Below are 57,152 nucleotides of genomic sequence, written 5' to 3' on the forward strand. Positions count from 1 at the left end.
AATTTATCAGGTTTTGTTCATGCGCTAAAAGCAGGTGAAGCCGTTTGGTTTGCACCAGACCAGGATTATGGGTCTAAAGGAAGCGTTTTTGCACCTTTTTTCTCGGTAAAAAAAGCAGCCACGACGAACGGAACGTATGCTCTGTCAAAACTCGCTGGTGCACACTTGATCACACTTAGCATGATTCGACGTAGCGATAAAAAAGGTTATCACATGTATATCAGCAATCCGTTGTCAGGCTATCCAGGGGAAGACAAGGTCGCCGCAGCGGCTTATATGAACAAGATCATCGAGCGTGAAATTCTCCGTGCTCCTGAGCAATACCTGTGGATGCATCGCAGGTTCAAAACGCGTCCTGAAGGCGAAGTCTCTTTATACAAATGAACAACTCTACTTGTCATGAGCCAGAATCTATCTTTCTTGCCACTGCGTATTTGTAAAAATGCGATAAGGAATTTTCGATCGGATTCATGTTAACGATGGCTTGACTGACAGCCAAAGTTAATCAATTGAACCGGTTTGGATTTGAAGGTCCGTTTTTCGCTCACAGCAGACCTTCAGCTCAGTTAGCTTGAACGCTCCGTGCCAAAGTCGACCTTTCTATAGTAATCTGTCACAAAACATTGGGCGCAGTTCAATGGATATGTGCTTACTGGGTCTGGCTGTTCTTTTCTAACCGAAGGGCTGAAAAGCAAGAGGAACTCGGAGAAGCAAGCGCAGCGGCTTCGTAGAGTTAGCCCTTGCTTCTCTTATAATTGGCATTATTCATTCAAGAACAAGAGGATCTTCGCTTGTACAAGCGAAGCTATAATAAAAACAATCAATTAATTATTTTAAAAGTATTAAACAAGAACCTATTGACATTCATAAAATACAAGTTATTTATAATGTATGCCATAAATAAAAAGTTTTATGTCATATGTATCCTGCACTATGTGCAGTTAATGTACTACTTGTCCCATATATGGGGATATTGGAAAGGTTACTTTGTTTTGAAGTAGCCTTTCGTCCTTCAATATTAACGATTACTTATTGCTATTACCAAGTCCAGTCGAATCGAAGAACATCTTTTATCTGAAACGACTCCTAATACCCGGTTAAAGCCACAATATCTCTCGCATACGTAGACCAAAGAAAAATTATGATATTAACTATGTGATTTTTTTAGTGTTAAGTTGAATAATTAAATACTGGAGAGTTTTCTGTGCACTACCAATTGCTGGTTCATCTGTTCTGCCGCTGATGTTTCTGACTAATCTCCTGGTGACACAGAACTGTCCCTCTCTACCAGCCTTTATTCGACTCAATGTCCGGCTGCTGATACGCAGTTATCCCTTCGTATCAATGACTGACACTTAAACGTAATGCTTTAGTTGCTGGCGTATCTGACAGCTTCTTCGGCGTGAAGGTCGTTGTGTAAGTATACTTCTTGGTTTATTTAGGCTATATAAAACCATGACTATGACTTGCTGTTTTCAATAAGAGTCTTATCGTCCAAAGAATTTATTCTAGAAATTCTTTTTAACTCATTAAGATAATCAACCTCGTTTTCTAAGAACCAATGAAGAACTTTAGAGTTGCCAAGTAATTTATTAATATATGACTGGATTATAACGAATTTCAACATATCTGAACCATACTCGGTTTGAAGCTTTTTCGTTTCTTCCGAAGTTGTTGCCATTTCTTGTTCCAGACGAAGTATGGTTTTTTTTATGTCCTTTTTATAGGGAGTGTTTTTCCCTTTATTTACTATCATCGATGCCGGTGTTGCATCCAAGATGCTCATTGCAAATTTTTTACTATAATTATCAAAATTAATCATTGTACCGACTGCTTCAATTTGGCGAATTGGCTTCATTTTCCTCAAAACGTCAAATGTAGCCTTAGGTATAGGTTTATCAGAAAGTTTCGCAATTACACTTGGATCTATGCCGTTCATCACATTAGCTTTATCTTTTATGGCATCAACAGATATGCCCAAAGCAGCACTAAGTTTTTCAATTGATACTTTTGCCAGAGACTTAATTATCATTCTATGTTCTTCTACTACATTTATATGATTCACTTGTTTGTTAGGAGTGAAAGCATCATCTATGCTCGAAAGTATACATGGAGCTTTTTCTATACCTAAGTCTTTTAAAGCCTCAACCCTCAAATGGCCATCAAGTATCTTAGTGACATCTTTATCTTTGTCATAGAACACTATTATTGGTTCAATAATACCTAAGCTTTCGATAGAGGTAACTATTTGATAATATTTATGGCTTCGCTTTACGTTTTCTAATAATTCCTTAGATGGAATTAACTTATTAGTTTCCAGGTAAATAAAATTATCGCCAAAACGTATCTGAATCATTTTGATACCTCTTTGTTTACTGGGTTTAATATCTGAGATGGTAGTTCTGAAAGATTCTCTTGTTCAAGTATATGTTGAAAGCTTTTATTCATCATTATGATGTTAAAAATCTCATTTACTATTAGTAGATTGGTTTTTATGAATTTTGAGTTTTTATAAACAGATTTATGTTCAGCGATACTATTTTCATAAAGCTCAATCAACTCCTCTGCAGTCATCCTTTTTGATGGTTTGTGATAATAAAATCCGGCTGCTTTTGCACCTTTATTCCCAACTGTTCTTTGATTTAGAATGTGTTTTATCTTTATAATGTCCCGACTTTTTATTAATTTTTTATCATATGCTTCGGTAAGAATATCTTGTGCTTCCTCAGTTTCACATCTTGCAAATTGCACTGCGAGATATAGAGGCAAATTACCCCGTTCGACTGCTGAGAGAAGTTTATGCTCTCCCTTATCAAGTAGCATATTAATACTGCTCACCCAGTTCGATGAATATCCAGTAATCTCACTTATTTCGGAGTCTAAAAGTCCTCTGATTTTCATGTCTTTAATCACCTGTAATAACTCATTAGAACGTGGTCTTCTCCTTGCAATGTTTTCAACTAAACTCATAACGTAAGCATCTTCTTCTGATACATCTCTTACAATTGCTGGAATAATAGTTTCACCTAATGCAACGAGAGCCTCTATTCTCCCTTGACCACAAATTAAAGCATATTTGAAATCGTCTTCATCAATAGCTCTTACGCTTATAGGTTTGCTTAATCCTCTTTTTTTTATGCTTTCCTTTATTTCTTCATGCACTACTTTATTTCTTGTTCGTGGGTTAAGAAATTTTATTTTTGCAATCTCAATTTGAATTATTGGGAATTCATTTTTTTCAGGCAGCATATAGTTCCCTCACTTTCATGCGAGTAATAATTTGTAGAAGTTTATCAAGATTATCAAATCTATAGAGATCTAATCGAATGTTGTTTGTTTCCGTCATGCACATTTTACTATATTCGTTTTCAATCTTTGGTATGATATAAAAATCAAGAGGTGAAATATTTTGTGAATTCATTCGTATAACAATTGTTATGTCTGCTTTCTGTGAGTTATCAAACCGGACTTTCCATCTAAGTTTACCTGATTTCATATGTATGCATTTAGTAACAAGGACGGAAATTAAAAACTCATCATTGATGTAAAGCATTGGGGCATATTTATACTCGTCTATATGACAGTTACTTTTTAAAATTTCACCTTTAAAATCCTCAATTATCTCTGAGTAAAATGATCTTAGTGCTTCATTTATTTTGAGATAGCTGTAATCATGTTCTGGCTTATAACCAATCAAAGTATATGCTCTTAAAAGACCACCAAATCGCGTTCTATAAACAGAAGATGAAGGGCCTGTATCATCTTCATCAATGATAAAGCCTGATAGTTTTCCATTAGATTCTAATTTTTGTTTTAGTTTTTCTAATAGATCTTCATTAGTCAAATGAATGGATCGGAGCTGAATTATTTCTTGAGCTTTATTATATTTTTTCTTTGAAATAATAGGTTTATATGCCTTGTCACATCTAACCCATTCATGTTTGGGGTTTTTTACAAGCCTACTTTTTAGTTTGGATGAGGTTTTGTTATATATGTTGTTTCCAATATATTTTTCATTTGTCAAAATTTGATGTATTTTTGCACGAGTCCATAATGTTCCATTTTCTGCAGGAATGTTCTGTTCATTTAATCTCTCAGCAATAATAAATTCTGGAACGTTATTATCTATAAAGAGATCATAGATTCTATTTACAATTTTTATTTCATTTTTTGGTCCCGGAATTAATATTACCCTATCTGTTTGAATGCTCTTTCTTTTGCGGAAACTCAATATTTCTTTAGCTATGCCATTTTCGTCTACTAAAAGACGTCTCAGTCCATAACCAGCCATACCGCCTTGATGATAACCAAGCTTTATTAAATTTACTTGCCCTATAAATACCTTTTCAGATAAATTTCTGCTGTGATATGCAGCACTAGATCTTTTTATATTGAGTATAACAGAGGACTCTAAAGGGAAATCTTTAGTGGGTATAGGTTCGGAACAATATATAAGATCTACACCATTTCTCTCAAATAGAAAGGAATAATATGCAGCTTCATCACTATTTTGAAAACGACCAAAACGGCTCACATCATAAAATAATACAGCCTGTATATCTATTTTCTTTTGTTCTACATCGTTAAGTAACTGCTGCAAAGAATGCCTGCCTACGATACTGACTCCGCTCTTACCTGCATCATCGTAGGTATAAGCGATTTCCATATTGTTCTTTTCAGCATAATCTTTGATATATTCGGACTGATTATGTAAAGAATATTGCTGATGGTCGGTAGACATCCTCAAGTACTGTGCGACCCTAACTCTATGATTTTTGTCATTTTCGCTAGCCATGCACGAAACCTCATGGATGATTCAATACAATGTAGAGGATAAAATTGATCAAATTTTAACCGAATTCAACTGTTTTATCATTGATTAGAGCGAATTTGGTAGATCTTCGAGGTGTATGATAATCGAGAAGAGATGTGAATTATTTAGCTGATATGACCGACAGCTTTCGTTATTTGGCCTCAAGGTACCCATTTGTAAATGGCTATGCTTAGTCCACATAGGTTAATGGTGTGATCATTAATTCTTCAAATAAATCAAGATAGTTAACCCATCATGGAAGAGTTATGCGGCAATAACTTTGTATTTTTGAGACGAAACATAGTCACTCCACCATTGCATGAGAACCACACGTTCTGTGAGATACTCTGCACGATTGTAGGCTGCAATTATTTCATCTTTTTTCGAGTGGGCAAGGGCGGCTTCTAAGACATCAGTTCTAAATTTGCCACACTCCTCAGCAGCCGTTCTGGCGATTGATCGCATACCATGAGCTACAAGCTCACCTCCGAAGCCCATACGGATTATAGCCGCATTAGCTGTTTGTTCATGCATGTGATTGAGTGGAGCTTTGATACTGGGAAAAACCCACTCTCTATGCCCGCTGATGGCTTTCATTGAATCCAAGACTCGCAAAGCTTCTTTGCTCAGTGGAACTTTGTGAGGTTTCTTCATTTTCATAAACTCCGCCGGGATGTTCCACATGCCGGTTTCTATATCAATATCTGACCATCTTGTGCGAACAGCTTCACCAGGGCGAACCCATGTGAGAAGTTGCCACTCAATCAGTAGCCTTGTTTCTAAACGGACAGAAGCATTGTTTAGAGCAACCAGGAAGCGGGGGAGTTCGGAAGGGGGTAATGCTGGCATATTCTGTTTTTTTGGCTTGCTGAACCGTTGCCCCAGGTTGTCAGCCGGATTGAATTCTATGAGTTCTTCTGTTGCTGCATAGCGGAAAATTTCATTCAGGCGGGATATGATGCGGCGAAGTGTTTCAAGGACACCTCGTTTTTCTATGGGTTCTAAATGCTGTTTAAGCATTTTAGGGCGAATCTCCTTAATGGGGGTATCACCCAACGTTGGAAAGATATTTCTCTCTAGGCTTCGCCAGATGTCGTTAGCATGATCTTGGGAGATGCCTGACGTTTTGACTTTCTCATCAAGCCACTTCCTGGCTACTGCTTGAAATGTATGTTCCGTGGCATCCTTAAGGGCATTGGCTTTGTGGGTGTTATGAACTTGTGGGTCTATACCATTTGCAAGCAACGACAAGTACTCATCACGTAAAGCTCGTGCCTTCGCAAGTGTAAGGTGAGGATAGGTTCCTAAGCTCACCTTAGTTCGCTTTTTGGTCACAGGCACTGCATATCTGAAATACCAATTTTTCTTTCCTCCCTTCGCCAAGGGGGCGATTCGCAGGAGCAAACCATCGCCGTCAAAAAGGTTAACCTCTTTCTCGGCAGGTTTGGTGCTTTTGATTTCAGTGTCAGTGAGCTTCTTAGCGATTTTTGCCATGTTTGGGACCCTCATGTTTTGGACCCTTCGTGTTGGGTCCCAAAAAGGGTGCCATAACGAGTAGATTCTAGCAATTCTCGGTAGACTATTATAGACGTAAAAAAGCCCGCAAGGCTGGTTCCATGCGGGCTTGATAGACTTCACTGAACTTCAATATATCAAAAATTGGTGGAGCTGGCGGGAGTTGAACCCGCGTCCGAAATTTCTACATCCTCGGTACTACATGCTTAGTCAGTCTTTACATTCGCACGCCAGCTGCGGACAGACACGCCACTAACGAACTAGCCTGATTAGTTTTAGCACTTCAGCCCCAGGCAGGACTTCCATGCGATCTCTTTTGGGTTTGACCTCTCTTGATCCCCGTCTTAAGAGCGGAAGCTAGGGAGAGAGGGCTCTTAGCAGGTTATTAAGCTGCTAAAGCGTAGTTTTCGTCGTTTGCGACTATTTTTTTGCGGCTTTTTACGAGGCAAACCGCCCCTCGGCATGCACCTTGGGTTTCGCAAATCCCGTCGAATCCAGAATCAGCCCCAATAGTGTTACAGCAAGTATACCAGAATTCGCAGCCCGGATACCAGTCCGGAACGCTAACTTATTGAATCGCTCAATAAGTGCCCGGTTATTAACGGCCTGCGTGCTTCATGATGCGCGCTTTATCGACCTGCCATTCGCGATCTTTGGCGTCGTTACGTTTGTCGTGCTGCTTCTTACCTTTTGCCACGCCAATTTTCACTTTGCACCAGGCGTTCTTCCAGTACAGCGACAGGGCGAGGACGGTATAACCTTCGCGGTTGATGCGTCCGAAAAGGGAATCCAGCTCGCGCTTGTTCAGCAGCAGCTTACGGGTGCGGGTGGGATCGCAGACGTAATGGGACGAGGCGACCGTCAGCGGCTGAAAGTTCGCGCCAAACAGAAAAGCTTCGCCGTCTTTGAAGATCACGTAGCTGTCGCCGATGTTGGCTTTACCCGCACGCAGCGATTTAACTTCCCAGCCCTGTAACGCAAGGCCAGCTTCGAATTCTTCTTCAATGAAATACTCGTGGCGGGCACGCTTGTTGAGCGCAATGGTTGCCGAGCCAGGTTTATGTGCTTTTTTCTTCGTCATAAGTGTCGTGAAGCCGTAGGTAATCTGATGTCAAAAAGTCACCTCATTGCGTCCTGTGAGGTCTAACGCGCTATATTAGCACGAGATGAGGCTCAGCGTTTTTTTAACAGGTGATAAATGCTATTATTTGTCGGTTGTTTGATCAGGAAAAATGCTATGCCTCAGATTAGTCGTACTGCGCTTGTCCCCTACAGTGTGGAACAAATGTACCAGTTAGTGAACGACGTTCAGTCATATCCGGAGTTTATCCCGGGGTGTACCGGGAGCCGCGTGCTGGACTCAGGCCCGACGCAAATGACGGCAGCGGTGGATGTTTCCAAAGCTGGTATCAGCAAGACGTTCACCACCCGTAACACCCTGACCGATAATCAGAGCATTCTGATGCATCTGGTGGACGGCCCGTTCAAGAAATTGATGGGCGGATGGAAGTTCGTCCCGCTCAGTGCCGATGCCTGCCGGATCGAGTTCCATCTCGATTTTGAGTTTACCAACGCCCTGATTGAGCTGGCGTTTGGTCGTGTGTTTAAAGAGCTGGCGGCGAATATGGTCCAGGCCTTTACGGTGCGCGCCAAAGAGGTCTACAGTGCCGGCTAACATCGTGGTGGAAGTGGCCTACGCGCTGCCGGAAAAGCAGTATCTGCAGCGCGTAACCCTGGAAGAGGGCGCCACCGTTGAAGAGGCGATCCGAGCCTCCGGCCTGCTGACGCTGCGCAGCGATATCGATCTGGCGAAAAACAAAGTCGGCATTTATAGCCGTCCGGTCAAACTGGGCGATAGCGTGAGGGACGGTGACCGGGTTGAAATTTATCGTCCGCTGATTGCCGATCCGAAAGAGCTGCGTCGCCAGCGCGCGGAGAAGTCCGCTAAGTAACCCGCGATAAAACAAAAAAAGGTGCTCAATGAGCACCTTTTTGCATTTCTGAAACCTTACTCTTTGGTGAGCGCCGGTTTGTTGTCGATGTTGGTCAGTACGCCGCTGCTGCTGAAGGTCAGCGTCAGGGTCTGCTGGGACACATCTTCATGGCCTGGCTTCTGGCGGAACACGTAGAACCAGGTATTGGTGCCGAATGGATCGGACATCATCGGGGTACCCAGGGCATAGGCAACCTGCTGCTGTGTCATACCGACACGAATTTTAGACACATCGTTAGGAGCGAGATAGTTCCCCTGGTTGATGTCAGGGCGGTAAACCACTTTTTCCAGAGTGGAGCAGCCTGCGGTCATCATCAGAAGAACCGCTGCGGCAGCGGTCAGCGTTTTACAGCGCATAGTGATTTGATTCCTTTTCCGGCCCGGGCAATACGCGACGGCTCATATGTAATATGCCGATGATAATAGACCTTTCACCACATTAAAACCTCTGGCGTCCGGTCTGTCGGCGTTTTTATTGTTCTGTATGACCCTGAGATACCGAAAAAGTTTACGCGGCCAGCAGTTCTTTCGCGTTCGCCAGTGTGTTGCGGGTGACTTCGCTGCCGCCCAGCAGACGGGCCAGCTCCTGCAGACGGGCGCGTTTGTCCAGCGGCTGCATGTGCGTTTCGGTCATCTCGCCGTCAGTTTCTTTGCTGACGAAGAAGTGATGGTGGCCGCAACCGGCAACCTGCGGCAGGTGGGTCACACACATAACCTGGGTGGACTCGCCAAGCTGACGCAGCAGTTTACCGACTACCGCCGCGGTCGGACCGCTGATACCGACATCCACTTCATCGAAGATCAGCGCCGGGGTTTCCATTTTCTTCGCCGTAATCACCTGAATCGCCAGGGCGATACGCGACAGCTCACCGCCGGACGCGACCCGGGAGATAGCCTGCAGCGGCTGGCCCGGGTTAGTGGTCACGCGGAATTCAATGCGGTCTGCCCCTTCGGCCGTCAGGTGATTGTCTTCGAGCTTCACGTCGATAGTGAAAACGCCGTGCGGCATCGACAGCAGATGCATGCTCTCTGTGATGTGCTGGCTCAGCTCCTGAGCGTAACGCTGGCGGACATTGTGCAGCTGCGTGGCGGTTTGCATCGCCTGCTGATGATGCACGCTGACGGCCAGAGAGAGGGTCTCCAGCGAGTCGGCCTGATCGTCGAGCTGATGTTGCTCATCAAGCAGGGACTGGTGGAACGCAGGCAGCTCCTCAGGCGAAACGTGGTGCTTACGCGCCAGAGAAATTTGGCGCGAAATGCGCTGTTCCAGCTCAAACAGACGGTTGGGATCGAGATCAAGACGCTCGCAGTAGTGACGCAGCTCGTCACTGGCTTCAGAGATCTGAATCGCCGCCTCTTCCAGCATATCCAGCATACCGGACACTTTGCTGTCCACGCCCGCCAGCTCGGTCACTAACTGGCGCACGGTATAGAGCTGGCTTTGTAGATTCACATCCTCGCCATCGGCCATCAGGTTCAGCGCCTGCTGGCTGGTGGAGAGCAGCTGACCGCTGTTGGCGAGACGTTTGTACTCTTCGTCAATCTGCTCAAACTCGCCCGGCTGCGGGCTGAACTCGTTTAGCTCTTTCAGCTGATAGGCCAGCAGTTCGGCACGGGCTGCCCGCTCCTGGCTCTGCTGTTGATGCAGCGCCAGTTCACGGCAGCTTTGGTGCCACTGACGATAGTGCGCTGCCATCAGCTGCATAAGGTCAGACTCACCGGCATAGCCGTCGAGTAAGGACTTCTGCTGCTCAGGCTTGATCAGTTGCTGATGGGCGTGCTGCCCGTGGATCTGGATTAACAGCTGGCCCAGTTCGCGCAGTTGGGACAGCGGCACCGCGGTACCGTTGATAAAGCCACGGGAGCGGCCGTCGCTGTTGAGGACACGACGAAGTAAGCACTCACGCCCATCTTCAAGCTGGTTCTGTTCAAGCCAGCGCAGGGCGGCAGGGGTATCTTTCAGGGAGAAACGGGCGCAGAGATCGGCGCGGCTGGCGCCAGCGCGAACCATGTCGCCGTCGGCACGACCGCCAAGGCACAGCCCGAGCGCATCAATCGCAATAGATTTACCGGCACCGGTTTCCCCGGTGATAGCTGTCATTCCGCTGTTGAAATCAATTTCGAGCTCACGAACGATGGCGAAGTTGCTGATGGTCAGTTGTGCCAGCATAAACGTTTTCCTGTATGAAAAACCATAACTGTGTTTGTGTACAGTATAAACTGGTTTTTTATACAGTAAAGTCCTGGATGCTATTTCAGAACAATTTTTTCGACCAGCCGAGCTTGGAGCTTAATGTGTTGAAATAGCTGTAGTCTTTCGGGTGAATCAGATTCAGGTGATAATCGCAGCGGCGAATGAGCACATCTTCCCCTTCCTGAATGGGCAGCGCGATTTGGCTGTCGCAGCTGATCTCCAGGTCGTTACGGCGGTGCGAGAAGCGCAGCCGGATGGTGCTGCTGCTGTTGATGACCAGCGGGCGTGCCGAGAGGGTATGCGGAAACATCGGCACCAGGGTGATGGCATCCAGCGACGGGGTGAGGATCGGGCCGCCCGCTGAGAGCGAATAGGCCGTAGAGCCGGTGGGAGTAGAGATAATCAGCCCATCGGAGCGCTGCGAGAAGGCAAAGATTTCATCGATATAGACTTCGAACTCAATCATGTGCGCCACTTTGCCCGGATGCAGTACCACTTCGTTAATGGCGGTGCTGATCCGCTTCTGGCAATCCTGCTGGCACACCTGGGCTTCCAGTAAAAAACGTTTTTCACAGATGTAGTGCCCTTCCAGCACGTCGGCGAGCTGCTGCTGGGCGTTATCCGGGTCGAGGTCGGTTAAAAAGCCCAGGTTGCCACGGTTGATGCCGATGACTTTAATATCGTAACGGGCGAGGGTTCGCGCGGCGCCGAGCATATTGCCGTCGCCCCCGACCACCACCGCCAGGTCGGCCTGCTGACCGATTTCCGCCAGCGTGCCGGTTTTGACATTGGTAAGCTGCAGTTCCTGGGCAATCTGTTGTTCAACAATCACATCGTAGTTTTTCGCGCACAGCCAGCGATACAGCATTTCATGTGTCGTCAACGCGGTAGGGTGACGTGGATGACCGACAATCCCAATACACTTGAAATGGTTGCTCATTTTCTGAAGGTCCTTGTGCGAATGAATGATGACAATGTGGCTTGTTCCCTTGAATCCCGGAAACTGATCCCCATAATAAGCGAAGTTAGCGAGTTGAATGCAGAAAAACGCGGAGAAATTCATGAGTAGTAAAGAACAGAAAACGCCTGAGGGGCAAGCCCCGGAAGAAATTATCACGGAGCAGCACGAAGAGGTTGAGGCTGCAGAGCCTGAGGCTGGTGCTGAGCAGGTGGATCCGCGCGATGAAAAAATTGCGAATCTGGAAGCTCAGGTAGTTGAAGCCCAGAATCGCGAGCGCGATGGCATCCTGCGTATCAAAGCGGAAATGGAAAACCTGCGTCGCCGTACCGAGCTGGACGTTGAAAAGGCGCATAAATTTGCGCTGGAGAAGTTCGTCAACGAACTGCTGCCGGTTATCGACAGCCTGGATCGCGCGCTGGAAGTGGCGGATAAAGCGAACCCGGACCTGGCCCCGATGGTTGAAGGGATCGAACTGACGCTGAAATCCATGCTCGACGTGGTGAAGAAGTTTGGCGTGGAAGTGGTTGCCGACACCAACGTGCCGATGGATCCGAACGTGCATCAGGCGATTGCGATGGTGGAGTCTGAAGACGTTGCTGCCGGTAACGTGCTGATGGTGATGCAGAAAGGCTATACCCTGAACGGTCGTACCATTCGCGCGGCGATGGTCTCCGTGGCGAAAGCTAAGGCGTAACTCGCCTCCCGTAGTGCCGGGTGGCGGCTTCGCCTGACCCGGCCTACAACAGCTTACTCCGCGACGCTCTCCCTGAGCGGTTTAACCGGCAACACTCTCACCTGCTTAATCATATTGTCCTGCACGTCCAGGATATCAATATCATACTGGCCAATACGCACCCGCGTACCTGCCGCCGGGATCTCCTCCAGCGCTTCCAGAATCATGCCGTTAATGGTGCGGGCTTCCTCTTCCGGCATCTGCCAGTTAAAGGCTTTGTTCAGTTCACGAACGTTCGCGCTGCCGTCAATCAGCACCGAGCCGTCATTCTGCGGCGTGACCTCTTCGGCGAGGGAAGGGGACATGGAGGTGGTGAAGTCGCCCACGATCTCCTCCAGAATATCCTCTACCGTCACCAGACCCTGGATATCGCCATACTCATCGACCACCAGACCCACTTTCTTTTTGTTGCGCTGAAATTTGATCAACTGGGTGCTGAGCGGGGTGCCTTCCGGAATGTAATAGATCTCATCCGCCGCACGCAGCAGCACCTCTTTGGTGAACTCTTTTTTCTCGGTCATCAGACGATAGGCTTCGCGCACGCGCAGCATGCTGATGGTGTCATCCAGCGAATCCCGGTACAGCACGATGCGGCCATGCGGGGAGTGGGTCAGTTGGCGGACAATCGCCTTCCAGTCATCGTTGATGTCGATACCGACGATCTCGTTGCGCGGCACCATGATGTCGTCGACACTGACCTTTTCCAGATCCAGCACTGACAGCAGCATATCCTGGTTGCGGCGGGAAATTTGCGAGCGTGATTCATGCACGATGGTGCGCAGTTCATCCTTGCTCAGCGCGCTGCTGATCACCACATCCGCTTTAATGCCCACCATGCGCATCAGCACTCGCGTCACGCCGTTTAACAGCCAGACCAGGGGCATCATCAGGATGAGTAATGGCGCCAGCAGGAAACTGCTGGGATAGGCGACCTTCTCGGGGTAGAGCGCGGCGACGGTTTTCGGTAGCACTTCGGCAAAAACCAGTACCACAAAGGTCAGCACCCCGGTGGCGATGGCGACCCCGGCGTTGCCGTACAGACGCATGCCGACAATGGTGCCCAGCGCAGAGGCGAGAATGTTGACCAGGTTATTGCCGATAAGCACCAGGCTTATCAGGCGATCCGGTTTGCGCAGCAGTTTTTCCACTCGACGGGCGGCCCGGTTACCCTGTTTGGCGCGATGACGTAACCGGTAGCGGTTCAGCGTCATCATGCCGGTTTCTGAGCCGGAGAAATAGGCGGAGATAACCACCATAACGATCAGGGTGATGATCAGCGTGGTGGTGGAGATGTGTTCCAGGGGGAACTCCTTGGTTGCTTAGCCGGCGATCTGCTGGATGATGCGGCTACCAAAATAAGCCATTGTCAGGAGGCCTGCTCCCGCAACGTTGAACCAGACTACGCGGCGACCGCGCCAGCCTTCATGATAATGGCCCCATAACAGGACAATATAGACAAACCACGCGATGATGGAGAGCACGGCCTTGTCGATATTCTCCATGCTGAAGAGATTGTGCATATAAAACAGGCCGGTACTCAGCGTGAGCGTCAGCAAGACTACCCCGACCTGGGTGATGTGAAACATCTTGCGCTCGATGGTCATCAGCGGCGGCATTTCATTGCTGAAGGCCAGTTTTTTGTTCTTGAGCTGGTAGTCAATCCAGGCCAGCTGGAGCGCGTACAGTGCGGCAATGATCAGCGTCGCATATGAGAACAGCGACAGGCCAATATGCACCATCATCCCCGGAGTGGTTTCAAGGTGAGTGATGAACTCGTTTGGCACAAAGGTGGCAAAGGCGAGGTTGATCAGCGCAAAGGCGTAGACTATCGGCAGCAGCAGCCAGCCGCGGTTTTTCGAGGCCACAATGGTCATCACCGTACAGATCATCAGGCTCACCAGCGACCCGACGTTAAGCAGGCTCAGGTTTTGCCCGCTGCCGTCTCCCGGCAGAATGCGCGCTTCGAGCGCAAAAGCATGACTTATCAACGCGATGACAGCCGACAAAATAGCCATTCGCCGCCAGCCGCTGTTTTTTTGTAGCAGGCCAGGGATGATCAGCGCGAGGCTGACAGAGTACGCCACAAGGGCGATCAGTGCGAAAACAGGCATAGAGGTGTCGACAGTTATCCTGATGAGAAAGAGAGGCAGTATAACGTTACGTGACGCGTGCTCCAACCGTTGCATAACAACAAAGGCGGCATCATGTTATACTGCGGCAAAATTCTGTGTACGTGTCGCGTCAGCGACCTAACGTTTCTACCCCAGGCGAGAGACAATGTTTGATAATTTAACCGATCGTTTGTCGCGCACGCTGCGCAACATCAGCGGCCGTGGACGCCTTACCGAAGACAACATCAAAGAGACGCTGCGCGAAGTGCGCATGGCGCTGCTTGAAGCAGACGTCGCGTTGCCGGTCGTGCGTGATTTCATCAACCGCGTTAAAGAGAAAGCGGTTGGTCATGAAGTGAACAAGAGCCTGACCCCGGGTCAGGAGTTCGTCAAAATCGTCCGTAACGAACTGGTTTCGGCGATGGGCGAAGAGAACCAGAGTCTGAACCTCGCGGCGCAACCGCCAGCGGTAGTGCTGATGGCCGGTCTGCAGGGTGCGGGTAAAACCACCAGCGTCGCTAAGCTGGGTAAATTCCTGCGCGAGAAGCACAAGAAGAAAGTTCTGGTCGTCTCTGCTGACGTCTATCGCCCGGCGGCGATCAGACAGCTGGAGACCCTGGCTGAACAGGTTAGCGTCGACTTCTTCCCGTCTGACGTGTCGCAGAAGCCGATCGACATCGTGAATGCGGCGCTGAAAGAAGCGAAGCTGAAGTTCTTCGACGTGCTGCTGGTGGATACCGCCGGTCGTCTGCACGTTGATGAAGCGATGATGGACGAAATCAAACAGGTACATGCCGCGATCAATCCGGTTGAAACCCTGTTTGTGGTCGATGCCATGACCGGTCAGGATGCGGCGAATACGGCGAAAGCGTTTAACGAAGCGCTGCCGTTAACCGGTGTGGTTCTGACTAAAGTGGACGGCGACGCCCGCGGCGGTGCGGCGCTCTCTATTCGTCATATTACCGGTAAGCCGATTAAATTCCTCGGCGTCGGCGAGAAGACCGAAGCACTGGAGCCGTTCCACCCGGACCGTATCGCTTCCCGTATCCTCGGCATGGGCGACGTGCTGTCGCTGATCGAAGATATCGAGAGCAAAGTTGACCGCGCGCAGGCCGAGAAGCTGGCGACCAAGCTGAAAAAAGGCGACGGTTTCGATCTGACCGACTTCCTGGAACAGCTGCGCCAGATGAAGAACATGGGCGGTATGGCGAGCCTGATGGGCAAGCTGCCGGGCATGGGCCAGATCCCGGACAACGTAAAATCGCAGATGGACGATAAAGTTCTGGTGCGGATGGAGGCGATTATCAACTCCATGACGCTGAAAGAGCGTGCTAAGCCGGAAATCATTAAAGGCTCCCGTAAACGCCGTATCGCAGCGGGCTGCGGGATGCAGGTCCAGGACGTTAACCGCCTTCTGAAGCAGTTCGACGACATGCAGCGCATGATGAAGAAGATGAAGAAGGGCGGTATGGCCAAAATGATGCGTGGGATGAAAGGGATGATGCCGCCAGGCTTCCCTGGGCGTTAATCGGCCTTTTACGGCGGATCCGCAACTGTTGATTGCATTTTCCCCAGAAATCAGTAAAATTTTCGGGCTTTTAATATGACACCGGGCTCCTTCCCTCCGATGGAGCCCGGTGTTTTATTCACACAAGAGGATGTTATGGTAACTATTCGTTTAGCACGTCACGGCGCGAAAAAGCGTCCGTTCTACCAGGTTGTTGTTACTGACAGCCGTAATGCACGCAACGGTCGCTTCATCGAGCGCGTTGGTTTCTTCAACCCACTGGCCTCTGGCGCAGAAGAAGAAACCCGTCTGGATCTGGATCGTATCGCTCACTGGGTTGGCCTGGGCGCTACTGTATCCGATCGCGTTGCTACGCTGATCAAAGCAGCAAACAAAGCAGCTTAATCTGTCACGGTGGTCATGATGAGCAAAAAAGCACCTGTTGAACCGATTGTATTGGGCAAAATGGGTTCTTGCTACGGTATCCGTGGCTGGCTCAGAGTGTTTTCCTCCACCGAAGACGCTGAAAGCATTTTTGACTATCAGCCCTGGTTTATCCAGAAGGCGGGTCAGTGGCAAGAGGTCGAGCTGGAAAGCTGGCGTCACCACAATCAGGACATCGTCATCAAGCTGAAAGGCGTTGACGATCGCGATGCCGCGAATGCACTGACTAATTGTGAAATTGTCGTGGATTCGTCGCAGCTGCCTCAGCTGGAAGATGGCTACTACTGGAAAGACCTTATCGGTTGTCAGGTAGTGACCACTGAAGGCTACGGTCTGGGGAAAGTCATCGATATGATGGAAACCGGATCCAATGACGTTCTCGTCATTAAGGCAAACCTGAAAGATGCGTTCGGTATCAAGGAGCGGCTGGTTCCGTTCCTCGATGGGCAGGTTATCAAGAAAGTCGATCTCGCTACTCAAACCATTGAAGTAGATTGGGATCCTGGTTTTTAAATTCTCCTGAAAACGGTAAAAGACGGCGCTATGTGGATTGGCATAATTAGCCTGTTTCCTGAAATGTTCCGCGCGATTACTGATTACGGGGTAACTGGCCGGGCAGTAAAAAATGGCCTGCTGAGCATCGAAAGCTGGAGTCCACGTGACTTCACCCATGACCGGCACCGTACCGTGGACGAACGTCCTTACGGCGGCGGACCGGGGATGCTCATGATGGTTCAACCCTTACGGGATGCCATCGCAGCAGCAAAAGCCGCGGCAGGTGAAGGCGCAAAGGTGATTTATCTGTCACCTCAGGGACGCAAGCTTGATCAAGCGGGCGTCAGCGAACTGGCAACGAATCAGAAACTGATTCTGGTGTGCGGTCGCTACGAAGGGATAGATGAGCGCGTAATTCAGACCGAGATTGACGAAGAATGGTCTATCGGCGATTACGTTCTCAGCGGTGGTGAGTTACCGGCAATGACGCTGATTGACTCCGTTTCCCGGTTCATTCCGGGAGTACTGGGCCATGAAGCATCAGCAACAGAAGACTCTTTTGCTGATGGATTGCTGGACTGTCCACACTATACCCGTCCTGAAGTGTTAGAAGGGATGGAGGTACCGCCGGTATTACTGTCGGGAAACCATGCCGAGATTCGTCGCTGGCGCCTGAAGCAGTCGCTGGGCCGTACCTGGCTTAGAAGACCTGAACTTCTGGAAAACCTGGCTCTGACTGAAGAGCAAGCAAAGTTGCTGACCGAGTTCAAAAAAGAACACGCGCACCAGCAGCAGAAACATGATGGGATGGCCTGAGGCCCCCGAATATCAGTTTACCCAGGATAAGAGATTAAATTATGAGCAACATTATTAAGCAAATTGAACAAGAGCAGATGAAGCAGGACGTACCTTCCTTCCGTCCGGGTGATACCGTGGAAGTGAAAGTATGGGTTGTTGAAGGTTCCAAAAAACGTCTGCAGGCATTCGAGGGCGTGGTTATCGCTATTCGTAACCGCGGTCTGCACTCTGCATTCACTGTTCGTAAAATTTCCAACGGCGAAGGCGTTGAGCGTGTCTTCCAGACTCACTCTCCGGTAGTTGACAGCATTGCTGTTAAACGTCGTGGTGCTGTACGTAAAGCTAAACTGTACTACCTGCGTGAGCGTACTGGTAAGTCTGCTCGTATTAAAGAGCGTCTGAACTAAGATTCGCTTAAGCGACATCCTGTAAAAAGGGCTGGCCGAAAGGCTGGCCCTTTTTTTATCTCTGTGTGCTCTGCACGTTAACCTTGCCGTCATAAATCGTTTACAATGCCCGGGCTTTGACGGAGGGGAAGTGACGACAAAACAGCATCAGGCACAGTGGCAACGTATCGCGGCAGGTCTCGCGTTATTTGCGATCCTGATGATCGTCTTTGCGCCGCTGGTCTCTGTCTCGTTGCAAAAAGATCCCATGAGCGCGATGCCCGGTATGCACCACGACATGAGCATGATGATGGAGCACCATGCGCCGTCTGACAGTATCCCTGTCGACCATGCCGAAGCCTGCGGGTACTGCGTGCTGCTGGCCCATGTGCCGGGCGTTATCCTGGCCCTGGTGCTGCTGTTAAGCGCGGTCGTACTCCGACAACGTCTCACGCCACCGCGACCCACCGTACACCACTGGCATTTCTTCCCCTGGCTCTGTCCCGATACCCGCGCGCCACCGCGCCTGTCTGCTTAATCCGCGTGAAAAAACGTACACCCCGGTGTATCGATAACTTTTTGCCTTAAAAAGGGAAAGCATGACTACCTGCACTCCGCGCGCAGCATGGGGCAACCTGCTGCGTCGTCTTCACTTCTATATTGGTCTGTTTGTCGGACCGTTTATCTTTATCGCCGCGCTCTCCGGAACGCTGTATGTCGCAACGCCGCAGCTGGAAAATGCGCTTTATCATCACGCGCTGTTCAGCGAGACCGGGGGCACCGCACGTCCCCTTGCCGAGCAAATCGCCGTCGCGGAAAAGGTGACCGGGGGCGAGCTGCGGCTACAGGCGATACGTCCGGGCCTGACAACAGGGGAAACCACCCGGGTGATGTATATTGACCCGGCGCTGAATGCCTCGGAAAACCGGGCCATCTTTATCGATCCGGTGAGCCTGGAGGTGCGCGGAGATATGACCGTCTACGGCACCAGCGGCATTCTGCCGTTACGCCAGAAAATTGATTATCTGCATCGATCTTTGCTGCTGGGAGAGGTGGGACGTCTTTACAGCGAGCTGGCCGCGTCGTGGATGTGGATCGCCGCGCTGGGCGGGATTGCCCTGTGGTTCTATACCCGGCCAAAAAGGCGCATCAATAACCGATTTCAGAATCGCCGTCGTCTGCATGTCTCCCTCGGCTGGAGCCTGTTGCTGGGGATGCTGCTTTTCTCGGCCACCGGCCTGACCTGGTCCAAGTGGGCGGGGGGGAATGTGGATAAACTGCGGGCAGAGATGAACTGGCTCACACCGCAGGTGAACACGCAGCTGCATGGCCCGGCTGAAAAAGCCGATCCGCATGCTGAGCACCAGGGTCATCACATGACCATGCCGATGCCGGAGATGAAGCCGGACCTGGCCCTCTATGACGGCGTGCTGCAGGCGGCAAATGCCGCGGGCATTGATGCCACGAAGCTGGAGATCCGCCCGGCGAAGCGTGCTTCTCAGGCGTGGACGGTGACGGAGATCGATCGCGGCTGGCCGACGCAGGTTGATGCCGTAGCCGTGGACCCCGCGACCCTGACCGTTGTGGATCGCACCCGCTTTGCGGATTACCCGCTGATGGCCAAACTGACCCGCTGGGGTGTGGATTTCCACATGGGTGTGCTGTTTGGCCTGCCTAATCAGCTGGTGCTGATCGCCTTTGGGCTCGCACTATGCGTCATGATTGTTTGGGGCTACCGGATGTGGTGGATGCGTCGCCCCCGGCAGACGGCGACGCATCTGGCCCAGACGCTGTGTCAGAGCTGGCTGGCGCTACCAGTAGGGGGCCGCGCTGTGTGCGTTGTCGTTAGCGTTCTGCTGGGCCTGGCAATGCCGGTGATGGGTTGTAGCCTGCTGCTGTTGGTTATTGCTGACGTGCTTGTATTAAAGCGCGTGTGAACGACCACAGTGCTTTCACAGCATCAGAAAACCTGTAGATAAAAAAGGGGGTAGCATCATGCTAACCTCCTTTTTTAACGCTTATTTGCAAGGTCGTCCATCGGGTGACGAACCCCAGTTAACACGCCTGCCAGGTATTACTCTTTTGGTGGGTACTTCGTTTTATTGAGATCGCTGTCAAGGTCGTTTTTATCGACTTCAACTTCCTGTCGACGAACCGTGTCTTTCACCGTTTCAGCACGCTCTGTGGTTTCTGTACGCAGGCCGACTTCTTCGCGGACATAAGTCGTTTTATCTACCACTGGCTCCTCATGAGACTCTTCAACTTCAAGCGTCTTCTCGGACCAGTCCACATCGTTAAGATAACCCGGTTCGTTAATGGCAGAACGGAAAACGCTGGCATGCTGGGCGGTAAGAGAGATATCTCTCGAGACCTCATCTTCAACCGTATAGCGGCGCAGACGAACTTTACCATCGCTCACCCGGCGTTTACTAACGTCGATCTGCTCTTCGGCCAGCTTCAGCGTTTCACGGCTATCGTCTTCTCTGTAAGACGGATTCGCCTGAATATCATCTGAAACACGCTCCGGATAATCTGTTGGCGCGTCGTAATCTCTTGAGGTTGTATCTGAGACACGTCCTGCGACACCCGATGAAACAGTACCTCCGCTGACATAGTCAGCATCGCCAGGTAGCGGTTTATTGGTCACGATATCTTCATCTAAAAGAGGATCGGCCGTGTTCACCCCAGGCTGTCCTTGAGTGCGGTTACCCACATCATTCGTTTCACCAAGGTAATTTTTACCATAGAGATCGTTACCTGGGCCGCTGTTAACAGCATAATCATTTGAATAGGTATCCAGCAGGTTTTCAATTCTGCCTGCGTCATCCTCATCAACCCGAGCCGTCAGCAGTACGCCGCCTGCCCGGATGGCTTTGCTGTATTCTGCTGCATAGTTATCATCGACATCATCGCCGAACAGACGCTGCCAGAAGCTTGGGTGGCGAATCTCTTTGTCTTCAACATGTAATCTTTCGCCCGCAATAATATCGATGTCATCCTCTGGTACACCTTCGGCAATAAGTTTCTGTTTAGCAACTTCCGCCTGCTGCGGTTGGGTGAACGCCGTAACGATTTTTTCATGTGCCATATTTCATATTCCTCATGTTAAGTCGTAAAGGATGTCATTCATCTTCCGTTGAAATAATAATTTCCTGAGAACGCAATGTGATAATTTCCTGATGTCTCTCGGTACTGCGTTTCTTAATAATGTGGATTTCTTCAGTAAGAACGTAATGTTTAATTATTTCAACACGCTCTTCAATAATGGGGATGATCGTTACATCACCTTCCTGCCGGATCTGAGGAATATTTTGCGCTTCCAACACTTCGTTTTTGGCGAAGCGCTTAATGTCCGCATTCTCCTGCGTCAATTCGGCGGTAATATTTTTCTCGTCGACCCGCGTGGCGCGGGTGATACGTACGCGGCGATCTACAACTTTCTTCGTACCCAGCTCAAGGCGCTCTTCTGCGAGGGTAACGGTGTGCCGCTTTTTTCCGTCATCGTATTTATCCGTCATGTTTTACCCGGGATATTACTATTTAAATAAAAGCCTTAAATCAGGATTAACCAAGGTAGGCTTATGAAATTGTTTACCAATCTTAATTAAGCATAGATCAAAAAAAACGTGGGCCAGAAAAAAGCCCAAGTAAATTGTTAGCATAAGTAAATTTATGCGACGGGATCTAATTTACGTAAATGGCATAAGAATACTCCGTAAATTCTCCGTGCCTCCAGATTAATATATATCGAAAGTTATCTTATTGGTATTAGGCACTATTAACGACAAAAATGTAATGTCGCCAGTATTTCTTTCATTAAAAACAATCAATATTGCGAACCGGTTTCTCTTGTGAAATGTAGTAATTTTTTTATAAGCAAAAGGGCGAGCTTAAGTTAAACAGAAAATCCACTAACTGTAATGATAAGTTTACGAATTTACCGTTTTTATGACTCTTTTAATAGCTATGTAACGTAATGTTTACGAATTGTGGATTGCAATCTTTACTTGGTGTGGTATCGTTGGGCTTCCTCATCGAGGAAACAACTATCGCAAACGAGCTTCCAGGATCGCAATCATGCAAAAAGACGCGCTGAACAACGTACATATTAGTGATGAACATATTCTGATCACTCCGGATCAACTGAAAGCGGAATTCCCGCTGAGCGTTGAGCAAGAGGCGCAAATTGCGCACTCCCGCCAGACCATCTCCGACATTATTGCCGGGCGCGATCCGCGTCTGCTGGTGGTATGTGGTCCGTGCTCCATTCATGATCCAGAAACCGCCATCGAATATGCGCACCGTTTCAAAGCTCTGGCCGAGGAGGTCAGCGATAGCCTCTACCTGGTCATGCGCGTCTATTTTGAAAAACCCCGCACCACCGTCGGCTGGAAAGGGTTAATTAACGATCCGCACATGGATGGCTCGTTTGATGTGGAAGCTGGCCTGAAGATTGCGCGTAATCTTCTGGTGGAGCTGGTTAACATGGGCCTGCCGCTGGCAACGGAAGCGCTGGATCCGAACAGCCCGCAATACCTGGGCGATCTGTTCAGCTGGTCCGCCATTGGCGCACGTACCACAGAATCACAAACTCACCGTGAAATGGCCTCCGGTCTCTCAATGCCGGTTGGCTTTAAAAACGGTACCGACGGTAGCCTGGCGACAGCCATCAATGCCATGCGTGCTGCGGCCATGCCGCACCGTTTCGTCGGCATCAACCAGGCCGGCCAGGTCTGTCTGCTGCAGACTCAGGGCAACCCGGATGGCCACGTCATCCTGCGCGGTGGCAAAGCGCCAAACTACAGCCCGGCAGATGTTGCCCAGTGTGAAAAAGAGATGGAACAGGCGGGACTGCGCCCGGCACTGATGGTAGATTGCAGTCATGGTAATTCGAATAAAGATTACCGTCGTCAGCCTGCGGTGGCGGAATCCGTCGTCGCGCAGATCAAAGATGGCAACCGTTCGATTATTGGCCTGATGATTGAGAGCAACATCCATGAAGGCAATCAGTCATCCGAACAGCCGCGCAGCGCCATGAAGCACGGGGTTTCCGTAACCGATGCCTGCATTAGCTGGGAAACCACGGATGCGCTGCTGCGTGAGATCCACAAAGATTTGAACGGCCAGCTGGCGACGCGTCTGGCTTAAGAGGTTTGTTATGGTTGCTGAATTGACCGCCTTGCGCGATCAAATTGACGAGGTGGATAAGGCGCTGCTGGATTTGCTGGCGCGCCGTATGGCTCTGGTTGCTGAAGTCGGCGAAGTGAAAAGTAAATACGGTTTGCCGATTTACGTGCCGGAGCGCGAAGCCTCTATGCTGGCATCCCGGCGCAAAGAGGCCCAGGCGCTGGGCGTATCGCCGGATCTGATTGAAGATGTGCTGCGCCGCGTGATGCGTGAGTCTTACTCCAGCGAAAACGACAAAGGTTTTAAAACGCTCTGTCCGACCCTGCGTCCGGTGGTGATTGTTGGTGGCGGCGGGCAGATGGGACGTCTGTTTGAGAAGATGCTGACGCTCTCTGGTTACCAGGTGCGCATTCTCGAAAAAGAGGACTGGGCCCAGGCGCAGACGATGGTTGCTGATGCGGGCATGGTCATTGTCAGCGTCCCGATTCATGTCACCGAAGAGATTATTGCTAAACTGCCACCGCTGCCGGAAGACTGCATTCTGGTCGATCTGGCCTCGGTAAAAAATGGTCCGCTGCAGGCGATGCTGGCCGCGCATAACGGTCCGGTGCTCGGGCTCCACCCGATGTTCGGCCCGGACAGCGGCAGCCTGGCGAAGCAGGTAGTCGTCTACTGCGATGGTCGTCAGCCTGAAGCCTACCAGTGGTTCCTGGAGCAGATTCAGGTGTGGGGCGCGCGGTTGCACCGGATCAGCGCCGTCGAGCACGATCAGAACATGGCCTTTATCCAGGCGCTGCGCCACTTCGCAACCTTCGCGTATGGCCTGCACCTGGCGGAAGAGAATGTTCAGCTCGAGCAGCTGCTGTCGCTGTCGTCACCGATCTATCGCCTCGAGCTGGCGATGGTCGGACGGCTGTTTGCCCAGGATCCGCAGCTTTATGCAGATATCATTATGTCTTCGGGCAATAACCTGGCGCTGATCAAGCGTTACTACCAGCGTTTCGGGGAGGCGATCACCCTCCTGGAACACGGCGATAAGCAGGCGTTTATCGACAGCTTCCGTAAGGTTGAACACTGGTTTGGCGATTATGCCCAACGCTTCCAGAGCGAGAGTCGCATTCTGCTACGGCAGGCGAATGACAGTCGCCAGTAATCTGATGATGTATATACTGAAAGCCAGCACTGCTGGCTTTTTTCATTTTGGGGATTTGTCATGGCTGAACCACGCGTTCTGTTTGAATATACGGGGCACTTACCGGAGTGTCCGACCTGGAGCGAAGCGGAAAGCGCCCTCTACTGGGCAGATATTCTGGAGGGCGAGATCCATCGCTACCACCTCGCCACAGGTGAACACAAGGTTTTATCCTTCCATGAAGAGGTGGGCTGCTTCGCGCTACGCGAGGGTGGGGGCTTTATTGTCGCCATGCGGACGGGCATCTGGCTGGCGGATAAACACGGCCTCCTGCAACGCAAGGTTTGTGATAATCCGTCCAACCCGCAGCTGGCGCGTTTTAATGACGGGGGAACCGATCATTTTGGCCGCTTCTATGCGGGCACTTTCTGGGCTCCGGGGGACTACAACGGCGCTCTGTTGATGCGAATCGATAACGACCTGACGCCGGAGGTCATTCAGTGTGATATCCACGGTCATAACGGTCTGGCATTCAGCGACGACAGGCAATGGATGTATACCTCCGACACCCCTAACGCGGTGATCTATCGCACCCCGCTGGATGAGCAGGGCGAGCCGGGTAAACGGGAGGTCTTCCGTCGGTTCAAGCCGGGGGAGGGGATCCCGGATGGTGCGGCCGTGGATGTCGAAGGATGTTACTGGAGTGCGCTGTTCGACGGCTGGCGGATCGCACGTTTTTCGCCCCAGGGTGAACAGCTGGAAGAGTACCGGTTGCCGGTGCGCTGTCCGACGATGGTCTGTTTCGGTGGCGATGATATGCAAACGCTATTTATCACCACCACCCGGGAGAATATGGAGCCTGAGGAGATTGCGGCCTATCCCCTTTCGGGTGCCATTTTCACCCTGCCCGTCAGCGTGGCAGGGGTGAAAAAAGGGCCGTTTATAGCGCGTTAAGCAGGATCAACCGGGACCACGTTTTCGCTCGGATAGCAGCCCAGCACCTTCATTGAACGGGTGATCTCACCCAGTTCGCGCAGGGCTTTCTGCAGGGATGCAGATTCCAGGTTGGCCTGGATGTCGAGATAAAACATCTCTTCCCACGGGTTGCCATTAATCGGGCGTGATTCCAGTTTGGTCATAATCAGATTGTGATTTCGCAGTACCAGCAGGGCTTCTACCAGCGCACCGGCCTGCTGACCGGTCGCCATCAGCAGGGTAGTCTTGGCCGGAACCTGATCGGAAACATTGATCGCCTTACGCGCCAGCACGATGAAGCGGGTGATGTTTTGCGTCTGGTTAGCGAGGTTACGCTCCAGCACCTGCAACCCATACAGCGCGCCGCCCGCTTCGCTGCCCAGCGCGGCCACTGTAGGGGAGTTGGCCTGCGCAACTTTTTCCATCGCCGCCGAGGTGCTCTCGGTATATTCAATTTTCCAGCCCGGATAACGGTTCAGGAACTGACTGCACTGCTGGAAGGGTTGCGGGTGGCTGTATACCGTCTCGATTTTGTCGAGGTCGGTGGTGCCGGATACCAGCACGCAATGGTCGATAGGGATAGTCATCTCGCCAACCAGCGACAGGGTGGTGTGCTGGAGCAAATCGTATACGTCGTTGATCGCGCCGGAACTGGTATTCTCGATCGGCACGACAGCGTAATCTGCTTGTCCGGTCTCGACCTGGTTGAAGATATCCGCGAACTTCGCACAGCCGCTCTCAATAAACTCTTCGAAGTGACGGGCCGCATACTGACGCGCGGCGAGGTGGGAATAGGACCCTTTCGGCCCCAGGAAGGCAATACGCGCCGAATGCGGATTGGTCTTGTTGAGATGCTGTTGCAGCAACGCCTGCTGCGTCAGGACGGAGTCTTCAATAATCAGCTGGAACAGGCGGGTAATGTAGTGTGCATCCAGATGGTGGGTCTTGCCGAGATTGATCAGGCGTTCCAGCAGGTCGCGCTCACGGTCGATGTCGCGTACCGGACGATGCGACGCCAGCTTTGCTTTTCCTACCTCGACGGCCAGCGCACGGCGTTCGGCCAGCAGCGACAGCAATTTTTCATCCAGAGCGCTGATCTTGTCTCGCAGATCCAGTAACGGGTTTTCCGGTGTCATAGCGTTGCCTTAATCATATTATCGTTATCAATAAAAAAGGCCCCCCGGTGTGGGAGGCCTTGTTGTTCGTCTTCGCATTCTTTATCACACGACGAAACGCCTCCCAATCAGGGGAAGGTAAAAAAGAATGCGAAGAAAAACGGTTTAGTGGTCATGGATGATTCCTTCAAAAGACAGACTTAAAGTACCCGTACTGTTTTCACCCTGTCAATAAAAAACAAAAAACGCGCCCGAAGGCGCGTTGGCGATAGACTCAATGTAAAGGATTATTCATCTTCAACTTCTTCTGCGAAGCTGGCGTCTTTCACCGATGTTGCGGCGCGACGGGCTTCACCTTTGTGTTGCACTTTATTGAGCTGCCGTTCCAGCTTGTTAATCAAATCGTTGATTGCGGTGTACATATCCTCATGTTTCGCGCTGGCGACCAGATGGCCGTTTGGAGTATTGATAGTTGCGTCAGCGATGAAACCCTGTGGCTCCTTAGAGAGAATGATATGCGGGTTAATCAAGTGTGTTTGCCATTTATCCAGTTTGGCGAGACGGTCTGCGACGTGCTGGCGGATAGCCGGAGTAATTTCCATTTGTTTACTGGTAATGTTCATTGTCATAAATTTTACCTCTTGTCTTTCCCGTCTTGGTGATTCCAGCATACCGTTCTTAATGTCAATTTGTGTGATCTAAATCACATTTTAATGTCACTTTTTGTCAACGGATTCTTTTTGTGAGGCAGGACAGGAAGAAGCAACTTTTGCCTTGTCGTAATAAGAAATTGCGGCCATAGTTGATAGGATTGGTGCGAGCTAAACCGGTTCAGCTTAATCCGAAAACGGATAAAAAAACGGCAGCCCTGAGGCTGCCGTTTTGCATTTATCTACCAAAAGAATCAGGAGCTACTGCTGTTGGCAGCGATAATCTTCGCCACTTTGTCAGCCTGAGATGTCATCTGCAGCTCGCGATAGGCATTTTCCATCAGCTTCAGGCCATCGCGTGTTGCCTGAGTATCCGGATAATCACGCAGCATGCCTTCAACACGGTTCACGACGGCAACATATGCTCCGCGGCGGGTATAGTATTCCGCAACAGAGTATTCATATTTCGCCAGACGATCTTTCAGGAACACCAGACGTTTGCTGGCATCCGTCACGTACTGGCTGTTCGGATAGCCACGTACCAGTTTGGAGAAGTCATTGAACGCATCGCGGGCGTGCTGAGGGTCACGGTCTGAACGATCAACCCCAAAGAAGCCTTGCAGCGCACTGTCATCCAGCGCCATGTTAGTCAGGCCGCGCATATACATGACGTAATCAATATTTGGATGGGTCGGATTCAGACGCATAAAGCGATCAATCGTCGCCTGAGCCAGTGGCAGATCGGCATTTTTATAGTAAGCGTAGATCAGATCCAACTGTACCTGCTGGGAATACGGGCCAAATGGATAACGATTATCCAGCGCTTCCAGTTGCGTTATCGCCTGTTTCCAGTTACCGTCCTGCAGCTTTTGCTGAGCAGTCGCATAGATTTCATTCGGCGGATTGTCAGGGACCTGTTCACCCGAACCGGAGCAGCCTACCAAAGCCAGGCTCAACGTGGCCGCTGCCACCAGATATTTCATGCGCGTCATGACGTTTTGACTTTCCTCAAATGTTTGTCCGGGAGAATCTTTCCTGCTCCCGATTAAGACCAGCTACAATAGCACACTATATTAAACGGCAAAGCCGTAAAACCCAACGTTAAACGAAGAAGCAGTCTATGGCACAACGAGTAGAACTCACCGCAACAGTCTCCGAAAAACAACTCGGACAACGCTTAGATCAGGCTTTGGCCGAAATGTTCCCTGATTATTCGCGTTCACGCATAAAAGAATGGATTCTTGACCAGCGAGTGCTGGTAAACGGCAAGATCTGGGACAAGCCAAAAGAGAAAGTGTTGGGTGGGGAAGTGGTCGCCATCAATGCTGATATCGAAGAAGAAGTCCGTTTTGAGCCTCAGGATATCCCGCTGAACATCGTCTACGAAGATGACGACATTTTAGTGATCAACAAGCCGCGTGACTTTGTTGTCCACCCTGGCGCAGGCAACCCTGATGGCACAGTGCTGAATGCACTGCTGCACTATTATCCGCCGATCGCTGACGTACCCCGTGCGGGTATTGTTCATCGTCTGGATAAAGACACCACCGGCCTGATGGTCGTGGCCAAAACCATTCCAGCGCAAACGCGTCTGGTTGAGTCACTGCAGCTGCGTGAAATCACTCGTGAATACGAAGCGGTGGCAATCGGTCATATGACCTCCGGCGGTACTGTAGAGCAGCCTATCAGTCGCCATCCGACCAAGCGTACCCATATGTCGGTTCATCCGATGGGTAAACCGGCGGTCACGCACTATCGCATCATGGAACATTTCCGTATCCATACGCGTCTGCGTCTGCGTCTGGAAACCGGTCGTACTCACCAGATCCGTGTGCATATGTCGCACATCACCCATCCGCTGGTGGGCGATCAGCTGTACGGTGGCCGTCCGCGTCCGCCAAAAGGCGCGTCAGAAGAGTTTATCGCCATGTTGCGTAAATTTGACCGCCAGGCTCTGCATGCGACGATGCTGCGTCTCTATCATCCGATCACCGGTATCGAGATGGAGTGGCATGCGCCAATTCCACAGGATATGGTGGATCTTATTGACGCCATGCGCGCCGATTTTGAAGAGCATAAGGACGCAGTGGACTGGTTATGACCAAACTGATTGTCCCTGAGTGGCCGGCGCCAGCAGGCGTGGCGGCCTGCAGTTCCACCCGCATCGGGGGTGTCAGCGAGGGAGCCTGGGAGTCCTTAAACCTGGGCGCACACTGTGGCGACGATCTCAACCATGTAGAAGAGAATCGTAAGCGGTTGTTTGCTGCTGGCCAGTTACCCTCGAAACCGGTCTGGCTTGAGCAGGTTCATGGTACGGCTGTTCTCAGTCTTACCGGGGAACCCTATGCTTCGAAACGCGCCGATGCCTCTTACAGCACTACTCCGGGCACCGTCTGCGCCGTCATGACCGCCGACTGCCTGCCGGTGCTTTTCTGCAACCGTGCGGGTACCGAAGTGGCCGCGGCCCATGCCGGCTGGCGTGGACTCTGCGCCGGCGTGCTGGAAGAAACCGTAGCCTGCTTTGCGGATAGCCCGGATAACATCCTCGCCTGGCTCGGCCCGGCGATTGGCCCGCAGGCTTTTGAAGTGGGCCCGGAAGTTCGTGAGGCCTTTATGGCGCACGATCCGCAGGCAGAGAACGCTTTTCGCCCGGAGGGGGAGAAGTACATGGCGGATATTTATCAGCTTGCCCGTCAACGCCTGACCCACCTTGGCATCAACCAGATCTATGGCGGCGATCGCTGCACTTTCACCGAAAAGGGTGATTTCTTCTCCTATCGCCGCGACAAGACGACTGGCCGTATGGCAAGTTTCATTTGGCTGATATAACCTAAAGAATCAAGACGATCCGGTACGCGCCGTTTTCTTTTCGCATAATTCAGGTCATTCACCTTGAATAATTGAGGGATGACCTCATTTAATCTCCAGTAGCAATTTTGACCTGTTATGGGAGGAGTTATGCGTCTGGATCGTCTTACTAATAAATTCCAGCTTGCTCTCGCTGATGCCCAGTCACTCGCACTGGGGCACGACAACCAATTTATCGAACCTCTTCATCTCATGAGCGCCTTACTGAATCAGGAAGGGGGATCGGTTCGTCCTTTACTTACGTCTGCCGGCATTAATGCGGGCCAGTTACGTACAGCCATCGATCAGGCATTAAGCCGTCTACCCCAGGTAGAAGGCACGGGCGGAGATGTTCAACCGTCCCAGGATCTGGTTCGCGTACTGAATCTTTGCGACAAACTGGCGCAGAAACGCGGCGACAACTTTATTTCGTCAGAGCTCTTTGTTCTGGCGGCGCTTGAATCACGTGGCACATTGACCGACCTGCTGAAAACGGCCGGCGCAACCACCGCTAACGTGACACAGGCGATAGCACAGATGCGTGGAGGTGAAAGCGTGAACGATCAGGGTGCCGAGGACCAGCGTCAGGCATTAAAGAAATATACGGTCGATCTGACTGAGCGCGCTGAGCAGGGCAAGCTTGACCCGGTCATTGGTCGTGACGAAGAGATCCGCCGTACCATTCAGGTTCTGCAGCGCCGGACCAAAAATAACCCGGTGCTGATCGGTGAGCCGGGTGTCGGTAAAACTGCCATCGTCGAAGGTTTAGCGCAGCGTATCGTGAATGGTGAAGTTCCTGAAGGCTTAAAAGGCCGTCGTGTACTGGCGCTGGATATGGGCGCGCTGGTGGCCGGGGCCAAATACCGCGGTGAGTTTGAAGAGCGCTTAAAAGGCGTGCTCAACGATCTGGCGAAACAGGAGGGCAACGTCATCCTGTTTATCGATGAGCTGCACACCATGGTGGGTGCCGGTAAAGCGGACGGCGCCATGGATGCCGGGAACATGCTGAAACCGGCGCTGGCTCGTGGTGAGCTGCACTGCGTCGGTGCCACAACGCTGGATGAGTATCGTCAGTACATTGAAAAAGATGCCGCCCTGGAACGCCGCTTCCAGAAAGTGTTTGTGGCTGAACCGACAGTGGAAGATACCATCGCCATTCTGCGTGGCCTGAAAGAACGTTATGAGCTGCACCACCACGTGCAGATCACTGACCCGGCGATTGTGGCGGCAGCGACTTTGTCGCACCGCTATATCGCTGACCGGCAGCTGCCGGACAAAGCGATCGACCTTATCGATGAGGCCGCCTCCAGCATCCGGATGCAGATAGACTCAAAACCGGAAGAGCTGGACAGGCTCGATCGGCGAATCATTCAGCTCAAGCTTGAGCAGCAGGCGCTGAAGAAAGAGTCGGATGAGGCGAGTAAGAAGCGCCTGGATATGCTTAATGAAGAGCTGAGCGACAAAGAGCGTCAATATTCCGGCTTAGAGGAAGAGTGGAAAGCGGAAAAAGCGTCCCTTTCCGGTACTCAGACTATTAAAGCTGAGCTGGAGCAGGCGAAGATAGCCATCGAACAGGCGCGCCGCGTGGGCGATCTGGCCCAGATGTCTGAACTGCAGTACGGTAAAATTCCGGAGCTGGAAAAACAGCTGGCAGCGGCAACCCAGCAGGAAGGCAAAACCATGCGTCTGTTACGTAATAAAGTGACGGAAGTAGAAATTGCCGACGTGCTGGCGCGCTGGACCGGGATCCCGGTTGCCAGAATGATGGAGAGCGAACGCGACAAGCTGCTGCGAATGGAAGAGGATCTCCATCATCGCGTTATTGGCCAGGATGAGGCGGTTGAAGCAGTATCGAATGCCATTCGTCGTAGCCGGGCAGGTTTGTCCGATCCTAATCGTCCAATTGGCTCCTTCCTGTTCCTCGGGCCAACCGGTGTCGGTAAGACGGAACTGTGTAAGGCGCTGGCGAACTTTATGTTCGATAGCGATGACGCGATGGTGCGTATCGACATGTCCGAGTTTATGGAAAAACATTCCGTGTCGCGTCTCGTGGGTGCGCCTCCGGGCTATGTCGGTTATGAAGAGGGCGGATATCTGACAGAAGCGGTTCGCCGTCGTCCATATTCCGTCATCCTGCTGGATGAAGTGGAAAAGGCACATCCGGATGTGTTTAACATCCTGCTGCAGGTGCTGGATGATGGGCGTCTGACGGACGGGCAGGGGAGAACGGTCGACTTCCGTAACACGGTTGTCATTATGACCTCGAACCTGGGTTCCGATCTGATTCAGGAACGTTTCGGCGAACTCGATTACGGTCACATGAAGGATCTGGTACTGGGAGTGGTTAGCCACAGCTTCCGTCCTGAGTTTATTAACCGTATCGACGAGGTGGTGGTCTTCCATCCGCTGGGTGAAAAACACATTGCGTCGATTGCCCGTATTCAGCTGCAGCGTCTGTACAAACGTCTGGAAGAGCGTGGATATGAAATGCAGATTGCGGATGACGCGCTGCAGCTGCTGAGTGCGAATGGGTACGATCCGGTATACGGGGCTCGTCCTTTAAAACGCGCTATTCAGCAACAGATCGAAAACCCGCTGGCTCAGCAAATCCTCTCCGGGAAGCTGATCCCGGGCAAAACGATACAGCTGGTGAAAAAAGACGACCAGATTGTGGCAGTGCAGTAAGTCACAAAACGGCAAAAACGGGCCCTCAGGGGCTCGTTTTTGTTTGAAAACCAGGCAAGAATAGGTGTCTTGATGCAAAATTGCCTGGAAAGTGAGCGGTCAGAAAATAATTTTCACTTTATACTTGCCACCCCAGAAGAACTGCCTATAATGCGCCTCCACTGACACGGAATAACGGCAAACAAGCCGCCGGGTCAGCAGAGAAAAGCGTGAAATTATCGCTTGACTCTGAAAGGGGAAAACGTATTATACGGGACCTCGCAACGGTGAGCGAAAGCCGCGTTGCACTGCTCTTTAACAATTTATCAGACAATCTGTGTGGGCACTCAAAGTGACATGGATTCTTAACGTCGCAAGACGATAAATGAATACCAAAGTCTCTGAGTGAACATACGTAATTCATTACGAAGTTTAATTCACGAGCATCAAACTTAAATTGAAGAGTTTGATCATGGCTCAGATTGAACGCTGGCGGCAGGCCTAACACATGCAAGTCGAACGGTAGCACAGAGAGCTTGCTCTCGGGTGACGAGTGGCGGACGGGTGAGTAATGTCTGGGAAACTGCCTGATGGAGGGGGATAACTACTGGAAACGGTAGCTAATACCGCATAACGTCGCAAGACCAAAGAGGGGGACCTTCGGGCCTCTTGCCATCAGATGTGCCCAGATGGGATTAGCTAGTAGGTGGGGTAATGGCTCACCTAGGCGACGATCCCTAGCTGGTCTGAGAGGATGACCAGCCACACTGGAACTGAGACACGGTCCAGACTCCTACGGGAGGCAGCAGTGGGGAATATTGCACAATGGGCGCAAGCCTGATGCAGCCATGCCGCGTGTATGAAGAAGGCCTTCGGGTTGTAAAGTACTTTCAGCGAGGAGGAAGGCGGTGAGGTTAATAACCTCATCGATTGACGTTACTCGCAGAAGAAGCACCGGCTAACTCCGTGCCAGCAGCCGCGGTAATACGGAGGGTGCAAGCGTTAATCGGAATTACTGGGCGTAAAGCGCACGCAGGCGGTCTGTCAAGTCGGATGTGAAATCCCCGGGCTCAACCTGGGAACTGCATTCGAAACTGGCAGGCTAGAGTCTTGTAGAGGGGGGTAGAATTCCAGGTGTAGCGGTGAAATGCGTAGAGATCTGGAGGAATACCGGTGGCGAAGGCGGCCCCCTGGACAAAGACTGACGCTCAGGTGCGAAAGCGTGGGGAGCAAACAGGATTAGATACCCTGGTAGTCCACGCCGTAAACGATGTCGACTTGGAGGTTGTTCCCTTGAGGAGTGGCTTCCGGAGCTAACGCGTTAAGTCGACCGCCTGGGGAGTACGGCCGCAAGGTTAAAACTCAAATGAATTGACGGGGGCCCGCACAAGCGGTGGAGCATGTGGTTTAATTCGATGCAACGCGAAGAACCTTACCTACTCTTGACATCCAGAGAACTTAGCAGAGATGCTTTGGTGCCTTCGGGAACTCTGAGACAGGTGCTGCATGGCTGTCGTCAGCTCGTGTTGTGAAATGTTGGGTTAAGTCCCGCAACGAGCGCAACCCTTATCCTTTGTTGCCAGCGGTTAGGCCGGGAACTCAAAGGAGACTGCCAGTGATAAACTGGAGGAAGGTGGGGATGACGTCAAGTCATCATGGCCCTTACGAGTAGGGCTACACACGTGCTACAATGGCGCATACAAAGAGAAGCGACCTCGCGAGAGCAAGCGGACCTCATAAAGTGCGTCGTAGTCCGGATTGGAGTCTGCAACTCGACTCCATGAAGTCGGAATCGCTAGTAATCGTAGATCAGAATGCTACGGTGAATACGTTCCCGGGCCTTGTACACACCGCCCGTCACACCATGGGAGTGGGTTGCAAAAGAAGTAGGTAGCTTAACCTTCGGGAGGGCGCTTACCACTTTGTGATTCATGACTGGGGTGAAGTCGTAACAAGGTAACCGTAGGGGAACCTGCGGTTGGATCACCTCCTTACCTTAAAGAACCTGCCTTTGCAGTGCTCACACAGATTGTCTGATGAAAAGTAACGAGCAAGACGGCTGCGAAGTCGCGACACATCGTGTCCCCTTCGTCTAGCGGTTAGGACTCCGCCCTTTCACGGCGGCAACAGGGGTTCGAATCCCCTAGGGGACGCCACTTGCTGGGTGTGAGTGAAAGGCACAACCAATCAGTATCTCAAAACTGACTGTTAAGTCATGTTTGAAATATTTGCTCTTTAAAAATCTGGATCAAGCTGAAAATTGAAACGACACACTGTGTCTGCTCTCCGTAATAAGAGCAGATGGTAGGTGTGTTCGAGTCTCTCAAATTTTCGCAAAACGATGATGAATCGAAAGAGACATCTTCGGGTTGTGAGGTTAAGCGACTAAGCGTACACGGTGGATGCCTAGGCAGTCAGAGGCGATGAAGGACGTGCTAATCTGCGATAAGCGTCGGTAAGGTGATATGAACCGTTATAACCGACGATTTCCGAATGGGGAAACCCAGTGCAATCCGTTGCACTATCGTTAAGTGAATACATAGCTTAACGAAGCGAACCAGGGGAACTGAAACATCTAAGTACCCTGAGGAAAAGAAATCAACCGAGATTCCCCCAGTAGCGGCGAGCGAACGGGGAGCAGCCCAGAGTCTGAATCAGCATGTGTGTCAGTGGAAGCGTCTGGAAAGTCGCAGGGTACAGGGTGATACTCCCGTACACGAAGATACACCTGCTGTGAACTCGAAGAGTAGGGCGGGACACGTGGTATCCTGTCTGAATATGGGGGGACCATCCTCCAAGGCTAAATACTCCTGACTGACCGATAGTGAACCAGTACCGTGAGGGAAAGGCGAAAAGAACCCCGGCGAGGGGAGTGAAAAAGAACCTGAAACCGTGTACGTACAAGCAGTGGGAGCACCTTCGTGGTGTGACTGCGTACCTTTTGTATAATGGGTCAGCGACTTATATTCTGTAGCAAGGTTAACCGTATAGGGGAGCCGAAGGGAAACCGAGTCTTAACTGGGCGTTAAGTTGCAGGGTATAGACCCGAAACCCGGTGATCTAGCCATGGGCAGGTTGAAGGTTGGGTAACACTAACTGGAGGACCGAACCGACTAATGTTGAAAAATTAGCGGATGACTTGTGGCTGGGGGTGAAAGGCCAATCAAACCGGGAGATAGCTGGTTCTCCCCGAAAGCTATTTAGGTAGCGCCTCGTGAACTCATCTCCGGGGGTAGAGCACTGTTTCGGCTAGGGGGCCATCCCGGCTTACCAACCCGATGCAAACTGCGAATACCGGAGAATGTTATCACGGGAGACACACGGCGGGTGCTAACGTCCGTCGTGAAGAGGGAAACAACCCAGACCGCCAGCTAAGGTCCCAAAGTCATGGTTAAGTGGGAAACGATGTGGGAAGGCACAGACAGCCAGGATGTTGGCTTAGAAGCAGCCATCATTTAAAGAAAGCGTAATAGCTCACTGGTCGAGTCGGCCTGCGCGGAAGATGTAACGGGGCTAAACCATGCACCGAAGCTGCGGCAGCGACACTATGTGTTGTTGGGTAGGGGAGCGTTCTGTAAGCCGTCGAAGGTGGACTGTGAGGTCTGCTGGAGGTATCAGAAGTGCGAATGCTGACATAAGTAACGATAAAGCGGGTGAAAAACCCGCTCGCCGGAAGACCAAGGGTTCCTGTCCAACGTTAATCGGGGCAGGGTGAGTCGACCCCTAAGGCGAGGCCGAAAGGCGTAGTCGATGGGAAACAGGTTAATATTCCTGTACTCGGTGTTACTGCGAAGGGGGGACGGAGAAGGCTATGTTGGCCGGGCGACGGTTGTCCCGGTTTAAGCATGTAGGCGGAGGTTCCAGGTAAATCCGGAACCTTACTAACGCTGAGGTGTGATGACGAGGCACTACGGTGCTGAAGCAACAAATGCCCTGCTTCCAGGAAAAGCCTCTAAGCATCAGGTAACATCAAATCGTACCCCAAACCGACACAGGTGGTCAGGTAGAGAATACCAAGGCGCTTGAGAGAACTCGGGTGAAGGAACTAGGCAAAATGGTGCCGTAACTTCGGGAGAAGGCACGCTGATGGTAAGTGAAGCGACTTGCTCGTGGAGCTGAAATCAGTCGAAGATACCAGCTGGCTGCAACTGTTTATTAAAAACACAGCACTGTGCAAACACGAAAGTGGACGTATACGGTGTGACGCCTGCCCGGTGCCGGAAGGTTAATTGATGGGGTTAGCGGCAACGCGAAGCTCTTGATCGAAGCCCCGGTAAACGGCGGCCGTAACTATAACGGTCCTAAGGTAGCGAAATTCCTTGTCGGGTAAGTTCCGACCTGCACGAATGGCGTAATGATGGCCAGGCTGTCTCCACCCGAGACTCAGTGAAATTGAAATCGCTGTGAAGATGCAGTGTACCCGCGGCAAGACGGAAAGACCCCGTGAACCTTTACTATAGCTTGACACTGAACACTGGTCCTTGATGTGTAGGATAGGTGGGAGGCTTTGAAGCGTGGACGCCAGTCTGCGTGGAGCCAACCTTGAAATACCACCCTTTAATGGCTGGTGTTCTAACGTGGACCCGTAATCCGGGTTGCGGACAGTGTCTGGTGGGTAGTTTGACTGGGGCGGTCTCCTCCTAAAGAGTAACGGAGGAGCACGAAGGTTAGCTAATCCTGGTCGGACATCAGGAGGTTAGTGCAATGGCATAAGCTAGCTTGACTGCGAGAGTGACGGCTCGAGCAGGTGCGAAAGCAGGTCATAGTGATCCGGTGGTTCTGTATGGAAGGGCCATCGCTCAACGGATAAAAGGTACTCCGGGGATAACAGGCTGATACCGCCCAAGAGTTCATATCGACGGCGGTGTTTGGCACCTCGATGTCGGCTCATCACATCCTGGGGCTGAAGTAGGTCCCAAGGGTACGGCTGTTCGCCGTTTAAAGTGGTACGCGAGCTGGGTTTAGAACGTCGTGAGACAGTTCGGTCCCTATCTGCCGTGGGCGCTGGAGAATTGAGGGGGGCTGCTCCTAGTACGAGAGGACCGGAGTGGACGCATCACTGGTGTTCGGGTTGTCATGCCAATGGCACTGCCCGGTAGCTAAATGCGGAAAAGATAAGTGCTGAAAGCATCTAAGCACGAAACTTGCCCCGAGATGAGTTCTCCCTGACCCTTTAAGGGTCCTGAAGGAACGTTGAAGACGACGACGTTGATAGGTCGGGTGTGTAAGCGCAGCGATGCGTTGAGCTAACCGATACTAATGAACCGTGAGGCTTAACCTTACAACGCCGAAGCTGTTTCGGCGGATTTGAAGACGATTTTCAGCTGATTACAGATTACTCATCACGCCTGAGGGCGGGGTGAACAACAGAATTTGCCTGGCGGCTGTAGCGCGGTGGTCCCACCTGACCCCATGCCGAACTCAGAAGTGAAACGCCGTAGCGCCGATGGTAGTGTGGGGTCTCCCCATGCGAGAGTAGGGAACTGCCAGGCATCAATTAAAGAAACCCCGTACCGGAAGGTGCGGGGTTTTTTGCATTTCCCGAACCGGGCAAACTTCACAATCTCTGGCTAAAATAACAAGATACGCATCATCAGCGAGGTTATTTTGCCGAACCCACCCTTTAACTATGAACAGGATTTCGCCAACACCAACTTTCGTGATCACCCTGAGCTTTACCAGGTGGGGCGGGGAGAGCAAGGTGTTCTGCTGGTTGAACCTTACAAAAGTGAAATCCTGCCTTACTGGCGATACAAGAATGCTGAGGTTGCGACAAAATCTGCGCAGGAGATTTACGCGTTATTTGAGCAATACCGCCAGCAAGACGATTTCGTTGGTATGGACATGGCCAGAAAATTTATTCAGATGGGTTTTACCCGCGCCAGACGCTACGCCAACCATAAAGGCGGGAAAAAGTACGATGATGAACGCAATGTTCGTCCGTTAGATCATGATCCCGTTAAAGCCGAAGCGGCAAAAGTTTTCAAAGGATGGTGGGATAAAATTCGCGCCGATGAAGATTATTTGCAAAGAAAACAAGCGCATCAAAAAAAATGGGGATGAAAATGGCTTCCCTAGCAGCCCCCATTTTATGATATGTCTCACAAAATTAAATGAAACATAATAGAAACAATTTTTTTACCTAACGTTAAATTTTAAATCTGGTTTTACTGGAATGGGTGCAATGGCCCGCAATGTAAGACAGGGGATTTAAAATGACAGAAACCGTAGCAAGTACAGATACGGATAGTAAAAAAGCAACAGAGGGCGACACTCGCCGTAGGATCTGGGCAATCGTCGGTGCATCTTCAGGCAATCTGGTTGAATGGTTCGACTTTTACGTTTACTCGTTTTGCTCACTCTACTTTGCCCATATCTTCTTCCCATCTGGCAATACCACGACCCAGCTGCTGCAAACGGCAGGCGTCTTCGCCGCCGGCTTTTTAATGCGCCCAATTGGCGGCTGGTTGTTTGGTCGTATTGCCGATCGTAAAGGGCGTAAAACGTCCATGCTGATCTCCGTCTGCATGATGTGTTTCGGCTCTTTAGTTATCGCCTGTTTGCCCGGCTATGACGTGATTGGCACATGGGCACCGGCCTTACTGTTACTGGCGCGATTGTTCCAGGGTCTTTCCGTCGGGGGAGAATATGGCACAAGCGCGACTTATATGAGTGAAGTCGCAGTGGAAGGGCGTAAAGGTTTTTATGCCTCTTTTCAGTATGTAACGCTGATTGGCGGTCAGCTGTTGGCGCTCCTGGCCGTGGTGATCCTGCAGCAGGTGTTAAGTGATGAAGATCTCCGGGCATGGGGATGGCGTATTCCTTTTGCGCTCGGCGCAGTACTTGCCGTTGTGGCGTTATGGTTACGCCGTCAGCTGGAAGAAACATCACGAAAAGAGGTGAGAGCGTTAAAAGAGGCGGGTTCATTCAAAGGCTTATGGCGTAACCGGAAAGCATTTTTGATGGTGCTTGGCTTTACCGCAGGCGGCTCGCTCACCTTCTATACCTTCACAACCTATATGCAGAAGTATCTGGTTAATACCACGGGCATGCACGCTAACGTGGCGAGTATGGTCATGACGGGGGCGCTATTTGTCTTTATGCTCATACAGCCTGTTATCGGCGCGCTATCGGATAAAATCGGCCGCCGGAATTCAATGCTGATCTTTGGCGGCTTGTCGGCGTTATGCACAGTACCTATTCTCACGGCGCTTCAGCATGTTTCTTCCCCTTATGCCGCGTTCGCCCTGGTAATGGTCGCGCTGATCATAGCCAGTTTTTACACCTCGATCAGCGGTATCCTTAAAGCAGAGATGTTCCCCGCTCAGGTGCGTGCCCTGGGAGTTGGGTTGTCTTATGCGGTGGCGAATGCGCTGTTTGGCGGTTCGGCGGAATATGTCGCGCTGTCACTGAAGTCGGTAGGCAGTGAAACGACCTTCTTCTGGTACGTCACGCTGATGGGCGCGCTGGCGTTTGTCGTCTCTTTAATGCTGCACCGAAAAGGGAAGGGGATCCGTCTTTAGTGCTCCGCCAGTTGCCACAGGCTATAGCCAGCAGTGGCCCCGGCGATATCCCACGCAAAATCTTTCCAGCTCCAGCCGCTCCCCGCCGGGCGGCTGTCCCACAGCTCTTTCGATGCTCCCAGACTTACCGAAAACATCAGGCCGTACGCAGCGCTACGATCGTGGCTAACACCCTGGCGTTGGGCATATTCATTACCCGCGGCTGACAGCATCGCCGATGCTAAAAAGTGTTGCGCCTTATCCTGACCCGACCAGCTATCCTGAGCCATATGGCTGCAGCCGGACAGTACCAGGCAGCTCATTAACAGGAAATAACGCACAACGACCTCCATAAAAAAGCCCCGTCAATGACAGGGCTGAAGATTACAAGATGCGGCTGATTAAGCGATCGATTCGGATCCTGCGCAGACGGCGGATCAGCTTTCTGACCTTAACCGGGTAATCAGCGATGCTTTGCAGATCGCGATAATGATTCACCACCGTGGTGTGGGTGCGGATCAGCTCCAGCTCACGCTCGCGTTGAGCGGCCAGTTCATGACGCGGGTCGTGGATCAGAATGGCATTCTCAAGATCCAGTCGCCATGCGCGCGGGTTGAGGTTATTCCCCGTCAGCAGCATCCACTCATCATCAACCCACATCCCTTTCAGGTGATAGCTGTTGTCTTCATCTTTCCAGAGACGTACCACCAGCTGATCGGTATTCACATAATACTGCAGGCGGCTCAGGAAGCGGCGCAGATTGATCTCATACAGATAAGGCAGGGCACCGATGATCTTAAACGGCTGATCTTCCGGAATGAAGAAATCGTTCGCGGTTTTATCGCCCACGATAATCTCTACCTTTTTGCCGTCGCGTAAGAGCTGAATGATATTACGCACCAGCACAGCCGGCAGGTTGAAGTATGGCGTACAGATGGTCAGCTTATGCTCGGTACACGGCATAAGATGGAAAATGGTCTTATTGAGCAGGCTGGATTTTCCCAGGCCTACCAGCGGAGTCACCGCAAGCTGTTCGTTGTCTGCATCACCCTGGAAATGGAACATGGCATCGCGCAGTTCCTGACGGAAAAGGCGAATGTCATTTTTGATCTCCGGACTTTTTGGACGATGGGGATCGTCAAGACGATTCACGCCGCGGCCACGCACCAGGTTCTGATCCACCCACCCGAACATGACGTCCGCCATACGGGCATTACGTACCAGGTGATAGCGATCGTAACGGTATTTATCCAGCTGGTGCAGATAGACGTCATTCAGGCTCGCGCCGCTGTACAGCACGCAGTCATCAATGATAAAGCCTTTGAAATGCAGTACACCGAGCGCTTCACGGGTGTTGACCGGGACACCATAAACCGCCACGTCTACGCCAGGGTTTTCCTGCGCCATGCGGCAATACCAGTCGGCATTGGTGTTGGAAGCGGCCGCACCGATACGGCCGCGCTGGGCGCGATGCCAGTCAACCAGGATGCGGACATCCAGTTCAGGGCGCTGACGTTTGGCCTCGTATACCGCGCGTAAAATGGCGCTGCCGCCTTCATCCTGTTCAAGATAAAGCGCGATAATGCAAATACGATGCGTTGCGCTGGCAATTTTTTCCAGTAGCGTCTCCCGAAAATCGGCGGGAGCATAAAAGAACTCTACATCATCAACTGACTGAGAAAGCTTCGGTAGTTGAGCAAGGTGTTGTTGATGTTTATTACGCTTAAATTTGGACAACATCACAGTGCGTTTCTTCTCTGTTCATTGAAGGATTATGTGGACTATGCAGACAACAGAAGCGGGCAATCATACCATCAGTGCCGTTTAAAGTGGTCAACATTTCCAGTACCTTACTCTTGTTTACCTGCCGACATCAGCGCCAGCGTCAACCCGACAATGCCGTCTTCCAGCTGAATATCAACGGTAAAGCCTAATTTTCGCGCCAGGGCGATCATGCCACGGTTGTTGGGCATAGTAATGCCGTTGAGGCGGATAAGTCCGTGATCTCGCGTATAACCGATCAGCTTTTCCAGTAACCGTCTTCCTAACCCCAACCCTTTTAGATCGGAGCGAACCAGCACCGCAAATTCTGCATCGACGTTATCGGGATCGGAGATAGCGCGCGTCACGCCAAGGATCTCATCGCCCTCATCAGTGCGGCGGACGGCAACAAACGCCATTTCCCGATCGTAGTCGATCTGCGTCATATTGGCTAAATCTTCGTGGGTAAATTCGTTGATTTCACTAAAGTAGCGATAGTACAGATCTTCTTTTGTTACCTGGGCGATAAAGCGCTGCAGCTGCGGTTCATCTTCCGGCAGGATGGGACGAAATAGCGACTGCTCGCCATTTTTCATCTCCACCCACTCCTCAAGCTGATGGGGGTAAGGGCGGATCGCCAGTCGGCTTTCGCGATCGCCGGTAAAGGCTGCCACATCCATCGTCACATCCAGCGCCGTCAGCTCGCTGCCGGAGGCCAGTAAAGGATGAATATCCAGGCGCTGGATTTCCGGGCTGTCGACAATCAGGTTCGATACCTGCACCAGGAACTGGCTCAGGGCGGCAATATCCAGCGGTCGCAAGGCGCTGCGCCCGCGGATCTTCTTGCTTTTGATTGCCTGAATGACCAGATAACGGGCGAGGTTCATGTTCAGTGGAGGTAAGGCAACCACCGCTTGATCTTCAGGGCGCCACTCCACGCCTCCTTCACCCAGCATGATCAGCGGACCGAAGACCGGATCCTGTTCTACCACCACCCGTAGCTCCTGCGCACCCGCACGGTTGGCCATGCTTTGCACCAGCAGGCCATGGATCCGTGCCTGAGGCCAGGTCATTTTAACGCGATCGATAATCGCATCAGCCGCCTGCTGAACTTCCGCCGCGGTGCGCAGGTACAGCATCACGCCCTGTACTTCTGACTTATGCGGGATATCGGGGGAACGCAGTTTCAGCGCCACCGGATAACCAATCTGCTCGGCGATATGCACCGCTTCCGCGCTGTCGCTGGCGATCCAGGTCGGTAGGGTATGAATGCCAAAGGCGTTGAGGATCGGCTGCACCTCATGGGTATCCAGCGAACGCGCGCCGTCGTCAATGGCACGTTGCAGCAGGGCCCGGGCATGTCCGGTATTAGCCGTCAGATTCCCCGGCAGCGCAGGTGTTTCCCGCAGCTGTTTCTGGTTACGCCGGTACTCCACCATATGCATAAAGGCAGTGATGGTGCCTTCCGGGGTGCGGTATGTTGGCAATCCCGCCTCGCTGAACAGGCGCCGCGCCTCCTGCGAAGAAAACTCACCGCACCAGTTGGTTAGCAGCGACACGTATTTCCCTCGCGGATGCTTCTTCACGGCCTCAATCAGTGAACGAGCGCTTTCGCTACCCGGCGCTGCAGCGCTTGGGGAGTGAATGACCATCAGGGCATCAAAATCCTGGCTTTCCAGCAGGATGTTGAGGACGCTGATATAGCGATCGCTGCTGGCATCATCGCGCAAATCAAGGGGATTACCCGGCTCTACGCCGGGCGGAAGCGTCTCACGCAGGCGCTGGAGTGTCTCTTCGCTGAGCGCGGCCAGCTTCCCGTTGCGCAGCCAGAGCTCGTCCAGCGCCAGCGCGGCCGGGGCGGCACCGTTGCTGATGATCATCAGCCGCTCTCCCCGGAGCGGACGCATATGGCTCAGCGTTTCGACAGCGGAAAAGAGTTCGTGGGTATCCTGAACGCGCAATAAGCCAGCACGCTGGATGGCCGCATCCCAGGCCGGATCCATCCCCGAATGCGAATGCAGCAGACGCTGGGCAGCCGGGCTGCGTCCGCTTTTGATCACCAGAATCGGTTTATTGCGCGAGGCGCTGCGGGCCGCCGACACAAAGCGTCGCGCGTCGCTAAGATGCTCAAGGTAAAGCAGGATGGCGCTGGTTTTGGTATCGCGCGCCAGGAAATCCAGCAGCTCGTCGACATCAATGTCCAGCCCATCGCCCAGGGCGATGAAGTAGGAGAATCCCATCTCGCGCTGCTGGGCCCAGTCGAGGATGGTATTGGAGACGGCCGCCGACTGGGAGATAAAGGCCAGCTTGCCTTTACGTATCGGAACGGGAGAGAAACTGGCGTTCAACCCCTGCCAGGGGGCCAGCAGGCCAAGGCTGTTTGGCCCCAGGAGTCGCATCTGGTATCGCGCCGCGCAGGCCATCAGCTCTTTCTGCTGTTCAGGCGGCGAGGAGAGAATGATGCAGGTTTTACAGCCCTTTTTCCCCAGCGCCTCAAGGAGCGTTATATTGCGTCGGGCATGGGTACAGAGCACCGCGAGATCGGGGATAAAGGGCAGGCTGTCCACATCGGGCCAGGCCAGGACGCCCAGCACGGCTTTATACGCGGGCGTCACCGGCAGGATCGGGCCGTTAAAACCGCCTGCGAGCAGGTTTCGCATCATCAGGTAACCGGCGCGTTCGGGTTTCATCGACGCGCCGATCACGGCGATGGATTTGGGGCGGAGTAAGGCTTCTAACCCGCGCTGGCTCATACAAGTCTCCTGAAAGGGCGAGTGACCTGATGATTTTAAACGCTTTCCGGCTCCGCTGCTGTGATGCTTCCCGTACGAATGGGTTTTCCGGCCAGATAGCGTTCACGGAAAAGAGAGAAGTGATCGCCCAGCGCGTTCGCCGCCTGCACATCTCCCGCCAGATCCAGCAGGGCAATTGCCACTTCGGCGGTGCAGTACTGGCCGTCCGCATGAGCTTCGCGCAGGCGGTAATTTGAAACGCGCGACAGATCGACGGAGATAACCGGCAAAGCATCCAGGTAAGGGCTCTTGCGGAACATCTTGCGCGCCTCGGTCCAGGTTCCATCCAGCATGATAAACAGCGGCGGCTTTCCGGAAGGCGGAGCCGTCAGCACCTGACGCGTATCACCGGCATAGGAGGCCGGGAACACTACCATCGGTTGATAATCGGGGCTGGTGACGAGATCGAGCAGCGCCTGTGGCGGCTCAGTGCGTGACCACTGGAAGGCGATAGTATCCGGTAAAATATCCGCGATCAGCCGTCCGGTATTGCTGGGCTTCATCGGTTCAGTATCAAACATCACCAGACAAAAACGGCTTTCGGCATGGCTGGGGGTCAGGGTCGCGCACAGGCATTGCTTAAGCGGCAGCAGGCAACGCTGACAGCGACGAATGCGGTTACCACGGGCAAGAAAGGGGCGAGTCGCACGCGCCAGGCGTTCGGCGCGCAATTGCAGTACGGCGTTATCAGTCATGGGGGAGTGCGCAGAAAAAACGCCATTCTCGCAGAGGCGAGAGCGGGGCACAAGTTACGTGCCCCGGAATATCAGAGGGATTCGTTCAGCCAGCTATCAAACGGCGCTTTAGGGACTGCACCGTTCAGCATATCGACAACTTCACCATTCTTGAAAATCATGATGGTCGGGATACTGCGAATGCGGAAGCGGGCGCTTAACTCACGTTCAGCCTCGGTGTTCACTTTTACGAAACGCATTTTCCCGCTACGCTCCTCAGCGACATCTTCAAAGATTGGCGCGAAGTTACGGCACGGGCCGCACCACGGGGCCCAGAAATCGACCACTACCGGCAGATCGTCCTTCAGCAGTTTATCCAGAGTTGCACCGGTAGCATTAATGACATCACCATCGAACAATTCATGACCGCAGCGTCCGCATTTTGCTCCATCATCAACTCGATCATCCGGAATGCGGTTAAGAGCCTGGCAGTTGGCACATACGGTATTCATAACTAACCTCAGGTAGAGCGGGGGGACAAATCGGCAACATGCCGGTTATGTTTCCAATATGTTACATATTATCAACGACCCTGTTTGAAACGACAATGCGTTTTATTCAATGAGAACAATAGTCACAGGCTTTTATACGAAGTAATGGCTATGCGCGGGTACATCGGGTAATCTGCGCGCTTCGCGCAGCGCTGGTGGAGAAAAGCATGAACGACGAACTGAAAAACAAAAGCGGCAAGGTCAAAGTGATGTATGTCCGCAGTGATGATGACTCTGATAAACGCACCGAAAATCCGCGTACCGGAAAAGGCGGCGGGCGTCCAGGGCCATCTCGTGCAGACGGTGGCCGTCGCCCCGCCCGCGATGAGAGAAACAGCCGCGGTGATGACCGCAAACGCGACGATCGTAAACGTGACGACCGTAAGCGTGATGATTTCAAACGCGACGACTTTAACCGCGATGCGTCCCCATGGCGTACCGTTTCCCGCGCGCCAGGCGATGAGTCCAAAGCGCCTGTCGATCACGGCAGCATGGCCGGTAAAACGGTTATTGATCCGGAAGTGATCCGCCGTCAGCGCGCGGAAGAGACCCGCGTCTATGGCGAAAATGCCTGTCAGGCTCTGTTCCAGAGCCGTCCGGACTGCATCGTGCGCGCCTGGTTTATCCAGAGCGTCACGCCGCGTTTCAAAGAAGCGCTGCGCTGGATGGCGGCTAATCGCAAAGCCTACCACGTTGTAGACGATGCAGAGATCACTAAAGCGTCTGGCACCGAACACCACGGTGGCGTCTGCTTCCTGATTAAGAAACGTAACGGGACAACCGTTAAGCAGTGGGTCAGCCAGGCTGATGAAGATGACTGCGTACTTGCCCTGGAAGACGTAGGCAACCCGCACAACCTCGGCGCGATGATGCGCAGCTGCGCCCATTTCGGCGTGAAAGGGGTACTGTTGCAGGATGCGGCTCTGCTGGAATCCGGTGCGGCAATCCGTACGGCAGAAGGCGGTGCGGAGCACGTTCAGCCGATCACTGGCGACAGCGTACTGGAAGCGATTGAGCAGTTCCGTAAAGCAGGCTATGCCATTGTGACCACCTCCAGCCATAAAGGTACGACGCCGCTGTTTAAAGCGACGCTGCCGCGTAAAATGGTGTTGGTTCTGGGTCAGGAGCGTGATGGTCTGACCGATGCGGCACTGTCCAGCGCCGATCTGAGCGTCTCTATCGATGGCACCGGCAATGTAGAAAGCCTCAATGTATCCGTTGCGACCGGCGTTCTGCTGGCGGAGTGGTGGCGTCAGAACAAAGCGTAATCCCGCTTTGTCTGTAGGCCGGGTAAGGCGAAGCCGCCACCCGGCAATATGCCCGGTGGCGCTACGCTTACCGGGCCTACATATCTTATCTACTCACTTTCAGCCGGTAACTCTGGCATCCAGTCAATTGGCGTTTCGCCCTGTTTCTCCAGCCATTCATTCGCCAGCACAAAATGATTACAGCCAAAAAAGCCGCGATGCGCTGACAGCGGTGATGGGTGCGGTGCTTTCAGGACATGATGACGCTGGGTATCAATGATCGCCCCTTTCTTCTGCGCGTGCGATCCCCACAGTAAAAACACTACCCCCTCCCGATGCTGATTAATCAGGCTGATGACTTTATCCGTAAACGTCTCCCAGCCGAGACTGGCATGTGAATGCGCCTGTCCGGCGCGAACCGTCAGCACGGTGTTGAGCAACAGTACGCCCTGACGCGCCCAGCTTTCCAGATAGCCATGCGCAGGCCGGGTAAAGCCGGGGACCGAGGCTTCCAGTTCTTTATACATATTCAGCAGGGAAGGAGGGGTAGCCACGCCCGGACGCACGGAAAAGGCCAGACCGTGCGCCTGACCCGGTCCGTGATAAGGATCCTGGCCCAGGATCACCACTTTGACATCGGCCAGTTCGGTAAAACGAAAGGCGTTAAAGACGTCTTTCTGAGGCGGATAGATGGTGGTGCCGGACTCACGTTCAGCGGCTACCGTATTCAGGGTGTTGACGAAATAAGGCTGCTTTTTCTCATCGGCCAGTACATCGTGCCAGGTTAAAGGTGTTGTCATCTCGCTCTCCTGCGAATTTTCTCTGTCCCTAGCTTAACTGCTTATGACGAGGGCGCAAAATTGCCGGGGGAAAAAGGTCATCTTACTGAAAAATATTTAAAAAATTACGACGTTTTTTGAATTCTGGCTTTGGGGAAAAATTGATATAAAACAATAATCTCCCGCTATCACCCTTTTACTGGTGTGGTTTTTATTGATTTAAGTCAAAGAATGCCGAGGGGTTGACTGATATATATACACTCAAGCAACAATGGTTTTACCAATTGCCCTAAACAACGGGCGACACCCAATAGTGTAGTTTAAGGGAGGCAACACATGATTACTGGTATCCAGATTACTAAAGCTGCAAACGACGACCTGCTGAACTCTTTCTGGCTGCTGGACAGCGAAAAAGGCGAAGCGCGCTGCGTATGTGCAAAAGCAGGCTTTGCTGAAGATGAAGTTGTTCAGGTTAATGCCCTGGGCGAGATCGAATATCGCGAAATCCCAATGGAAATCAAACCGGAAGTGCGTGTGGAAGGCGGTCAGCATCTGAACGTTAACGTACTGCGTCGCGAAACACTGGAAGACGCCGTTAAGCATCCGGAAAAATATCCGCAGCTGACCATTCGCGTTTCTGGCTATGCTGTTCGTTTCAACTCACTGACTGCAGAGCAGCAGCGTGACGTGATTGCCCGTACCTTTACTGCCAGCCTCTAATCGCTGTCAGTATGCAGATAAAAAAACGCCGGGTTAACCCCGGCGTTTTTTTTACTCTTCTTTCTGCGAAGCTGGCTCGCTGCCGCTTGGCTTACGACGCTTGCCTATGTTCTTAGCATCACGGTGGCGTTGCTTCACGCGTGGTTTTTCTTTTTCTTTCTCTTTTTTCTCTGCACGCTTAGCGAGTACTTTCTTCGACGGCTTACCCGTCATTTTTTCGCTTGGCGGACGCGTCGTCGGGCGCAGTTCATCAATCACGCGCGCTTTAACCGGCTCGTCGATATAGCGGCCCACTTTCTGCAGCAGCAGATAGTCATGCGCCTCTACCAGAGAAATCGCCGTGCCTTTCAGGCCTGCACGTCCGGTACGACCGATACGGTGGAGGTAGACATCTCCACTGCGCGGCATGTCGAAGTTAATCACATGGCTTACTTCAGGAATATCAATACCACGCGCCGCCACGTCGGTGGCAACCAGCACATTTACGCGACCTTCAGTCAGGCGTTTAATCCCTTCGGTACGTTTAATCTGTGCCATCTCGCCTTCGAGATAACAGTTGTTAATCCCTGCGGCACGGAGTTGTTCAGCCAGTTCATGCACACGCTCACGTTTACGTACAAAGACGATGGTACGCGTCGTATCATCCTGTTTTAACAGGTGCTTAAGTAACTCAAGCTTATGCTCGTAGTTATCGGCACGATAATACCACTGGTGAATTTTTTTGCGCTCACGCGTGGACGGCGTGGCAGAGACCTCAGCCGGATCGTCAAGCAGACGCTCAGCGAAGTCCTTAATGGCATCACCTTCAAGCGTCGCAGAAAACAGCATGGTCTGTTTGCGCCAGCGGGTTTCGCCTGCGATGTGTTCAATATCCTGCGCGAAGCCCAGCTCCAGCATGCGGTCCGCTTCATCCAGAATCAGCGTTTCAACAGCACGGCAGTCAAAGTTTTCTTCTTTGATGTACTGCATCAAACGTCCGGTGGTGGCGACCACGATATCCTGGTTCTCACTGAACACTTCAGCGTGGTTCATGTAGGCCACGCCACCGGTGATGGTCGCGATATCCAGATGGGTATTGGCGGCCAGTTCACGCGCATGCTCCGCAACCTGAACGGCTAACTCACGTGTCGGGGTCAGAATAAGGATACGCGGTGGGCCGGATTTCTTGCGTGGAAAATCAATCAGATGCTGCAAGACGGGCAGCAGGTACGCCGCTGTTTTACCGGTGCCTGTCGGCGCTGAACCGAGTACGTCGCGGCCTTCTAACGCAGGCGGAATGGCTGCCGCCTGGATGGCAGTCGGGCGTGTGAAGCCTTTATTCTGGAGGGCTTCCAGAAGGCTTTCGTCGAGTTCAAGTTCGGAAAAAGTCGTTACAGTCATGTTCTACCTCTGTGTGGGGCGCTGATTATAGACGTTATGGCTGCGATCTTCATCTGTTTGTGTGGATATCCCTTTTCCGTCGTTACGCTTTCCCCTATGCTACACCCGTTTCATTTTGAAGGTTGCTCTGACATGTCTCAACTCAAAGCGCAGTTGCGCCGCGATGGTTTTACCTTTAAGCAGTTCTTTGTCGCGCACGATCGCTGTGCGATGAAAGTCGGCACTGATGGCATTTTACTGGGAGCATGGGCACCGGTAGCGGGCGTTAAACGTATCCTCGATATTGGCAGCGGCAGCGGATTATTAGCGCTGATGCTGGCTCAGCGTACCGGGGAGTCTGTTACCCTGGATGCGGTTGAGCTGGATCCACAGGCGGCCGAACAGGCGGCGGAAAACGTGGCTGAATCACCCTGGGCTGCTCGTATCACTCTCCATTGTGCGGATGTACTTACCTGGGCGCCAGAGCAAACGGCTCGCTATGACTTAATTGTCAGCAATCCTCCTTATTATGAACCCGGCGTCGGGTGCGCAACGCCCGAGCGCGATCAAGCTCGTTCAACCGGCTCCCTCGATCACAGCGCACTGTTAGCCTGTGCGGCGGCGTTGATCACTGAAGAGGGCTTTTTCTGCGTGGTATTACCGGAAAGCGCGGGCAGTACGCTTATTAATAATGCTCTGGAGATGGGGTGGTATTTGCGCCTGCGCACCGATATTGCTGACACGGACGGCAGACTGCCGCACCGGGTGCTGGTGGCGCTGTCGCCGAAAGAAGGGGAGTGCTTCAGCGACAGGATGGTGATCCGTGGGCCAGACCAGCGTTATTCCGAAGATTACACGGCGCTGACCCACCCGTTCTATCTGTTTATGTGAGCCAGCGGCGAGAGCACCGACGGCCCGGAATGCTCAAGCTGTTCCGGGTAGTCGAGCGTGTAATGCAGGCCGCGGCTCTCTTTACGCATCATTGCGCAGCGCACTATTAACTCAGCCACCTGAACCAGATTACGTAACTCCAGCAGGTTGTTCGATACGCGGAAGTGGGCGTAATACTCGTCAATCTCCTGCTGTAGCATTGTAATGCGGCGCAGGGCACGCTCCAGTCGCTTGGTAGTGCGCACAATCCCGACGTAATCCCACATAAAGAGGCGCAGCTCGTGCCAGTTATGCTGGATCACCACCAGTTCATCCGGGTTTTCCACGCGACTCTCATCCCAGGCAGGCAGGTTTTCCGCCTGGCGGGCATAAGGCATACGCTTTGAGATATCTTCTGCCGCCGACCAGCCGTAGACCAGGCACTCCAGCAGGGAGTTAGATGCCATACGGTTGGCGCCATGCAGACCGGTATAACTCACTTCGCCGATGGCATACAGACCGTCGACATCGGTCCGGCCATGATCGTCCACCATCACCCCGCCACAGGTATAGTGCGCTGCGGGCACCACAGGCATCGGCTCTTTGGTGATGTCGATGCCCAACCCCAACAGTTTTTCATAGATGGTCGGGAAGTGCTGACGCACAAACTCTTCGGGCTTGTGGCTGATATCCAGATACATGCAGTCCACGCCCAGGCGCTTCATTTCATGATCGATGGCGCGGGCCACGACATCACGCGGGGCCAGCTCGCCTCGCTCGTCGAAGTCCGGCATAAAGCGCGTGCCGTCGGGGCGTTTCAGGTGCGCACCTTCACCGCGCAGGGCTTCGGTAAGCACGAAATTGCGGGCCTGAGGGTGGAATAACGCGGTGGGGTGGAACTGATTAAATTCCAGGTTGGCTACGCGACAACCTGCACGCCAGGCCATGGCAATCCCGTCGCCTGAGGAGATATCCGGGTTGGTGGTGTACTGATACACCTTAGAGGCACCGCCCGTTGCCAGCACCACCGATTTGGCGCGGCAGGTTTCTACCGTCTCTTTATTACGGTTCCAGACCCAGGCACCCACGACGCGGCGCGTGCCCGGCAGGCCAATCTTGTCGGAAATGATCAAATCCACCGCATTGCTGCGTTCCAGTACCTGGATATTCGGATGACTCAACGCCTGGCTCACCAGCGTTGTTTCCACCTCTTTACCGGTAGCATCCGCAGCGTGCAGGATACGGCGATGGCTATGGCCACCTTCCCGGGTCAGGTGGTAACTCTCTTCCCCGTTGGGCTGCACATGCGTATCAAACAACACACCCTGATCGATAAGCCACTGCACACAGTGACGGGCATTGCTGGCGACAAACTCCGCGGCGTGTTTATCCACGATACCGCCGCCGGCAATCAGAGTATCTTCCACATGCGAGTCGATACTGTCCGTTTCATCAAACACAGCGGCAATCCCCCCCTGTGCATAGAGGGTGGAGCCTTCGCTGATGGGACCTTTGCTGAGGACAATCACTTTCTGGTGTGAGGCAAGTCGCAGCGCCAGTGAAAGGCCAGCGGCACCGCTGCCGATAATCAGTACGTCACAGGAGAGTTCAGAAATTGCGTTCATGATGTGTGTTTAATTTACTAAACAATGTTTGGCCAGCATAGCACCCGATTGCGATGAATCGCACGTTTTTTTTAAGCTGGGTTGCAATGACTAAACAGGGCGTCTGGCGCGGACAGACACAAAAAGAGCGAAAATATTTTGCGAAGCAGATCGTTAGCTTCAGATTATGTGGTGAAATAAAGCCCGTCTTGCGGTACCCTGCAAGCGGTAAAATGCCAATTCTTATCAGAAACTGGGTGCGTTTCAGTATCAGACTTATAATGATAGAAAATGAACAGTCTGCGACGCGATTAACAAAAACAAAGGCGTGACGGAACTTTTCGAAAAAAAGACCCTCAAAGCAACTGCTTGCTCACAGTGCAGTGTTTGGAGTGGCGTTTCGATAACGCGTGGATTTTAGGTTTGGGGAGACATTACCTCGGATGAGCGAGCAGTTAACGGACCAGATTCTGGTTGAACGGGTCCAGAAGGGAGATCAGAAAGCCTTTAACTTACTGGTGGTGCGCTACCAGCATAAGGTGGCGAGTCTGGTATCCCGCTATGTACCTTCAGGGGATGTTCCTGATGTGGTGCAAGAATCTTTTATCAAAGCCTATCGCGCGCTGGAATCTTTCCGGGGAGATAGTGCTTTTTACACCTGGCTGTATCGTATTGCGGTCAATACTGCCAAGAACTACCTCGTCGCTCAGGGCCGTCGTCCGCCTTCAAGCGATGTTGACGCCATCGACGCAGAAAATTTTGAAAGCGGCGGCGCGTTAAAAGAAATTTCGAACCCTGAGAACTTAATGTTGTCAGAAGAACTGAGACAAATAGTTTTTCGCACCATCGAGTCGCTCCCGGAAGATTTACGCATGGCAATTACATTGCGGGAGTTAGATGGCCTGAGCTATGAAGAGATAGCCGCTATCATGGATTGCCCGGTCGGTACGGTTCGCTCACGAATTTTTCGTGCGCGAGAAGCTATTGATAATAAAGTTCAACCGCTAATCAGGCGTTGACGATAGCGGGATACTGGAAAAGGTATTAGGCATGCAGAAAGAACAACTTTCCGCTTTAATGGATGGTGAGACGCTGGACAGTGAGATGCTCAACGAGCTCTCTCGCTCTCCTGAGATGCAAAAAACCTGGGAGAGTTATCATCTCATCCGCGATACCTTGCGCGGTGATACCAGCGACGTCCTCCATTTCGATATCTCAGCTCGCGTAATGGCTGCCATCGAGAATGAACCTGTTTCTCAGGCCACTCCGCTGATTCCTGAAGCCCAACCGGCACCGCACCTGTGGCAGAAGATGCCTTTCTGGAACAAAGTGCGTCCCTGGGCGAGTCAACTGACGCAAATGGGCGTCGCTGCGTGCGTATCGCTTGCAGTTATCGTTGGCGTCCAGCAGTATAACAATCAATCTGAAGTCAGCCAGCAACCAGAAGCGCCAGTGTTTAACACACTGCCGATGATGGGCAAAGCCAGCCCGGTAAGCCTGGGTATTCCTTCTGATGCATCGGCAGGCGCCGGTCAGCAGCAGCAGGTACAAGAGCAACGCCGTCGCATTAATGCGATGTTGCAGGACTACGAATTGCAGCGCCGCCTGCATTCCGAGCAACTTCAGTTTGAGCAGGCGCAAACCCAGCAGGCTGCTGTGCAAGTGCCTGGAAACCAAACTTTAGGAACGCAATCGCAGTAATGAAGCAACTTTGGTGCGCCATGTCTCTGATGGCGGGTAGCCTGTTGTTCACTGTCAACGCCTCGGCTGATGTATCGTCCGGGGCGTTGTTACAGCAGATGAACCAGGCCAGCCAGTCACTCAACTATGAGCTGGCTTTTATCAGTATCAATAAGCAGGGTGTAGAGTCGTTACGCTATCGCCATGCCCGTCTTGATAAACAGCCGCTTGCCCAGCTTTTGCAGATGGATGGTCCGCGCCGCGAAGTCGTGCAGCGTGGCAATGAAATCAGCTATTTTGAGCCGGGTCTTGAACCCTTTACGCTGAACGGCGATTACATCGTTGATTCGCTGCCTTCGCTCATCTATACCGACTTCAAACGGCTTGCCCCTTACTACGATTTTATCGCCGTAGGTCGTACCCGCATCGCCGATCGGCTATGTGAAGTACTACGTGTGGTTGCAAGGGACGGAACGCGTTATAGCTATATCGTCTGGATGGATGCGGAAACAAAATTACCCATGCGGGTTGATCTGCTGGATCGTGATGGCGAGACGCTGGAACAGTTCCGGGTGATCTCCTTCACCATTGACGATCAGGTCGGCAACAGCATGCAGAATCTGGCAAAAGCCAACCTGCCGCCGCTGCTCTCTGTGCCGGCAGGCGATCCCATCAAGTTTAACTGGGCACCAGACTGGATCCCTCAGGGCTTCAGTGAAGTGTCCAGCAGTCGACGTCAGCTGCCGACGATTGATACCGCGGTTGAATCCCGTCTTTACTCCGACGGTCTGTTCAGCTTCTCGGTTAACGTCAATCGGGCAACACCGGTCAGCGCCGATCAGATGTTGCGTACCGGACGCCGCACCGTGAGTACCAGCGTGCGTGATAACGCCGAGATCACCGTGGTGGGCGAACTGCCGCCGCAGACGGCGAAACGCATCGCCGACAGCATTAAATTCAGGGCCGGACAATGATCAAAGAGTGGGCAACTGTCGTTTCATGGCATGAGGGCGTTGCGCTGGTTCACTGTGACGTTAAAGCGTCCTGTAACAGCTGCGCCTCCCGCGCCGGTTGCGGAAGCCGGGTGCTGAACAAACTCGGGCCGCAAACATCACATACCATTAGCGTGCCCAGCACAGAGCCGCTGGTGACAGGACAAAAAGTCGAGTTAGGGATCGCCGAAGGCAGCCTGCTCGGCTCGGCGATGCTGGTCTATCTCTCTCCGCTGGTGGGGCTGTTTGCCCTGGGCGGTCTATTCCAGGTGCTGTTTGGTACCGATCCTGCCGCGATGTGCGGTGCAGCCCTGGGGGGCGTGGGTGGCTTTTTACTCGCCCGCGGCTTTTCGTCCAGGCTTGCCGTGCGCGAGGAGTGGCAGCCCGTTATTCTCAGCGTCGGCTTGCCCCCCGATCAACTTCGTGTCGAAATGCTCTCTTCTGAAGCCCGGTGATGTCACCGGGCTTTGTTTATTTACATCTCATAAAAGAAAACGCCGGATCTAAGCGCTAAGCTTGCTGGAAGAGCATTTCCCGGTGAAGGAGATGTAGTGTAGAATGCTGCGTTTTCGCACTGAAAAACGTCAGGCTATGAACAGCGGCCTCCAGGAATTCGTAAGGCATAATTATTTAACTATATGAAGAACATACGTAACTTTTCGATCATTGCTCACATTGACCACGGTAAGTCGACGCTGTCTGACCGTATTATCCAGATTTGCGGTGGCCTGTCTGATCGTGAAATGGCAGCCCAGGTACTGGACTCCATGGACCTGGAACGCGAACGCGGTATTACCATTAAAGCGCAGAGCGTTACGCTCGACTATAAAGCGTCTGACGGTGAAACCTACCAACTCAACTTTATCGACACCCCAGGCCACGTTGACTTCTCCTATGAAGTATCCCGTTCGCTGGCGGCCTGTGAAGGCGCGCTGCTGGTGGTTGATGCCGGGCAGGGCGTAGAAGCCCAGACTCTGGCCAACTGCTATACCGCGATGGAAATGGACCTTGAAGTGGTGCCGGTTCTGAACAAAATCGACCTGCCAGCCGCCGATCCTGAGCGCGTAGCGGAAGAGATTGAAGATATCGTCGGTATCGATGCCACGGACGCTGTGCGCTGTTCGGCAAAAACCGGCGTCGGCGTTCCCGATGTGCTGGAACGTCTGGTGCGTGACATCCCGGCCCCGGAAGGTGACGCTGATGCGCCACTGCAGGCGCTGATCATCGACTCCTGGTTCGATAACTATCTCGGCGTTGTCTCATTGGTGCGTATCAAAAACGGCACCATGCGCAAAGGCGACAAAATTAAAGTGATGAGCACCGGACAGGTTTATAACGCTGACCGTCTGGGGATCTTCACGCCAAAACAGGTTGACCGTACCGAGCTGAAATGCGGCGAGGTAGGCTGGCTGGTGTGCGCCATTAAAGACATTCTCGGCGCACCAGTAGGCGATACTCTGACCCAGGCGCGTAACCCGGCAGATAAAGCGCTGCCAGGGTTCAAAAAGGTGAAACCGCAGGTTTACGCGGGTCTGTTCCCGGTCAGCTCCGACGATTACGAGAACTTCCGTGACGCGCTCGGCAAGCTAAGCCTGAACGATGCCTCCCTGTTCTATGAGCCAGAAAGCTCAACGGCGCTGGGCTTCGGCTTCCGCTGTGGCTTCCTCGGCCTGCTGCACATGGAGATCATCCAGGAGCGTCTGGAGCGTGAATACGATCTGGACCTGATCACCACCGCCCCGACGGTAGTCTACGAAGTAGAAACCACTTCGAAAGAAGTTATCTACGTCGACAGCCCATCCAAGCTGCCGCCGCTGAATAATATTCATGAGCTGCGCGAGCCGATCGCGGAGTGTCACATGCTGCTGCCGCAGGAGTTCCTGGGGAACGTCATCACGCTGTGTATCGAAAAACGCGGCGTGCAGACCAACATGGTTTACCACGGTAACCAGGTTGCGTTGACCTATGAAATCCCGATGGCAGAAGTGGTGCTCGACTTCTTCGACCGTCTGAAGTCCACCTCCCGCGGTTATGCGTCGCTGGATTACAACTTCAAACGCTTCCAGGCCTCTAACATGGTGCGTGTGGACGTGCTGATCAACAGCGAGCGCGTTGATGCGCTGGCGCTGATCACTCACAACGACAATGCCCCGTACCGTGG

Annotated in this window: 52 protein-coding genes, 1 tRNA gene, 3 rRNA genes, 1 other RNA gene and 1 other annotated feature (2 of these 58 only partly in view); of the genes, 32 read left to right on the top strand and 25 right to left on the bottom strand. The window is 52.2% G+C overall.

Annotated elements, in window-relative coordinates; translation table 11 throughout:
• On the top strand, positions 1–384 hold the final stretch of the coding sequence (gene lpxP / locus LG383_RS02395) for a kdo(2)-lipid IV(A) palmitoleoyltransferase (RefSeq protein ID WP_023479857.1). Its footprint begins 525 nt before the window's first position; 384 of the gene's 909 nt are visible here — the last part of the coding sequence; its start codon lies off the left edge, out of view; the stop codon is at positions 382–384.
• 1,075 nt (positions 385–1,459) lie between these two features.
• Here the strand turns inward: lpxP and LG383_RS02405 are convergent.
• The 6 genes from LG383_RS02405 to smpB form a co-directional block, all read right to left on the bottom strand.
• Positions 1,460–2,356 (bottom strand): plasmid partitioning protein RepB C-terminal domain-containing protein, encoded by an 897-nt coding sequence (locus LG383_RS02405; protein ID WP_159514722.1) that lies wholly within the window; start codon positions 2,354–2,356, stop codon positions 1,460–1,462.
• Complete coding sequence (locus tag LG383_RS02410; RefSeq protein ID WP_159514721.1) at positions 2,353–3,249, bottom strand: ParB/RepB/Spo0J family partition protein; 897 nt, start codon at positions 3,247–3,249, stop codon at positions 2,353–2,355. The genes LG383_RS02405 and LG383_RS02410 overlap by 4 nt, the downstream gene beginning before the upstream one ends.
• Positions 3,239–4,795: a recombinase family protein gene (locus tag LG383_RS02415; RefSeq protein WP_159514720.1), complete on the bottom strand. Its 1,557-nt coding sequence runs from the start codon at positions 4,793–4,795 to the stop codon at positions 3,239–3,241. The genes LG383_RS02410 and LG383_RS02415 overlap by 11 nt, the downstream gene beginning before the upstream one ends.
• A 282-nt stretch (positions 4,796–5,077) precedes the next feature.
• On the bottom strand, positions 5,078–6,307 hold the full coding sequence (locus LG383_RS02420) for an integrase domain-containing protein (protein ID WP_159514719.1): 1,230 nt from the start codon (positions 6,305–6,307) through the stop codon (positions 5,078–5,080).
• 166 nt (positions 6,308–6,473) lie between these two features.
• Positions 6,474–6,836, bottom strand: a transfer-messenger RNA (tmRNA) gene (gene ssrA / locus LG383_RS02425).
• Between the two features lie 90 nt (positions 6,837–6,926).
• Positions 6,927–7,409 carry an SsrA-binding protein SmpB gene (smpB, locus tag LG383_RS02430; RefSeq protein ID WP_039030084.1) on the bottom strand — a complete coding sequence of 161 codons (483 nt, stop codon included), beginning with the start codon at positions 7,407–7,409 and terminating at the stop codon, positions 6,927–6,929.
• A 156-nt stretch (positions 7,410–7,565) separates the two neighbouring features.
• On the opposite strand from smpB, the gene LG383_RS02435 reads away from it, so the two are divergent.
• Positions 7,566–8,003, top strand: coding sequence for a type II toxin-antitoxin system RatA family toxin (locus LG383_RS02435; RefSeq protein WP_207630083.1), 438 nt, complete (start codon positions 7,566–7,568; stop codon positions 8,001–8,003).
• Entirely contained in the window at positions 7,993–8,280 is a 288-nt protein-coding gene (locus tag LG383_RS02440; RefSeq protein ID WP_166183444.1) for an RnfH family protein, read from the top strand. Before LG383_RS02435 ends, LG383_RS02440 begins: the two co-directional genes overlap by 11 nt.
• A gap of 56 nt (positions 8,281–8,336) precedes the next feature.
• On the opposite strand, the gene bamE is transcribed toward LG383_RS02440, so the two are convergent.
• The 3 genes from bamE to nadK all read right to left on the bottom strand — a co-directional run bounded on the left by bamE (position 8,337) and on the right by nadK (position 11,455).
• On the bottom strand, positions 8,337–8,678 hold the full coding sequence (gene bamE / locus LG383_RS02445; RefSeq protein ID WP_166183442.1) for an outer membrane protein assembly factor BamE: 342 nt from the start codon (positions 8,676–8,678) through the stop codon (positions 8,337–8,339).
• Positions 8,679–8,829: 151 nt separating this feature from the next.
• On the bottom strand, positions 8,830–10,491 hold the full coding sequence (gene recN / locus LG383_RS02450; RefSeq protein WP_225758257.1) for a DNA repair protein RecN: 1,662 nt from the start codon (positions 10,489–10,491) through the stop codon (positions 8,830–8,832).
• A gap of 85 nt (positions 10,492–10,576) precedes the next feature.
• The gene (gene nadK / locus LG383_RS02455) at positions 10,577–11,455 is read right to left on the bottom strand and encodes an NAD(+) kinase (RefSeq protein WP_225758258.1); all 879 of its coding nucleotides are present in this window, start codon (positions 11,453–11,455) and stop codon (positions 10,577–10,579) included.
• A gap of 121 nt (positions 11,456–11,576) precedes the next feature.
• Between nadK and grpE the strand changes: the two genes are divergently transcribed.
• Complete coding sequence (gene grpE, locus LG383_RS02460; RefSeq protein WP_146145537.1) at positions 11,577–12,170, top strand: nucleotide exchange factor GrpE; 594 nt, start codon at positions 11,577–11,579, stop codon at positions 12,168–12,170.
• A 53-nt stretch (positions 12,171–12,223) separates the two neighbouring features.
• Here the strand turns inward: grpE and LG383_RS02465 are convergent, their stop codons facing one another.
• Entirely contained in the window at positions 12,224–13,510 is a 1,287-nt protein-coding gene (locus LG383_RS02465; RefSeq protein ID WP_106994993.1) for an HlyC/CorC family transporter, read from the bottom strand.
• Between the two features lie 18 nt (positions 13,511–13,528).
• Positions 13,529–14,320, bottom strand: a complete 792-nt coding sequence (locus LG383_RS02470) for an inner membrane protein YpjD (RefSeq protein WP_106994994.1) — start codon at positions 14,318–14,320, stop codon at positions 13,529–13,531.
• A gap of 166 nt (positions 14,321–14,486) precedes the next feature.
• Between LG383_RS02470 and ffh the strand changes: the two genes are divergently transcribed.
• The 7 genes from ffh (at position 14,487) to LG383_RS02505 (ending at position 19,887) form a co-directional block, all read left to right on the top strand.
• Complete coding sequence (gene ffh / locus LG383_RS02475) at positions 14,487–15,848, top strand: signal recognition particle protein (protein ID WP_106994995.1); 1,362 nt, start codon at positions 14,487–14,489, stop codon at positions 15,846–15,848.
• A 135-nt stretch (positions 15,849–15,983) separates the two neighbouring features.
• Positions 15,984–16,232: a 30S ribosomal protein S16 gene (gene rpsP / locus LG383_RS02480; RefSeq protein ID WP_106994996.1), complete on the top strand. Its 249-nt coding sequence runs from the start codon at positions 15,984–15,986 to the stop codon at positions 16,230–16,232.
• Positions 16,233–16,247: 15 nt separating this feature from the next.
• The gene (gene rimM / locus LG383_RS02485; RefSeq protein ID WP_370635116.1) at positions 16,248–16,784 is read left to right on the top strand and encodes a ribosome maturation factor RimM; all 537 of its coding nucleotides are present in this window, start codon (positions 16,248–16,250) and stop codon (positions 16,782–16,784) included.
• Between the two features lie 30 nt (positions 16,785–16,814).
• Complete coding sequence (gene trmD / locus LG383_RS02490; RefSeq protein WP_225758259.1) at positions 16,815–17,582, top strand: tRNA (guanosine(37)-N1)-methyltransferase TrmD; 768 nt, start codon at positions 16,815–16,817, stop codon at positions 17,580–17,582.
• Positions 17,583–17,623: 41 nt separating this feature from the next.
• Positions 17,624–17,971 carry a 50S ribosomal protein L19 gene (gene rplS, locus LG383_RS02495; RefSeq protein ID WP_006178051.1) on the top strand — a complete coding sequence of 116 codons (348 nt, stop codon included), beginning with the start codon at positions 17,624–17,626 and terminating at the stop codon, positions 17,969–17,971.
• A gap of 130 nt (positions 17,972–18,101) precedes the next feature.
• Entirely contained in the window at positions 18,102–18,488 is a 387-nt protein-coding gene (locus tag LG383_RS02500; RefSeq protein ID WP_225758260.1) for a DUF2946 domain-containing protein, read from the top strand.
• Positions 18,489–18,549: 61 nt separating this feature from the next.
• The gene (locus LG383_RS02505) at positions 18,550–19,887 is read left to right on the top strand and encodes a PepSY domain-containing protein (protein WP_225758261.1); all 1,338 of its coding nucleotides are present in this window, start codon (positions 18,550–18,552) and stop codon (positions 19,885–19,887) included.
• A gap of 137 nt (positions 19,888–20,024) precedes the next feature.
• Here the strand turns inward: LG383_RS02505 and LG383_RS02510 are convergent, their stop codons facing one another.
• Positions 20,025–21,038, bottom strand: coding sequence for a YsnF/AvaK domain-containing protein (locus LG383_RS02510; protein WP_106995032.1), 1,014 nt, complete (start codon positions 21,036–21,038; stop codon positions 20,025–20,027).
• A gap of 34 nt (positions 21,039–21,072) precedes the next feature.
• A complete protein-coding gene (locus tag LG383_RS02515; RefSeq protein WP_106995033.1) occupies positions 21,073–21,468 on the bottom strand; it encodes a DUF2382 domain-containing protein in 396 nt (131 codons plus the stop codon).
• A gap of 559 nt (positions 21,469–22,027) precedes the next feature.
• Here LG383_RS02515 and aroF point away from each other — a divergent pair.
• From aroF to LG383_RS02530, 3 genes are read left to right on the top strand one after another with little or no spacing between them, the layout of a single operon-like run.
• Positions 22,028–23,098, top strand: a complete 1,071-nt coding sequence (gene aroF / locus LG383_RS02520) for a 3-deoxy-7-phosphoheptulonate synthase AroF (protein ID WP_106995034.1) — start codon at positions 22,028–22,030, stop codon at positions 23,096–23,098.
• A 10-nt stretch (positions 23,099–23,108) separates the two neighbouring features.
• Positions 23,109–24,230 (top strand): bifunctional chorismate mutase/prephenate dehydrogenase, encoded by a 1,122-nt coding sequence (gene tyrA / locus LG383_RS02525; RefSeq protein ID WP_106995035.1) that lies wholly within the window; start codon positions 23,109–23,111, stop codon positions 24,228–24,230.
• A gap of 60 nt (positions 24,231–24,290) precedes the next feature.
• Positions 24,291–25,163: an SMP-30/gluconolactonase/LRE family protein gene (locus LG383_RS02530; protein ID WP_106995036.1), complete on the top strand. Its 873-nt coding sequence runs from the start codon at positions 24,291–24,293 to the stop codon at positions 25,161–25,163.
• Here the strand turns inward: LG383_RS02530 and pheA are convergent.
• The 4 genes from pheA to bamD all read right to left on the bottom strand — a co-directional run bounded on the left by pheA (position 25,160) and on the right by bamD (position 27,941).
• The gene (gene pheA / locus LG383_RS02535; RefSeq protein ID WP_106995037.1) at positions 25,160–26,320 is read right to left on the bottom strand and encodes a bifunctional chorismate mutase/prephenate dehydratase; all 1,161 of its coding nucleotides are present in this window, start codon (positions 26,318–26,320) and stop codon (positions 25,160–25,162) included. The genes LG383_RS02530 and pheA overlap by 4 nt on opposite strands.
• Positions 26,321–26,350: 30 nt before the next feature.
• Positions 26,351–26,476 (bottom strand) — a sequence feature (Phe leader region).
• Complete coding sequence (locus LG383_RS02540) at positions 26,428–26,475, bottom strand: hypothetical protein (protein ID WP_225759495.1); 48 nt, start codon at positions 26,473–26,475, stop codon at positions 26,428–26,430. Its footprint overlaps the feature before it by 48 nt.
• 110 nt (positions 26,477–26,586) lie before the next feature.
• The gene (gene raiA, locus LG383_RS02545) at positions 26,587–26,928 is read right to left on the bottom strand and encodes a ribosome-associated translation inhibitor RaiA (protein WP_106995038.1); all 342 of its coding nucleotides are present in this window, start codon (positions 26,926–26,928) and stop codon (positions 26,587–26,589) included.
• Between the two features lie 275 nt (positions 26,929–27,203).
• Complete coding sequence (gene bamD / locus LG383_RS02550; RefSeq protein WP_106995039.1) at positions 27,204–27,941, bottom strand: outer membrane protein assembly factor BamD; 738 nt, start codon at positions 27,939–27,941, stop codon at positions 27,204–27,206.
• A gap of 128 nt (positions 27,942–28,069) precedes the next feature.
• On the opposite strand from bamD, the gene rluD reads away from it, so the two are divergent.
• The 9 genes from rluD to LG383_RS02595 all read left to right on the top strand — a co-directional run bounded on the left by rluD (position 28,070) and on the right by LG383_RS02595 (position 39,983).
• Positions 28,070–29,050, top strand: coding sequence for a 23S rRNA pseudouridine(1911/1915/1917) synthase RluD (rluD, locus tag LG383_RS02555; RefSeq protein WP_106995040.1), 981 nt, complete (start codon positions 28,070–28,072; stop codon positions 29,048–29,050).
• Positions 29,047–29,778: a purine nucleoside phosphorylase YfiH gene (gene yfiH / locus LG383_RS02560; protein ID WP_225758262.1), complete on the top strand. Its 732-nt coding sequence runs from the start codon at positions 29,047–29,049 to the stop codon at positions 29,776–29,778. Before rluD ends, yfiH begins: the two co-directional genes overlap by 4 nt.
• Before the next feature lie 129 nt (positions 29,779–29,907).
• Positions 29,908–32,481, top strand: coding sequence for an ATP-dependent chaperone ClpB (gene clpB / locus LG383_RS02565; RefSeq protein WP_225758263.1), 2,574 nt, complete (start codon positions 29,908–29,910; stop codon positions 32,479–32,481).
• Positions 32,482–32,914: 433 nt separating this feature from the next.
• Positions 32,915–34,454, top strand: a 16S ribosomal RNA gene (locus LG383_RS02570).
• Positions 34,455–34,541: 87 nt separating this feature from the next.
• A tRNA-Glu gene (locus LG383_RS02575) sits at positions 34,542–34,616 on the top strand.
• A gap of 219 nt (positions 34,617–34,835) precedes the next feature.
• Positions 34,836–37,741 (top strand): 23S ribosomal RNA (locus tag LG383_RS02580).
• 95 nt (positions 37,742–37,836) lie between these two features.
• Positions 37,837–37,952: ribosomal RNA gene (gene rrf, locus LG383_RS02585) — 5S ribosomal RNA — on the top strand.
• Together the 16S, 23S and 5S rRNA genes with 1 tRNA gene alongside form the textbook arrangement of a ribosomal RNA operon.
• A 115-nt stretch (positions 37,953–38,067) precedes the next feature.
• A complete protein-coding gene (locus LG383_RS02590) occupies positions 38,068–38,523 on the top strand; it encodes a DUF4385 domain-containing protein (RefSeq protein WP_225758264.1) in 456 nt (151 codons plus the stop codon).
• Between the two features lie 152 nt (positions 38,524–38,675).
• Positions 38,676–39,983 carry an MFS transporter gene (locus LG383_RS02595; RefSeq protein WP_225758265.1) on the top strand — a complete coding sequence of 436 codons (1,308 nt, stop codon included), beginning with the start codon at positions 38,676–38,678 and terminating at the stop codon, positions 39,981–39,983.
• Here LG383_RS02595 and LG383_RS02600 read toward each other — a convergent pair.
• The 5 genes from LG383_RS02600 to trxC all read right to left on the bottom strand — a co-directional run bounded on the left by LG383_RS02600 (position 39,980) and on the right by trxC (position 45,701).
• The gene (locus LG383_RS02600) at positions 39,980–40,315 is read right to left on the bottom strand and encodes a YfiM family lipoprotein (protein ID WP_370635117.1); all 336 of its coding nucleotides are present in this window, start codon (positions 40,313–40,315) and stop codon (positions 39,980–39,982) included. The two genes, LG383_RS02595 and LG383_RS02600, sit on opposite strands and share 4 nt — an antisense overlap.
• Before the next feature lie 31 nt (positions 40,316–40,346).
• Complete coding sequence (gene pssA, locus LG383_RS02605) at positions 40,347–41,702, bottom strand: CDP-diacylglycerol--serine O-phosphatidyltransferase (RefSeq protein WP_106994548.1); 1,356 nt, start codon at positions 41,700–41,702, stop codon at positions 40,347–40,349.
• Between the two features lie 110 nt (positions 41,703–41,812).
• Entirely contained in the window at positions 41,813–44,476 is a 2,664-nt protein-coding gene (gene pat / locus LG383_RS02615; RefSeq protein WP_225758266.1) for a protein lysine acetyltransferase, read from the bottom strand.
• Between the two features lie 35 nt (positions 44,477–44,511).
• The gene (locus tag LG383_RS02620) at positions 44,512–45,210 is read right to left on the bottom strand and encodes a tRNA-uridine aminocarboxypropyltransferase (protein ID WP_106994550.1); all 699 of its coding nucleotides are present in this window, start codon (positions 45,208–45,210) and stop codon (positions 44,512–44,514) included.
• A 71-nt stretch (positions 45,211–45,281) separates the two neighbouring features.
• A complete protein-coding gene (gene trxC, locus LG383_RS02625) occupies positions 45,282–45,701 on the bottom strand; it encodes a thioredoxin TrxC (protein ID WP_106994551.1) in 420 nt (139 codons plus the stop codon).
• A 206-nt stretch (positions 45,702–45,907) separates the two neighbouring features.
• Between trxC and LG383_RS02630 the strand changes: the two genes are divergently transcribed.
• Positions 45,908–47,008: a tRNA/rRNA methyltransferase gene (locus tag LG383_RS02630; protein ID WP_106994552.1), complete on the top strand. Its 1,101-nt coding sequence runs from the start codon at positions 45,908–45,910 to the stop codon at positions 47,006–47,008.
• An 89-nt stretch (positions 47,009–47,097) separates the two neighbouring features.
• Here LG383_RS02630 and ung read toward each other — a convergent pair whose 3' ends face one another.
• Complete coding sequence (gene ung / locus LG383_RS02635; protein WP_166183406.1) at positions 47,098–47,787, bottom strand: uracil-DNA glycosylase; 690 nt, start codon at positions 47,785–47,787, stop codon at positions 47,098–47,100.
• A 315-nt stretch (positions 47,788–48,102) separates the two neighbouring features.
• On the opposite strand from ung, the gene grcA reads away from it, so the two are divergent.
• On the top strand, positions 48,103–48,486 hold the full coding sequence (gene grcA, locus LG383_RS02640; RefSeq protein ID WP_039029771.1) for an autonomous glycyl radical cofactor GrcA: 384 nt from the start codon (positions 48,103–48,105) through the stop codon (positions 48,484–48,486).
• A gap of 51 nt (positions 48,487–48,537) precedes the next feature.
• Here grcA and srmB read toward each other — a convergent pair whose 3' ends face one another.
• Positions 48,538–49,866: an ATP-dependent RNA helicase SrmB gene (gene srmB / locus LG383_RS02645; protein ID WP_166183404.1), complete on the bottom strand. Its 1,329-nt coding sequence runs from the start codon at positions 49,864–49,866 to the stop codon at positions 48,538–48,540.
• Positions 49,867–49,998: 132 nt separating this feature from the next.
• On the opposite strand from srmB, the gene LG383_RS02650 reads away from it, so the two are divergent.
• The gene (locus LG383_RS02650) at positions 49,999–50,736 is read left to right on the top strand and encodes a tRNA1(Val) (adenine(37)-N6)-methyltransferase (protein ID WP_225758267.1); all 738 of its coding nucleotides are present in this window, start codon (positions 49,999–50,001) and stop codon (positions 50,734–50,736) included.
• Here LG383_RS02650 and nadB read toward each other — a convergent pair.
• Positions 50,721–52,340: an L-aspartate oxidase gene (gene nadB / locus LG383_RS02655; protein ID WP_225758268.1), complete on the bottom strand. Its 1,620-nt coding sequence runs from the start codon at positions 52,338–52,340 to the stop codon at positions 50,721–50,723. The two genes, LG383_RS02650 and nadB, sit on opposite strands and share 16 nt — an antisense overlap.
• Before the next feature lie 348 nt (positions 52,341–52,688).
• Here nadB and rseD point away from each other — a divergent pair, with 348 nt between their 5' ends.
• From rseD to lepA, 6 genes are all read left to right on the top strand, one after another.
• On the top strand, positions 52,689–52,766 hold the full coding sequence (rseD, locus tag LG383_RS22930; RefSeq protein ID WP_223263911.1) for a rpoE leader peptide RseD: 78 nt from the start codon (positions 52,689–52,691) through the stop codon (positions 52,764–52,766).
• The gene (gene rpoE / locus LG383_RS02665; protein WP_032613187.1) at positions 52,763–53,338 is read left to right on the top strand and encodes an RNA polymerase sigma factor RpoE; all 576 of its coding nucleotides are present in this window, start codon (positions 52,763–52,765) and stop codon (positions 53,336–53,338) included. Before rseD ends, rpoE begins: the two co-directional genes overlap by 4 nt.
• Positions 53,339–53,369: 31 nt before the next feature.
• Entirely contained in the window at positions 53,370–54,020 is a 651-nt protein-coding gene (gene rseA, locus LG383_RS02670) for an anti-sigma-E factor RseA (RefSeq protein WP_106994557.1), read from the top strand.
• Entirely contained in the window at positions 54,020–54,973 is a 954-nt protein-coding gene (rseB, locus tag LG383_RS02675) for a sigma-E factor regulatory protein RseB (protein ID WP_106994558.1), read from the top strand. Before rseA ends, rseB begins: the two co-directional genes overlap by 1 nt.
• Positions 54,970–55,446, top strand: coding sequence for a SoxR-reducing system protein RseC (gene rseC, locus LG383_RS02680; protein ID WP_106994559.1), 477 nt, complete (start codon positions 54,970–54,972; stop codon positions 55,444–55,446). The genes rseB and rseC overlap by 4 nt, the downstream gene beginning before the upstream one ends.
• Before the next feature lie 183 nt (positions 55,447–55,629).
• On the top strand, positions 55,630–57,152 hold the 5' portion of the coding sequence (gene lepA, locus LG383_RS02685) for a translation elongation factor 4 (protein ID WP_106994560.1). Its footprint extends 277 nt past the window's final position; the window shows 1,523 of its 1,800 coding nt (coding positions 1–1,523); it begins with the start codon at positions 55,630–55,632; the stop codon falls past the right edge of the window.

The organism is Leclercia sp. Marseille-Q4284, assembly GCF_916618945.1.
Taxonomy (GTDB): Bacteria; Pseudomonadota; Gammaproteobacteria; order Enterobacterales; family Enterobacteriaceae; genus Enterobacter; species Enterobacter tamurae.

What these genes read in the sequence shown, in the direction of transcription:
- rpsP (WP_106994996.1), top strand. Translation starts at nt 15,984, where the DNA reads ATGGTAACTATTCGTTTAGCACGTCACGGCGCGAAAAAGCGTCCGTTC.
- aroF (WP_106995034.1), top strand. Translation starts at nt 22,028, where the DNA reads ATGCAAAAAGACGCGCTGAACAACGTACATATTAGTGATGAACATATT.
- LG383_RS02650 (WP_225758267.1), top strand. Translation starts at nt 49,999, where the DNA reads ATGTCTCAACTCAAAGCGCAGTTGCGCCGCGATGGTTTTACCTTTAAG.
- LG383_RS02595 (WP_225758265.1), top strand. Translation starts at nt 38,676, where the DNA reads ATGACAGAAACCGTAGCAAGTACAGATACGGATAGTAAAAAAGCAACA.
- bamD (WP_106995039.1), bottom strand. Translation starts at nt 27,941, where the DNA reads ATGACGCGCATGAAATATCTGGTGGCAGCGGCCACGTTGAGCCTGGCT.
- trmD (WP_225758259.1), top strand. Translation starts at nt 16,815, where the DNA reads ATGTGGATTGGCATAATTAGCCTGTTTCCTGAAATGTTCCGCGCGATT.
- pat (WP_225758266.1), bottom strand. Translation starts at nt 44,476, where the DNA reads ATGAGCCAGCGCGGGTTAGAAGCCTTACTCCGCCCCAAATCCATCGCC.
- trxC (WP_106994551.1), bottom strand. Translation starts at nt 45,701, where the DNA reads ATGAATACCGTATGTGCCAACTGCCAGGCTCTTAACCGCATTCCGGAT.
- rplS (WP_006178051.1), top strand. Translation starts at nt 17,624, where the DNA reads ATGAGCAACATTATTAAGCAAATTGAACAAGAGCAGATGAAGCAGGAC.
- LG383_RS02510 (WP_106995032.1), bottom strand. Translation starts at nt 21,038, where the DNA reads ATGGCACATGAAAAAATCGTTACGGCGTTCACCCAACCGCAGCAGGCG.
- raiA (WP_106995038.1), bottom strand. Translation starts at nt 26,928, where the DNA reads ATGACAATGAACATTACCAGTAAACAAATGGAAATTACTCCGGCTATC.
- bamE (WP_166183442.1), bottom strand. Translation starts at nt 8,678, where the DNA reads ATGCGCTGTAAAACGCTGACCGCTGCCGCAGCGGTTCTTCTGATGATG.
- grpE (WP_146145537.1), top strand. Translation starts at nt 11,577, where the DNA reads ATGAGTAGTAAAGAACAGAAAACGCCTGAGGGGCAAGCCCCGGAAGAA.
- nadB (WP_225758268.1), bottom strand. Translation starts at nt 52,340, where the DNA reads ATGAACGCAATTTCTGAACTCTCCTGTGACGTACTGATTATCGGCAGC.
- pssA (WP_106994548.1), bottom strand. Translation starts at nt 41,702, where the DNA reads ATGTTGTCCAAATTTAAGCGTAATAAACATCAACAACACCTTGCTCAA.
- grcA (WP_039029771.1), top strand. Translation starts at nt 48,103, where the DNA reads ATGATTACTGGTATCCAGATTACTAAAGCTGCAAACGACGACCTGCTG.
- LG383_RS02530 (WP_106995036.1), top strand. Translation starts at nt 24,291, where the DNA reads ATGGCTGAACCACGCGTTCTGTTTGAATATACGGGGCACTTACCGGAG.
- rluD (WP_106995040.1), top strand. Translation starts at nt 28,070, where the DNA reads ATGGCACAACGAGTAGAACTCACCGCAACAGTCTCCGAAAAACAACTC.
- LG383_RS02410 (WP_159514721.1), bottom strand. Translation starts at nt 3,249, where the DNA reads ATGCTGCCTGAAAAAAATGAATTCCCAATAATTCAAATTGAGATTGCA.
- LG383_RS02600 (WP_370635117.1), bottom strand. Translation starts at nt 40,315, where the DNA reads ATGGAGGTCGTTGTGCGTTATTTCCTGTTAATGAGCTGCCTGGTACTG.
- recN (WP_225758257.1), bottom strand. Translation starts at nt 10,491, where the DNA reads ATGCTGGCACAACTGACCATCAGCAACTTCGCCATCGTTCGTGAGCTC.
- LG383_RS02620 (WP_106994550.1), bottom strand. Translation starts at nt 45,210, where the DNA reads ATGACTGATAACGCCGTACTGCAATTGCGCGCCGAACGCCTGGCGCGT.
- rseB (WP_106994558.1), top strand. Translation starts at nt 54,020, where the DNA reads ATGAAGCAACTTTGGTGCGCCATGTCTCTGATGGCGGGTAGCCTGTTG.
- pheA (WP_106995037.1), bottom strand. Translation starts at nt 26,320, where the DNA reads ATGACACCGGAAAACCCGTTACTGGATCTGCGAGACAAGATCAGCGCT.
- ung (WP_166183406.1), bottom strand. Translation starts at nt 47,787, where the DNA reads ATGACAACACCTTTAACCTGGCACGATGTACTGGCCGATGAGAAAAAG.
- LG383_RS02415 (WP_159514720.1), bottom strand. Translation starts at nt 4,795, where the DNA reads ATGGCTAGCGAAAATGACAAAAATCATAGAGTTAGGGTCGCACAGTAC.
- rseA (WP_106994557.1), top strand. Translation starts at nt 53,370, where the DNA reads ATGCAGAAAGAACAACTTTCCGCTTTAATGGATGGTGAGACGCTGGAC.
- rseC (WP_106994559.1), top strand. Translation starts at nt 54,970, where the DNA reads ATGATCAAAGAGTGGGCAACTGTCGTTTCATGGCATGAGGGCGTTGCG.
- tyrA (WP_106995035.1), top strand. Translation starts at nt 23,109, where the DNA reads ATGGTTGCTGAATTGACCGCCTTGCGCGATCAAATTGACGAGGTGGAT.
- LG383_RS02420 (WP_159514719.1), bottom strand. Translation starts at nt 6,307, where the DNA reads ATGGCAAAAATCGCTAAGAAGCTCACTGACACTGAAATCAAAAGCACC.
- LG383_RS02435 (WP_207630083.1), top strand. Translation starts at nt 7,566, where the DNA reads ATGCCTCAGATTAGTCGTACTGCGCTTGTCCCCTACAGTGTGGAACAA.
- ffh (WP_106994995.1), top strand. Translation starts at nt 14,487, where the DNA reads ATGTTTGATAATTTAACCGATCGTTTGTCGCGCACGCTGCGCAACATC.
- nadK (WP_225758258.1), bottom strand. Translation starts at nt 11,455, where the DNA reads ATGAGCAACCATTTCAAGTGTATTGGGATTGTCGGTCATCCACGTCAC.
- rimM (WP_370635116.1), top strand. Translation starts at nt 16,248, where the DNA reads ATGATGAGCAAAAAAGCACCTGTTGAACCGATTGTATTGGGCAAAATG.
- smpB (WP_039030084.1), bottom strand. Translation starts at nt 7,409, where the DNA reads ATGACGAAGAAAAAAGCACATAAACCTGGCTCGGCAACCATTGCGCTC.
- LG383_RS02630 (WP_106994552.1), top strand. Translation starts at nt 45,908, where the DNA reads ATGAACGACGAACTGAAAAACAAAAGCGGCAAGGTCAAAGTGATGTAT.
- LG383_RS02405 (WP_159514722.1), bottom strand. Translation starts at nt 2,356, where the DNA reads ATGATTCAGATACGTTTTGGCGATAATTTTATTTACCTGGAAACTAAT.
- LG383_RS02515 (WP_106995033.1), bottom strand. Translation starts at nt 21,468, where the DNA reads ATGACGGATAAATACGATGACGGAAAAAAGCGGCACACCGTTACCCTC.
- LG383_RS02470 (WP_106994994.1), bottom strand. Translation starts at nt 14,320, where the DNA reads ATGCCTGTTTTCGCACTGATCGCCCTTGTGGCGTACTCTGTCAGCCTC.
- LG383_RS02505 (WP_225758261.1), top strand. Translation starts at nt 18,550, where the DNA reads ATGACTACCTGCACTCCGCGCGCAGCATGGGGCAACCTGCTGCGTCGT.
- srmB (WP_166183404.1), bottom strand. Translation starts at nt 49,866, where the DNA reads ATGACTGTAACGACTTTTTCCGAACTTGAACTCGACGAAAGCCTTCTG.
- rpoE (WP_032613187.1), top strand. Translation starts at nt 52,763, where the DNA reads ATGAGCGAGCAGTTAACGGACCAGATTCTGGTTGAACGGGTCCAGAAG.
- clpB (WP_225758263.1), top strand. Translation starts at nt 29,908, where the DNA reads ATGCGTCTGGATCGTCTTACTAATAAATTCCAGCTTGCTCTCGCTGAT.
- yfiH (WP_225758262.1), top strand. Translation starts at nt 29,047, where the DNA reads ATGACCAAACTGATTGTCCCTGAGTGGCCGGCGCCAGCAGGCGTGGCG.